This is a genomic window from Pseudomonas sp. GM21 (assembly GCF_000282215.1).
GTDB lineage: Bacteria > Pseudomonadota > Gammaproteobacteria > Pseudomonadales > Pseudomonadaceae > Aquipseudomonas.
Genome location: NZ_AKJS01000013.1, coordinates 1 through 49,646 on the forward strand (window position 1 = coordinate 1; position 49,646 = coordinate 49,646).

General features: G+C 56.4%; 42 protein-coding genes and 4 pseudogenes. 20 read left to right on the plus strand and 26 right to left on the minus strand.

Going from position 1 to position 49,646, the window contains the following annotated elements; genetic code table 11:
* Positions 1-2: 2 nt before the first annotated feature.
* The 3 genes from acnB to PMI22_RS25945 form a co-directional block, all read right to left on the minus strand.
* Complete coding sequence (gene acnB, locus PMI22_RS25955) at positions 3-2,603, minus strand: bifunctional aconitate hydratase 2/2-methylisocitrate dehydratase (RefSeq protein ID WP_007943028.1); 2,601 nt, start codon at positions 2,601-2,603, stop codon at positions 3-5.
* 412 nt (positions 2,604-3,015) lie between these two features.
* Complete coding sequence (locus tag PMI22_RS25950; protein WP_033048723.1) at positions 3,016-3,681, minus strand: lysozyme inhibitor LprI family protein; 666 nt, start codon at positions 3,679-3,681, stop codon at positions 3,016-3,018.
* A 299-nt stretch (positions 3,682-3,980) separates the two neighbouring features.
* Positions 3,981-4,325, minus strand: coding sequence for a hypothetical protein (locus tag PMI22_RS25945; protein ID WP_007943030.1), 345 nt, complete (start codon positions 4,323-4,325; stop codon positions 3,981-3,983).
* Positions 4,326-4,474: 149 nt separating this feature from the next.
* Between PMI22_RS25945 and PMI22_RS30225 the strand changes: the two genes are divergently transcribed.
* Positions 4,475-4,702 carry a DUF3079 domain-containing protein gene (locus PMI22_RS30225; protein WP_007943032.1) on the plus strand — a complete coding sequence of 76 codons (228 nt, stop codon included), beginning with the start codon at positions 4,475-4,477 and terminating at the stop codon, positions 4,700-4,702.
* Between the two features lie 259 nt (positions 4,703-4,961).
* On the plus strand, positions 4,962-6,233 hold the full coding sequence (locus PMI22_RS25940) for a RidA family protein (protein WP_007943034.1): 1,272 nt from the start codon (positions 4,962-4,964) through the stop codon (positions 6,231-6,233).
* 170 nt (positions 6,234-6,403) lie between these two features.
* On the opposite strand, the gene PMI22_RS25935 is transcribed toward PMI22_RS25940, so the two are convergent.
* Positions 6,404-7,576: a DUF1624 domain-containing protein gene (locus tag PMI22_RS25935; protein WP_007943035.1), complete on the minus strand. Its 1,173-nt coding sequence runs from the start codon at positions 7,574-7,576 to the stop codon at positions 6,404-6,406.
* A 331-nt stretch (positions 7,577-7,907) separates the two neighbouring features.
* On the opposite strand from PMI22_RS25935, the gene PMI22_RS30230 reads away from it, so the two are divergent.
* Positions 7,908-8,306, plus strand: coding sequence for a hypothetical protein (locus PMI22_RS30230; RefSeq protein WP_007943036.1), 399 nt, complete (start codon positions 7,908-7,910; stop codon positions 8,304-8,306).
* A 232-nt stretch (positions 8,307-8,538) separates the two neighbouring features.
* Here the strand turns inward: PMI22_RS30230 and PMI22_RS25930 are convergent, their stop codons facing one another.
* Positions 8,539-9,876, minus strand: a complete 1,338-nt coding sequence (locus PMI22_RS25930; protein ID WP_007943037.1) for an MFS transporter — start codon at positions 9,874-9,876, stop codon at positions 8,539-8,541.
* Positions 9,877-10,198: 322 nt separating this feature from the next.
* Here PMI22_RS25930 and PMI22_RS25925 point away from each other — a divergent pair, with 322 nt between their 5' ends.
* Positions 10,199-10,972, plus strand: a complete 774-nt coding sequence (locus PMI22_RS25925; protein ID WP_007943038.1) for a ParA family protein — start codon at positions 10,199-10,201, stop codon at positions 10,970-10,972.
* Between the two features lie 107 nt (positions 10,973-11,079).
* Complete coding sequence (locus tag PMI22_RS25920; RefSeq protein WP_007943040.1) at positions 11,080-11,295, plus strand: hypothetical protein; 216 nt, start codon at positions 11,080-11,082, stop codon at positions 11,293-11,295.
* A 76-nt stretch (positions 11,296-11,371) separates the two neighbouring features.
* On the opposite strand, the gene PMI22_RS25915 is transcribed toward PMI22_RS25920, so the two are convergent.
* Positions 11,372-12,646 carry a glucarate dehydratase family protein gene (locus PMI22_RS25915; RefSeq protein WP_007943041.1) on the minus strand — a complete coding sequence of 425 codons (1,275 nt, stop codon included), beginning with the start codon at positions 12,644-12,646 and terminating at the stop codon, positions 11,372-11,374.
* A 112-nt stretch (positions 12,647-12,758) separates the two neighbouring features.
* On the opposite strand from PMI22_RS25915, the gene PMI22_RS25910 reads away from it, so the two are divergent.
* On the plus strand, positions 12,759-13,661 hold the full coding sequence (locus PMI22_RS25910; protein WP_007943043.1) for a LysR substrate-binding domain-containing protein: 903 nt from the start codon (positions 12,759-12,761) through the stop codon (positions 13,659-13,661).
* Positions 13,662-13,756: 95 nt separating this feature from the next.
* Here the strand turns inward: PMI22_RS25910 and PMI22_RS25905 are convergent, their stop codons facing one another.
* Positions 13,757-14,197 carry a hypothetical protein gene (locus tag PMI22_RS25905; protein ID WP_007943044.1) on the minus strand — a complete coding sequence of 147 codons (441 nt, stop codon included), beginning with the start codon at positions 14,195-14,197 and terminating at the stop codon, positions 13,757-13,759.
* Between the two features lie 551 nt (positions 14,198-14,748).
* Here PMI22_RS25905 and PMI22_RS25900 point away from each other — a divergent pair.
* Positions 14,749-16,470: a type I secretion system permease/ATPase gene (locus PMI22_RS25900; RefSeq protein ID WP_007943045.1), complete on the plus strand. Its 1,722-nt coding sequence runs from the start codon at positions 14,749-14,751 to the stop codon at positions 16,468-16,470.
* Positions 16,463-17,833 carry an HlyD family type I secretion periplasmic adaptor subunit gene (locus PMI22_RS25895; protein WP_033048725.1) on the plus strand — a complete coding sequence of 457 codons (1,371 nt, stop codon included), beginning with the start codon at positions 16,463-16,465 and terminating at the stop codon, positions 17,831-17,833. Before PMI22_RS25900 ends, PMI22_RS25895 begins: the two co-directional genes overlap by 8 nt.
* Positions 17,834-17,905: 72 nt before the next feature.
* On the opposite strand, the gene PMI22_RS25890 is transcribed toward PMI22_RS25895, so the two are convergent.
* Positions 17,906-23,521, minus strand: a complete 5,616-nt coding sequence (locus PMI22_RS25890; RefSeq protein WP_007943047.1) for a putative Ig domain-containing protein — start codon at positions 23,519-23,521, stop codon at positions 17,906-17,908.
* Positions 23,522-23,802: 281 nt separating this feature from the next.
* Between PMI22_RS25890 and PMI22_RS25885 the strand changes: the two genes are divergently transcribed.
* Positions 23,803-25,437, plus strand: a complete 1,635-nt coding sequence (locus tag PMI22_RS25885) for a S8 family peptidase (protein ID WP_007943048.1) — start codon at positions 23,803-23,805, stop codon at positions 25,435-25,437.
* Positions 25,434-25,691, plus strand: coding sequence for a hypothetical protein (locus PMI22_RS25880; protein WP_007943056.1), 258 nt, complete (start codon positions 25,434-25,436; stop codon positions 25,689-25,691). The genes PMI22_RS25885 and PMI22_RS25880 overlap by 4 nt, the downstream gene beginning before the upstream one ends.
* A 280-nt stretch (positions 25,692-25,971) precedes the next feature.
* Here PMI22_RS25880 and PMI22_RS25875 read toward each other — a convergent pair whose 3' ends face one another.
* Positions 25,972-26,529, minus strand: coding sequence for an ATP-dependent Clp protease proteolytic subunit (locus PMI22_RS25875; RefSeq protein ID WP_007943057.1), 558 nt, complete (start codon positions 26,527-26,529; stop codon positions 25,972-25,974).
* A 264-nt stretch (positions 26,530-26,793) separates the two neighbouring features.
* On the opposite strand from PMI22_RS25875, the gene PMI22_RS25870 reads away from it, so the two are divergent.
* A complete protein-coding gene (locus PMI22_RS25870) occupies positions 26,794-27,225 on the plus strand; it encodes a general stress protein (RefSeq protein WP_007943058.1) in 432 nt (143 codons plus the stop codon).
* 115 nt (positions 27,226-27,340) lie between these two features.
* On the opposite strand, the pseudogene PMI22_RS25865 reads toward PMI22_RS25870, so the two are convergent.
* The 3 genes and pseudogenes from PMI22_RS25865 to PMI22_RS25860 form a co-directional block, all read right to left on the minus strand.
* Positions 27,341-27,676, minus strand: a pseudogene (locus tag PMI22_RS25865) (SDR family oxidoreductase); the annotation flags it as partial.
* Positions 27,677-27,760: 84 nt separating this feature from the next.
* Complete coding sequence (locus PMI22_RS31230) at positions 27,761-27,997, minus strand: hypothetical protein (RefSeq protein WP_157214396.1); 237 nt, start codon at positions 27,995-27,997, stop codon at positions 27,761-27,763.
* A 252-nt stretch (positions 27,998-28,249) separates the two neighbouring features.
* Positions 28,250-29,596 (minus strand): 2-hydroxycarboxylate transporter family protein, encoded by a 1,347-nt coding sequence (locus PMI22_RS25860; protein WP_007943060.1) that lies wholly within the window; start codon positions 29,594-29,596, stop codon positions 28,250-28,252.
* 129 nt (positions 29,597-29,725) lie between these two features.
* On the opposite strand from PMI22_RS25860, the gene PMI22_RS25855 reads away from it, so the two are divergent.
* On the plus strand, positions 29,726-30,643 hold the full coding sequence (locus tag PMI22_RS25855; RefSeq protein ID WP_007943063.1) for a LysR substrate-binding domain-containing protein: 918 nt from the start codon (positions 29,726-29,728) through the stop codon (positions 30,641-30,643).
* A gap of 49 nt (positions 30,644-30,692) precedes the next feature.
* Here the strand turns inward: PMI22_RS25855 and leuD are convergent, their stop codons facing one another.
* From leuD to PMI22_RS25835, 4 genes are all read right to left on the minus strand, one after another.
* Positions 30,693-31,301 (minus strand): 3-isopropylmalate dehydratase small subunit, encoded by a 609-nt coding sequence (gene leuD / locus PMI22_RS25850; protein WP_007943064.1) that lies wholly within the window; start codon positions 31,299-31,301, stop codon positions 30,693-30,695.
* A 3-nt stretch (positions 31,302-31,304) separates the two neighbouring features.
* Complete coding sequence (gene leuC, locus PMI22_RS25845; RefSeq protein WP_007943065.1) at positions 31,305-32,726, minus strand: 3-isopropylmalate dehydratase large subunit; 1,422 nt, start codon at positions 32,724-32,726, stop codon at positions 31,305-31,307.
* 149 nt (positions 32,727-32,875) lie between these two features.
* A complete protein-coding gene (locus tag PMI22_RS25840; protein ID WP_007943066.1) occupies positions 32,876-33,625 on the minus strand; it encodes a sulfite exporter TauE/SafE family protein in 750 nt (249 codons plus the stop codon).
* Positions 33,626-33,669: 44 nt separating this feature from the next.
* Positions 33,670-34,548 (minus strand): LysR family transcriptional regulator, encoded by an 879-nt coding sequence (locus PMI22_RS25835; protein WP_007943067.1) that lies wholly within the window; start codon positions 34,546-34,548, stop codon positions 33,670-33,672.
* Positions 34,549-34,647: 99 nt separating this feature from the next.
* On the opposite strand from PMI22_RS25835, the gene PMI22_RS25830 reads away from it, so the two are divergent.
* The 4 genes from PMI22_RS25830 (at position 34,648) to PMI22_RS25820 (ending at position 38,087) form a co-directional block, all read left to right on the plus strand.
* On the plus strand, positions 34,648-35,817 hold the full coding sequence (locus PMI22_RS25830) for a mandelate racemase/muconate lactonizing enzyme family protein (RefSeq protein WP_007943068.1): 1,170 nt from the start codon (positions 34,648-34,650) through the stop codon (positions 35,815-35,817).
* 102 nt (positions 35,818-35,919) lie between these two features.
* Positions 35,920-37,227 (plus strand): C4-dicarboxylate transporter DctA, encoded by a 1,308-nt coding sequence (gene dctA / locus PMI22_RS25825; RefSeq protein ID WP_007943069.1) that lies wholly within the window; start codon positions 35,920-35,922, stop codon positions 37,225-37,227.
* 183 nt (positions 37,228-37,410) lie between these two features.
* Entirely contained in the window at positions 37,411-37,563 is a 153-nt protein-coding gene (locus tag PMI22_RS31235; RefSeq protein ID WP_157214397.1) for a hypothetical protein, read from the plus strand.
* An 83-nt stretch (positions 37,564-37,646) separates the two neighbouring features.
* On the plus strand, positions 37,647-38,087 hold the full coding sequence (locus tag PMI22_RS25820) for a CBS domain-containing protein (RefSeq protein WP_007943070.1): 441 nt from the start codon (positions 37,647-37,649) through the stop codon (positions 38,085-38,087).
* Positions 38,088-38,149: 62 nt separating this feature from the next.
* On the opposite strand, the gene PMI22_RS25815 is transcribed toward PMI22_RS25820, so the two are convergent.
* From PMI22_RS25815 to PMI22_RS25780, 9 genes are all read right to left on the minus strand, one after another.
* On the minus strand, positions 38,150-39,454 hold the full coding sequence (locus PMI22_RS25815) for an NTP/NDP exchange transporter (RefSeq protein WP_007943071.1): 1,305 nt from the start codon (positions 39,452-39,454) through the stop codon (positions 38,150-38,152).
* Between the two features lie 422 nt (positions 39,455-39,876).
* Complete coding sequence (locus PMI22_RS25810; RefSeq protein WP_007943072.1) at positions 39,877-40,692, minus strand: DUF1206 domain-containing protein; 816 nt, start codon at positions 40,690-40,692, stop codon at positions 39,877-39,879.
* 18 nt (positions 40,693-40,710) lie between these two features.
* Positions 40,711-40,863 carry a DUF1289 domain-containing protein gene (locus PMI22_RS30235; protein ID WP_238543869.1) on the minus strand — a complete coding sequence of 51 codons (153 nt, stop codon included), beginning with the start codon at positions 40,861-40,863 and terminating at the stop codon, positions 40,711-40,713.
* A 29-nt stretch (positions 40,864-40,892) separates the two neighbouring features.
* Positions 40,893-41,264: a hypothetical protein gene (locus PMI22_RS25805; protein ID WP_007943073.1), complete on the minus strand. Its 372-nt coding sequence runs from the start codon at positions 41,262-41,264 to the stop codon at positions 40,893-40,895.
* Positions 41,265-41,346: 82 nt separating this feature from the next.
* Positions 41,347-42,297 carry a copper homeostasis membrane protein CopD gene (gene copD / locus PMI22_RS25800; protein WP_007943074.1) on the minus strand — a complete coding sequence of 317 codons (951 nt, stop codon included), beginning with the start codon at positions 42,295-42,297 and terminating at the stop codon, positions 41,347-41,349.
* A 3-nt stretch (positions 42,298-42,300) separates the two neighbouring features.
* The gene (gene copC, locus PMI22_RS25795; protein WP_007943075.1) at positions 42,301-42,687 is read right to left on the minus strand and encodes a copper homeostasis periplasmic binding protein CopC; all 387 of its coding nucleotides are present in this window, start codon (positions 42,685-42,687) and stop codon (positions 42,301-42,303) included.
* A gap of 77 nt (positions 42,688-42,764) precedes the next feature.
* On the minus strand, positions 42,765-43,697 hold the full coding sequence (locus PMI22_RS25790) for a copper resistance protein B (RefSeq protein WP_007943076.1): 933 nt from the start codon (positions 43,695-43,697) through the stop codon (positions 42,765-42,767).
* Positions 43,698-43,706: 9 nt separating this feature from the next.
* Positions 43,707-45,482, minus strand: a complete 1,776-nt coding sequence (locus PMI22_RS25785) for a copper resistance system multicopper oxidase (protein ID WP_007943077.1) — start codon at positions 45,480-45,482, stop codon at positions 43,707-43,709.
* 264 nt (positions 45,483-45,746) lie between these two features.
* A complete protein-coding gene (locus tag PMI22_RS25780; RefSeq protein ID WP_007943079.1) occupies positions 45,747-46,019 on the minus strand; it encodes a heavy-metal-associated domain-containing protein in 273 nt (90 codons plus the stop codon).
* A gap of 135 nt (positions 46,020-46,154) precedes the next feature.
* Here PMI22_RS25780 and PMI22_RS32230 point away from each other — a divergent pair.
* From PMI22_RS32230 to PMI22_RS31825, 4 genes and pseudogenes are all read left to right on the plus strand, one after another.
* A pseudogene (locus PMI22_RS32230) lies at positions 46,155-46,826 on the plus strand (DUF3833 family protein); the annotation flags it as partial.
* A gap of 735 nt (positions 46,827-47,561) precedes the next feature.
* A pseudogene (locus tag PMI22_RS32395) lies at positions 47,562-48,325 on the plus strand (ISL3 family transposase); the annotation flags it as partial.
* Positions 48,316-48,594, plus strand: a pseudogene (locus PMI22_RS31820) (DUF4113 domain-containing protein); the annotation flags it as partial. The pseudogenes PMI22_RS32395 and PMI22_RS31820, both read left to right, overlap by 10 nt.
* A gap of 66 nt (positions 48,595-48,660) precedes the next feature.
* Positions 48,661-49,080: a helix-turn-helix domain-containing protein gene (locus PMI22_RS31825; protein ID WP_338010173.1), complete on the plus strand. Its 420-nt coding sequence runs from the start codon at positions 48,661-48,663 to the stop codon at positions 49,078-49,080.
* A 195-nt stretch (positions 49,081-49,275) separates the two neighbouring features.
* On the opposite strand, the gene PMI22_RS25765 is transcribed toward PMI22_RS31825, so the two are convergent.
* Positions 49,276-49,646, minus strand: a 371-nt coding sequence (locus PMI22_RS25765; RefSeq protein WP_007943084.1) for a sterol desaturase family protein, incomplete at its 5' end; no start/stop codon positions are given.

The window sequence follows — 49,646 nt, forward strand, 5'->3', positions numbered from 1 at the left end:
CGTTAGGCTTGAACGACCGGAATGTTGGCGTTCGCTGCAGCTTCACGGAACTCGGCGATCTGGTCGAAGGACAGGTAGCGGTAGACATCGGCCGCCATGCTGTCGATCTTGTCCGCGTATTCCATGTACTCCTCGACGGTCGGCAGGCGACCCAGGATGGAAGCAACAGACGCCAGCTCGGCCGAGGCCAGGTAGACGTTCGCGCCGTCACCCAGACGGTTCGGGAAGTTACGGGTCGACGTCGACACTACGGTCGAGTTCGGTTCTACACGTGCCTGGTTACCCATGCACAGCGAGCAGCCCGGCATTTCCATGCGTGCGCCGGCTTTGCCGTAGATGCCGTAGTAGCCTTCTTCGGTCAGCTGGTGAGCGTCCATCTTGGTCGGCGGCGACAGCCACAGACGGGTTGGCAGCTGACCTTTGACCTGATCCAGCAACTTGCCGGCAGCGCGGAAGTGACCGATGTTGGTCATGCACGAACCGATGAACACTTCGTCGATTTTCTCGCCAGCAACGCTGGACAGCAGACGGGCGTCGTCCGGATCGTTTGGCGCGCAGAGCACAGGCTCTTTGATGTCGGCCAGGTCGATTTCGATGATTTCAGCGTATTCGGCGTCAGCATCGGCAACCATCAACTCAGGGTTGGCGATCCAGGCTTCCATCGCTTGAGCACGACGTTCCAGAGTGCGCGCATCGCCGTAGCCTTCGCCGATCATCCAGCGCAGCAGGGTGATGTTGGAGCTCAGGTACTCGGTGATCGATTCTTTCGACAGCTTGATGGTGCAACCGGCAGCCGAACGTTCAGCCGAGGCGTCGGACAGCTCGAAAGCCTGTTCGATGCTCAGGTTGTCCAGGCCTTCGATTTCCAGGATGCGGCCGGAGAAGGCGTTCTTCTTGCCTTTCTTTTCAACGGTCAACAGGCCAGCCTGAATCGCGAAGTAAGGAATGGCGTGAACCAGGTCACGCAGGGTGACGCCCGGTTGCATTTTGCCTTTGAAGCGCACCAGGATCGATTCCGGCATGTCCAGCGGCATAACGCCGGTGGCTGCAGCAAACGCAACCAGACCGGAACCGGCCGGGAACGAAATGCCCATCGGGAAACGGGTGTGCGAGTCACCACCGGTACCGACGGTGTCCGGCAGCAGCATGCGGTTCAGCCAGCTGTGGATGATGCCGTCGCCCGGACGCAGGGAAACGCCGCCGCGGGTCATGATGAAGTCTGGCAGGGTGTGGTGGGTGGTCACGTCGATCGGCTTGGGGTAAGCCGCGGTGTGGCAGAAGGACTGCATCACCAGATCAGCGGAGAAGCCCAGGCACGCCAGGTCTTTCAGTTCGTCACGGGTCATCGGACCGGTGGTGTCCTGGGAACCGACGGTGGTCATCTTCGGTTCGCAGTAGGTGCCTGGACGCACACCGGCTACGCCGCACGCCTTGCCGACCATTTTCTGCGCCAGGGTGAAACCCTTGGTGCTTTCGATCGGGGCATCCGGTTTCTTGAACAGGTCGAACGCTGGCAGACCCAGTTCGGCGCGAGCCTTGTCGGTCAGGCCACGGCCAATGATCAGCGGGATACGACCGCCGGCACGGACTTCGTCCAACAGCACAGGGGTCTTCATTTCGAAGGTGGTGATGACTTCGTCGGTACCGTGCTTGCAGACTTTGCCAGCGTGTGGGTACAGGTCGATCACGTCGCCCATGTGCATGTTGGTGACGTCGAATTCGATTGGCAGTGCGCCGGCATCTTCCATGGTGTTGTAGAAGATCGGAGCAATCTTGTTGCCGAAGCAGAAACCGCCAGCACGCTTGTTCGGCACGTAAGGCACGTCATCGCCGAAGAACCACAGCACCGAGTTGGTGGCGGATTTACGCGAAGAACCGGTACCGACCACGTCACCGACGTAAGCGATCGGGAAGCCTTGGCCGCGCATTTCTTCGATCTGCTTCATCGGACCGGTGACGCCCTGGACGTCAGGCACGATGCCGTCGCGAGCCATTTTCAGCATGGCCAGGGCGTGCAGCGGGATGTCCGGGCGGGACCAGGCGTCCGGAGCAGGGGACAGGTCGTCGGTGTTGGTTTCGCCGGTGACCTTGAACACGCGCAGGCTGATCTTGTCGGCCAGCACAGGGCGGTTTTTGAACCACTCGCCGTCGGCCCAGGATTGCAGCACGCCTTTGGCGTGAACGTTAGCGTTCCAGGCGCGTTCAGCGACGTCGTGGAAAGCGTCGAACATCAGCAGGGTGTGCTTGAGTTCTTCGGCCGCGACCGGGGCCAGTTCAGCGTCGTCCAGCAGGTTGACCAGCGTGACGATGTTGTAGCCGCCCTGCATGGTGCCAAGCAGTTCAACTGCGCGCTTCTTGTCGATCAGAGGGGAATCGGCTTCGCCTTTGGCGAGGGCGGAGAGGAAGCCGGCCTTTACATAGGCCGCTTCGTCCACACCTGGCGGAACGCGATGGGTGATCAGGTCAACGAGGAGCGCTTCTTCTCCAACCGGAGGATTTTTCAGCAGCTCGACCAGGCCAGCCGTTTGTTCGGCATTAAGCGCCAAGGGTGGAAGCCCTTGCTCGGCACGTGCTTGTAATTGTTGTACGTAGGTCTCGAGCACTGGGCTTCTCCTGTCATACCGCGTGTTGTTGAGTGAACGAAGAAGGTGCAAAGCAGCCGGGTATTGGTTCACTGAATAAAGGTAGGAACAGTCGTTCGGCAATCGAGGGTGACCACCCAAAACCACCGGATCAACTGTTCCTACAAAAGGTGTTCTGTCTCGAAGCCGGAAGGCACAGATCGGTGTCTGTCCCCATCGGAGATGTTCGCCAATGACACTCATTGTCGACACTATTTCGTGATCGAGCCGAAATATAATGATTTATTGGAGGGTAATCAACAGGATTGTCGACACATTTTGAGTATCACCCACAGTGTGGCGCCGCTAATGGCGGTTGAAAGGGCTGGAAATTTGATTGATCGCACAAGGTGTCGACAATGTGAGGACGCCTGTTGCAGGCGTCCCAGAGCCCTCAGCCGATCGGCTCGACCGTACAGCTCATCTCCCCAGCGCCTGGTTTCTGGAAAAACACCCCGTTTACGCTTTGTCGGAAGCTGTAGTTCCCTTTGTAATCCTTGCCGATGTAGCGGGTTTCCAAATCACTGGGCATCTGGTTCAAGGTAATCGAGGCGTTTGCCCATTTCAGGTAAACGACACCTGGTTGCGTGTTAAAGAAAGTGGCGGCAATCGGCCCGTTGAGTCCGCTACAACGTAACGTCAGGGGGCCATCGGTCAGTCTGTCGGGATCCTTGGTTCTCACAATGGCCGAGCCTTGGCGTAGCTGGTGCGCACGCTCGGCATAACTTCGGACCGTGCAGGCCTTGGGCTCCGGCGCGGTGCCACACTGGTTGCGGGCAGCGATCCAGAACTGCTGGTCGATCATGACTTTTTCGGGAGGGGGTACGGAACGTTCATCCGTGAGCGCCAGGCGATAAAGACGCATCAGTTCAATATCCATCTGCGCCAGTTGCGGGTCGTGGCAGATGAGATTTTCTACGCGTGCCTTGGCGCTGGCGCAGTCGAAGCTGGTCTTGTAGGTTCGTGAAGGCTTGGATTTCTTGGCAGCATTGGCACAAGGAATTGTCGCCACGCATACGCTGACGAGAAGGCAGGTGAAAAGGGCCGTGACCGTTTTCATGTTGATGTCACCCGGATCATTTACTGAACAGGACTTTAGGATCAAGTGGTCACCGTATTGTTCCTCCAATAGCAAAGCTTTTGGCGCGGATGACATTTAAATATCAGACTTAATATAGTCGCAGCTGAGCCATGGCGGTAGCGGCGCCGGCAAACGACGTTTTGTTGCAGCAACTGCGCAACAGACTCGCGATGAACGGCCGCCTGGATTATTGCCGCATGGAGCCATCAGCACCCCTTGCGTTCCGGGCAACCGTCAATCACCGCCCCGACTTCCAACCCCGGACACAGCTGTGGTTCCTATTCCTGGCGAAATCGTTGGGCTCGCTCGACGCTGTGGTTCATCTGTGCAGCCGCGTGGACGGTCAAGGGGTGCTGGGTAAAACCGGGTCGGGGAGTAATGTAATCGGCCATTTCCCGGGCAATGGCGAGCTGACGTTCCGAGCCTTCGGCCAGCAGCGCGATGACCAGGTTTTCCAGGGCAATGACCCGGACACGCAAGTGAACCAGTTCGGCGTTGGTCAGCGCGGGCGGGGCGGTAAACGCATCTTCATCGATCGATGTGGCTGCGGCTTGATCGTCCCATGTCGACAACGGTGGATGGTTTGGTGTCTCAGTGTTCGGGAAAGGATTTTTATTGAGCATGTACGTGGTCTCCAAGGCTGTTCTGCGGTTAGAAGCTTAGTCCCTGGATCGCGATGGGGGGAGAGCAGCCGCTTGTTGATATCGATCAAGGAGGGCGCTGCGCATAAGCTGTAGGGTGGAAAAACGCCTCTCACTCATCGGAGACCGGCATGGCCAAGAACTTCCCCGTCAACCCCAAACACCCCGAACGGATCTGCTGGGGGTGCGACCGATATTGTCCGGCCAAGTCGTTGGCTTGCGGCAACGGCTCTGAACGTACGATGCATCCGGCCGAACTGTTTGGAGAGGATTGGTGCGTGCCTGGCGACTGGGGCATAGAGATGTCGCCACCGCAGCTTCCAGCCGCTCATTCGCTTAAGCCGCTGAAAAACGGATAGAAGTCGGCGTTTTCAGACCAGGATTCACTGAGTTCAACTCGCGAGAAAAGCTGATCGGGAGCGATTGTGCAATGGCGTAGTACGCAGAGACCACTACACTAGCACCTGCTCCATGAAGTACCCCGGGCACTTACTATCCAACCCCTGCGTGGACTTGATGTCCGTCGCCCGGATAAACGGTGGCAACTGTCGATAGCGAAGTGGAATACGTGTTTGCCACGCAACCAGCGAAATCGCAGTAAAAGAAGGGAGTGTTATTATGAGTGGCTATAACGCAGTATTGGCAAGAAATACAGAAAGTGCTCCAAAAAGCATAGGCCCGTATTCACAAACTGTAGCGTTCTCTCATTATAATAATCTTTCAGCTCAATTACCGATTGATCCAGAAACTGGCAAATTGGTAACTGGCGGGGTGCAGGAGCAGGCTGGGCAGTGCTTCAAAAATATCAAGGCCATTGTTGAAAGCATCGACCATGTTATGAATGATGTGGTCAGGGTTACTGTATTTCTTAAAAACATCTCAGACGTTGAAGCTGTGAGTGAAGTGTATACAGCTTTCTTTCCTGACTATGTCCCTACATTAACGACAGTCGCCGTTGCCGCTTTGCCTATGGGTGCTTTGGTGCAAATTGAAGCGTTGGTTTCAAATGGCGAGGGCACAATCCCGAATGCACCGCAGGCAGGCGATCTTGTAAAAGTGGTAAAAAACACGGAAAACGCACCCGTTAGCCCTCTGTCTGCGCAAGCCGTAGCTTTTTCTCATTACAACAACCTTTCCGCGCAATTACCTATCGATCCAGTAACTGGAAAATTGGTAGCGGGTGGTGCAAAAGAGCAAGCCAAACAGTGCTTGAGAAATATCAAGGCAATTCTGGAAAGCATCGACGTTCCTTTTGACGATATCGTCAAAATAAATATCTTTCTAAAAAACCTATCGGATATTGAAGCTGTAAACGAAGTTTATACAACATTTTTTCCGGACTCGGCGATAGCCCGGGCCGCAGCCTATATTCCTGCACGGACAGTCATTTCAGTGTCGGCTCTACCGATGGATGCTTTGGTACAAATCGAAGCTGTTGTGTCGCACGGAGATGGCACGCCGCCGCAAGCTGTCGAAGACAGGCATGGACTCATCATAAAAGCGAACAATACGGAAAATGCGCCAACAGGCTTTCTATCTACACACACTGTCGCTTTTTCTCATTACAACCATATCTCGGCCCAATTGCCTTTAGATTCAAAGACGGGGGAGGTGGTAGCGGGCGGTGTAAAAGAGCAGGCTGGACAGTGCTTGAAAAACATCAAGGCCATTGTCGAAAGTATCGACCACGTTTTGGAGGATGTGGTTAAGGTCAATATTTTTCTTAAGAATATCGAGGACATTGGTGTTGTGGATGAGGTGTACACGACCTTCTTTTCCGGTGGTGTTCCTGCACGAAGGACAGTGGGTGTATCAGAGTTGCCTAAAAGTGCTTTAATTCAAATAGAAGCAGTTGTAGCCAACGCCGAGGGCACGCCTCCAGCATCATGATAGAGGTTCTTGTCAATGCAGAAGTAGTGGCGGTTTCTGCTAATACTTATGGTGAGTGCGAAAGTTCATAGATAACGTAAATAAAAAAGGGAAGTCTGGAATGGTATCCAGCTTCCTTTTTTTATAATCGATACAGCAACAGCGTTATATCTTTTCTGAGTGGGGATGTATCAGAAATATTTGAGCCAGCCGATATCGCGACGACGCGCCTTCAATGTGGCGAACCAGCGCACGGGTAAATATAGCGCCCAAGCCAAGAGTGCCGCCGTCAGCCACACAGCCCAAACGCTGTCGAAACCGAAGTAATTGCCTTGATTCAAACCGAACAGCGCCATGCTCACCAGATACAGCACTTTCAGTACGTATAGATGGAGCAAGTAGAAGAACATCGGCGCCGCACCAAATACCGCCAACGTGTTGATCCACTTGCGTTGCTGAGCCCGTTCAAAGCCAAGAAGCAGCAACAGGCCTACCCCTAACGTCAGTGAGAGGAACAATAGGGAAGGCGGGTATTTGGTAATGTTGAAGAAACTCATGAGGGTTTGTGTTGTGCTGCCATAGGCCACCCAATGAGCCTCGCCATAACCATTAACCAGACGCAGCGCGACGAAACTGACTAACGCGCCGGCCCCTGCCAGGAACAGATATCGCTGACGCGTGGTGACGGACGCAGAGGGGGAGAACCAGGTGCCGATGCAGAAACCCAGGGCAATCACGCCGATCCATGGCAGCACAGGATAAGAGCTGCGAAGGCGCAAGCCGTCTGAGAATTCGATCCAGCCGCGATCATGCAGAATGGCCCAGGGCACGTGCATCGCTGAATCAACCGGAAAGTGCAGTGAATCGAGCAGGTTGTGCCCGGCGATGATGCCCAGGCTCAGAACAAACAGGATTGGCCGAGGGAGCCAGACCAGTATGGCGAGGGAAATCATGCTGACGCCAATGGCCCAGATGACCTGCATGTAAATCACACTGGGCGGGAACTGAAATGTCCAGGCAAAATTCACCAAGGTGAACTCCAGCAGTACCAGGAATAGACCTCGCTTGAACAGGAAGGCCGCCACATCGCTTTTGCCTTGGTGCTTTTCGCCGTACAAACAGGCGGACAATCCAGTCAGCAGTACGAACACTGGCGCACATAAATGGGCGAGCGTCCGGCTGAAAAATACTGCGGGTTCGGTGGTGTCGATGGCCATCGGGTCGACAACCTGGCGGTGCAGCAGGAACGTTTCGCGCACGTGATCCAGTAGCATGAAAATGATCACTAATCCCCGAAGGGCGTCTATGGATAGCAGGCGTTTATTTGCGCTCGGGGTGGGGGCGATATGAGTAAAGTTCGTCATCGAAAGCCGCAGGCAGGAGTGGATATAGCTGTCATTACATCGACAGATCAGCAATCGATATAACATATCGCCACATTCTGACCGTAATGCTTTCCGGCAGGCCCCTCGGCGACTCGGTGTCAAAAGCGAGTGGACATGCCGAACTCAGCAAAGTCGCCCACGTCAGACTGGCAAACAGCTGTCGGTCCGAACACAGAGCCCGTTGGCTATTTAAACAACGGCGTCCTAGAACTTTTTCCTATTTATCGGTCTATGTGGATAGGCACATCCACTCGGTAAACGCAGTCGGATGGCCACACGTCAAATTGTCAATCAGAGGTTGTCTTCGCTCATGAAATTCCATGATCCACGGATGGTGCTGTTCGGCCTGTTCGCGTTCGCGGCAGTGGGCTCGGCATCAGCAACACAGATGAAGACCTCAACCCCTGTTTTCGTAACTGAAGTCGCAACCGTTAAGGCTCCTGTCGAGGTTCCCGCAAACCCATGGCCGACCTTGGCCAGTAAGGGCGGCATCCAGTCAGGGCCGCTGCTCGCCCATGACGACCGATATTGGCATGACGACCGCTGGCACGATCGCAGGGACGATTGGCGCCGAGACAACTGGCGCAGAGATCAATGGCGTAGAGAGCAAGCTCGCCGTGAAGCCGAGCGCCATCGTGACTGGGATCGTCACAATGATAGGGCCATGCGGCACCGTTACGAGGACGACCGCCGCTACTATCGTCGCTAGTGCGAAGCCAATGGGGTAAATGCGCCTGCAACAAGGGCGCTTGTCCTCGCCCGACTCACGACTCAGTACGAAACCGCACCACCACTTCCTCCACCAGCGAATAAGCCGATCCGGGTGGTTCGGCCGCTGTTGAAGCCGTTGGCACCGCTTACGACGCGGGCACTTCGGCATAGCCGTGCGGTGGATCGTCGGCAAGAATAGGTCGACCCACCGTCTCGGCTCGTTTCGTGTTTCAGGCTGCAGCGCTCACGCCCGCGCCTTTTCCCTGCGACGGAATGTCATGCAGGGAGATCCTTGAAGTCTCCGGCAATGCCAGTCCACCCGCCAGCGCGAGTAAAGCCACCGCGATGAGATAGAACGCCGGCGACAAGTTGCTACCGGTGGTACTGATCAGCCACGTCGCCACCAGCGGTGCGGTGCCGCCGAAAAGGGTATACGCCATGTTGTAGGTGATAGCCGATGCGGTGTATCGGGTACGGGTCGGGAACGTTTCCGAGAGCAAGGCCGCCGTAACCACACCGCACAACACCGCGCCAATCGCCAGGAGCATAACCCCGGCGATGGAGGCGGCGAACGAGCCGGAGCTGGCCATCAGGAACGATGGATACACGGCCACAATCAACAGAGCGCAAGCGGTCATCACCGTTTTTCGACGCCCGACCCAATCCGAATACAGCCCCGCCAGTGGGCAGATCGCCGCAGCGAACAGCAAGGCAATCAGTGACACCAGCAACGCAGTGGCGCGGCTCAGGCCCCCCGCGACTTGCAGGTAAGTAGCGAAGTAGGTGGTGAACATATAAAACGATAGCGCGGTGAGCGACACAAAAGCGCCGAGGCAGCAGATTGCGGCACCATGGTTGCGCAAGGTTTCCTTAAGCGGGGAATGGGCCACTGCATGTTCTTGAGTCACCGCCTGGAACGCCGGTGTCTCATCGAGCTTCCAGCGCAAGTAAAGACCTACCAGGCCCAGCGGCGCGGCAATCAGGAACGGCAAACGCCAGCCCCAGCTACCCATCGCTTCGACCGATAATGACGCCTCAAGCGCGTAAGCCACCACGGCTGCCGCAGCGAAGGCGGAAAATGTCGACACCGGAATGAAGCTGCCATACCAGGCGCGTTTATCGTGCGGCGCATGCTCCATCAAATAGGCACAGGCACCTGCGTATTCTCCCCCGGCGGAAAAGCCCTGGGCGCAACGGATCAGGGAAAGCAGAATCGGCGCCAAGACCCCGATCGTGGCATAAGTGGGTAGCAGACCGATCAAGGTCGTCGCACCGGCCATCAGCAGAATTGTCATCGCAAGGGTTCGCTTGCGGCCGATCCTGTCGCCCAGCATGCCGAAGAAAATCCCGCCAAGGGGCCGAAACGCAAACGCCACGGCGAATACCGCAAAGGTTTTCAGCAGGGCGACACTGGCATCGCCACTTGGGAAAAATTGCTGGGCGATGGTCGTGGCCAAAAAGCCATAGACGGCAAAATCGAACCACTCGACGAAGTTACCGATGCCGGCGGCCACAATCACTTTTCGGAGCGTTCCTGGGCTGACTTGTTCTGTCGTTGCGCTCGTCATGCTGGACCTCGATAGTTCGTTAGTAAGCTTTCGATTATCGGGGCAGGCACCACGGCGGTTTGCTTCAAAAGTGTCATCCACATAGTCAGGACCGACTTCATGCGCTTGAATCAGGCATTACTCGCGCCTTCGCGAGGTGGACTGGCAAACAAGGTCCTGCGCTGAGGCGCGCATGGCAACGCATTGGTTGTCAAAACGCTCTAGTTCGCAGCTTTGGCTGATCTCTGTCGTAAAACTGTCATGTTACGGTCATAGAATTGACACGAGTTCTTACACTTCACCTAAGATGGCCTCTGGCCTTTTTCACGGATGAGCAAGCCCCATGCGTCGTGTCGTATTCAATCAGAAAGGTGGCGTTGGAAAATCCAGCATTGCCTGCAACCTTGCCGCTGTGAGCGCAGCCGAAGGCTACCGAACACTGCTGGTAGATCTCGACCCCCAGGCAAATTCGACTCACTACCTCACTGGCTTGATCAACGAGCGCATTCCAGCGGGCATCGCCGATTTTTTCAAACAGACATTGTCTGGCGGCTTCGAAGGCAGAAAGAGTCGCGTGCATATCACCGAGACCCGTTACGACAACCTCCATCTGGTGGCTGCCAGCCCTGAACTGTCAGAGCTCCAGTCAAAACTGGAGAGCAAGTACAAGATCAATAAGCTGCGCAAGTTACTGGTCGAGCTTTCCGAGGACTATGAGCGCATCTACATCGATACACCTCCGTCACTGAATTTTTACACCTTCAGCGCGCTGGTGGCGGCAGACAGGTTGCTGATTCCGTTCGACTGCGACAGTTTTTCTCGTCAGGCGCTGTATCACGTCATCGCGCAGGTAGAAGATCTACGTTGTGATCACAATGAATCACTGACAGTGGAAGGCGTGGTGGTTAACCAGTTCACTGGACACACTGGCTTGCACCAAAGTCTTGTGGATGAGTTGCTGGCAGAAGGTTTGCCTGTGCTGCCGGTATACCTGAGCAGCTCCGTCAAGATGCGCGAATCTCACGAGGTGTCAGTCCCCCTCATTCATTTGGCTCCTCGTCATAAGCTTTCGCTGGAATTTGTCGGTTTGCTCGATGCCCTGGAACGGGCTGCTTAGTTCACAGATGGCGGCCCCTCCGGTTGCGCCTGAAGTTCGTGCCGCTGAAACAATGACGAAACATTCCAGACCTATGATTCGCTTCACCGAAACCTAAGGGGGTGGAGATGAATAGGCCATCAAGAAGCATGCGCAAACTGCTTGACTCCGTCGCATCGAATAATGAGGTAGCGGCACTCGATGTGATGCGCGCAGCAGAGCAGCTCAAGGACGAAGTGCTTCGTCAACGGTTGCTCAACATGATTCACCAGCTCAACCAGGACGCCAATGACTTGCGAATGGCGCGCGACAATATTCAGGGCGGCGCCATAAAGCTCGCGTAAGTAGTTGGCATCCTCATATTTTTTATCGGCGCTGAAAAACCAGTGCCTGGTCCTGACCGCCAGGCACCGGACACCCTCAAAAGCGCGGTTTGATGGTTTTCCATTCAGGCTTGTAACGCTGCATCTGCTTCACATCATCGCGCTGGCGAATGCCACACGTCAGGTATTGGTCATGCAGCTTGCCCAATTGATCGTGATCCAGCTCCAGGCCCAATCCGGGCGCTCGGGTAATTTTCACGCAACCATCGACGATGGGCAGCTTGCCGCCCTTGATCACCTCTTCATCCGGCTCCTGCCAAGGGTAATGGGTGTCGCAGGCGTAATCGAGATTGGGCACCGAGGCGGCGACATGGGCCATGGCCATCAGGCTGATACCCAAATGCGAGTTGGAATGCATGGACACGCCTACACCAAAGGTCTGGCACATTTTCGCCAGCGCCTGAGTGTCGCGCAGACCGCCCCAATAGTGGTGATCAGCGAGGACAATCTGCACGCTGTTCAAGGCCACACTGCGGCGAAACTCATCGAAATCAGTGACCACCATATTGGTCGCCAAAGGCAGACCCGTGCGTTTGTGCAGTTCGGACATCCCCTCAAGGCCCGGCGTCGGGTCTTCATAATATTGCAGGTCGTCGCCCAGCAGTTCGGCCATGCGAATCGAGGTTTCCATGGACCAGTTAGCGTTCGGATCGATCCGTAGCGGGTAACCCGGGAAGGCCTTTTTCAGCGCCTTGATGCACGCCACCTCATGCTCCGGCTCCAGCGCGCCAGCCTTGAGCTTGATGCTCTTGAAACCATAGGTCTCGATCATGCGCCGAGCCTGGGCGACGATCTGCTTTTCGTTCAGCGCTTCACCCCAGCTGTCGGGTTTGTATGGCGAATCGATATGCTGGGCGTACTTGAAGAACAGATAGGCGCTGAACGGAATCTCGTCACGAATCGCACCGCCCAGCAAATCCACCAACGGCACGTTCAGCGAGTGTGCCTGTAAATCCAGGAACGCCACTTCGAACGCCGAATACGCATTGCTCACCGCTTTGCTGGCGTGAGAGCCGGGCGCCAGTTCTGCGCCGGCGATGTTTGCCGGTTTGTTCGACGCCACGGTGGCCTGCACGATGGCGCGCAGCTGATTGAGATTGAACGGGTCGAGGCCGATCAGCTTGGTTTGCAATTGCTGCTGGATCGCCAGCGCCGGAGCGTCGCCGTAACTCTCACCCAGGCCAATGTAGCCATTGTCGCTCTCGATCTCGATGATCGAGCGCAGCGCGAACGGTTCGTGGATACCACTGGCATTGAGCAGTGGCGGATCACGGAAAGCGATGGGGGTAACGGTGACTCGTTTGATTTTCAAGAGGCTGCTCCCTTTGAAAGGCTTGTTGATTTTTAGGACGAGCCGATCATGGAGGTGGCAATTGATCCCGTCTAATCTAAACTGGCATTCGATTGATACCCGGATTAGATCAATGTTCGAACTGACTCAACTGCGCTGCTTCACCACGGTGGCCACCGAACTCAACTTTCGTCGCGCCGCCGAACGCCTGAACATGACGCAACCGCCTCTCAGCCGACAAATCCAACTGTTGGAGCACCACCTGGGTGTCGAGCTGTTCACCCGCACCACCCGCAGCGTGACCCTCACTGCTGCCGGGCGGGCGTTCTTCATCGAAGCGCAGAACCTGCTGGAGCGCGCCCAGCAAGCCGCCGTCACTGCCCGGCGATTTGCCGAAGGCGACATCGGCTCGGTCAACATCAGTTTCGTTGGCAGCGCGGTGTACGAGTTTCTGCCCAAGGTCATTGCTGAAGCGAGGCTCAAACAGCCCCATGTCAAAATCGATCTGTCGGAGATGAACACCTACCAACAGCACGAAGCCCTTCGCGCCCGGCGGATCGATCTGGGCATCGTCCGCGCGCCCTTGCTGGAACCGGGCTACGCCACTGAGTGCCTGGTGCGCGAACCATTTGTATTGGCTATCCCCAGTCGCCACCCGCTGGCCAGTACCGAAACCGTGTCCGTCAAAGACCTCGAAGCGCAACCGTTCCTGATGTACTCCCACGCCGCCTATCCGCCGTTCAACGAACTACTGACCGGTATGCTGCGTTCAGCCCGGGTCGCTCCCGAGTACGTGCAATGGCTCGGTTCGTCACTGACGATTCTGGCGCTGGTCAACGCTGGAATGGGCCTGGCTCTGGTCCCTCGCTGCGCCACCAGTGTGGTGTTCAAAAACGTGGTGTTTCGGGATATCGATCTGGGGGAGGGCGTACAGAGTGAGCTGCATTTGATCTGGCGCGATAATAATGACAATCCGGCGTTTGCAATGTTGCTGGAGGGGATTCGCAAAGCTGTGAGGGAGGGATGGGGGGTGTGAATGGGTGGGCGGGAGATGGGTCTTGGCTGTCCGGCCGAGCGTCTCGACACTGTCCTTTTGCAGCTTTTTTGAGGGGAGGGCTGGTCAGCGCAGCGCTAGCTACAAGTGAGACTGACGGCCTTTGCGGCACGTTCGAGCTGCTGTTTGACATCGACGGGGATGCGCTGCTTCTTCAATCGTTGTTCAAGGAATGCTTGATCGCCGCGAGTGTCCACCTCTGCCTCAACAGCGGCATCCTCCGCTTCTATGGCGGCAGAGTGACTCGCCATGACCGAATCAATATCCTCCGCGCTAGTCGCACCTTCAAGCGCGCGGATCAGTTTCGCCACTTCCTCTTCTTCAGCGCTCGCGTAGGCCTCCACGGTCATTCCGGCCGCCAGCGCACGCGCTCGAATTTCCACCCCTTTCAAGGTGTGCCTGGCTTCACTGCACGAAACGTCTTGACTCTGCTTTGCCACAGCTCTCCATTGGACTAGTCCAACGGTCAACGTACCGATTATTGCCAGGGTGATAGCACCGCTCAGGATCCGCTTCATGGCCACTCTTGGTTCCTATGAAGTGAGGTTTCGATTGGGTCGCTTTATCTCTTCTCGAATTAATTGAATCGTAGCATTTGCATCCGTTTACGGGCTGTCGATCTCCTGTCTCAGACCGTGCGACCTGGAAACCGGATGACTGACTGCATAACCCGGAACAAATGAACCGGGTTCTTTTATCGTAGTGCACATCCAGGCATGAACGCGCGCGGTTTCAAAAAAGCATCTCACAAAGGCTCCCGAGCGTCCTAGAATCTCTGGTTCTACCGGCCTTTGAAATGCTTTTTAGCCCGCAAAAGATGCCGCGCTGAGCCTTCAATCCACTTGAGGGCATGCAACACTCCCGCCCGTCACCCCCCTGACACCCTAGCCGGTCGAACTGGCACTAACCCGTGCCCCCGTTGTCAGTAAATGGCGCCTGTAGCGACAAGGACCGTCTCGGACAGCGGCAAGTCAGGCTACGTTTGGTGTTTTCTCCAATGCCTCAGGGCAAAAAAGACTCGCGATGGATTGCTACCTGGACTGACTATTCCTTTTGCGGGCGACATTTTATGGGTTTGCTTCTCGATCCGCGTCATGACATTGATGCCGCTTTATTAAGCTATCGCCGGGTGTTCTGGTCGCTGGCGCTGTTCAGTGGGGTGATCAACCTGCTTGTGCTGGTGCCGTCGCTCTACATGATGCAGGTATACGACCGGGTGCTGACCAGCCGCAACGAAACCACCTTGTACATGCTCACGCTGATCGCCTTGGGACTGTTCATGTTCAGCGGCCTGATTGAGTGGGCACGCGGCGAGGTAATGATTCGCATGAGCGCGGGGCTGGACGATGCCTTGGGCGAGCGGATTTTCGACGCAGCCTTCGCTCGCAGCCTGCGCGAGCACAACGCAAACCCGGCGCAGGTGCTCACCGATCTGGCGACATTGCGGCAATTGATCACCGGCCAAGGCTTGATCGCTTTGCTCGATGCGCCGTGGTTGCCCATCTTCCTGCTGGTGGCGTTCATCATTCACCCCTGGTTCGGCCTGCTGACGCTGGTCCTGGCCCTGGTGCTGATTGGCCTGGCGCTGTGGGGCGAATTGGCGACTCGCACGCGCTTGGGCGAAGCCAATCGTCTGGGCGTGCAGTCGTCGACCTATGTAAATAGTACGTTACACAATGCCGAGGTTATCCAGGCGCTGGGCATGCTCGGACCGTTGCGCCAGCGCTGGAGCCTGCTGCAACAACGCATCATCGCCGCTCAGGCCCATGCCAGCGATCGTAGCGCGCGTATCACTTCGACGACCCGCTTCGTGCGCATCTCCGGACAGTCTCTGGCCTTGGGGCTGGGGGCGTTGCTGGTGCTGGAAGGCCAATTGTCGGCGGGCATGATGATTGCGATGTCGCTACTGCTGGGGCGTGCGCTGGCGCCCGTGGAAATCGCCATTGGTTCGTGGAAGCAATTCAACTCCGGCCGCCAGAGCTACCAGCGCTTGAGCCAACTGCTGGCCCAACATCCGCGCGAGCGCCTGCGCATGCCTTTGCCAGCCCCCACCGGCGCGGTACGCCTGGAGCAGTTATATGTCGGCCCGCCTGGCGCCTCGCAACCTACCTTGCGCGGTATCAATTTCAGCCTGGCCAAAGGGGATGTGCTCGCCGTCGTTGGCGCCAGTGCCAGTGGTAAATCAACGCTGGCCAGAGCGCTGGTCGGGGTATGGCCGGCCATGGGCGGGTCGGTGCGTCTGGACAACGCCGAGATCAGTCAATGGTCCCACGACGCCTTGGGCCCGCACCTTGGATACCTGCCCCAAGACATCGAGCTGTTCGACGGCAGTGTGGCCGACAACATTGCCCGCTTCGGTGAACAGCACGCGGACAAGATCATCGCCGCCGGGCGCCATGCCGGCATTCACGAGATGATCCTGAATTTCCCCAAGGGTTACGACACGCCACTGGGCCCCGGCGGGCTTGGCTTGTCCGGTGGACAAAAACAACGCCTCGGCCTGGCTCGCGCGCTCTATGGGTGCCCGTCGCTGATTGTGCTCGATGAGCCCAATTCCAACCTCGATGAAGCCGGAGAACTGGCGCTGGTGCAGGCCATCAGTGCACTCAAGATTGCTGGCAGCACCGTGGTGCTGATTACCCACCGGCCTAATGTGCTGGCGGTGGTCGATCACATCCTGGTGCTCAAGGACGGCACTCAACAAGCATTCGGTCCACGGGATCGGGTGCTCAACGCATTAATGCCAGGGCCTAAACCGGCCGTGGTGAGGGAGGCTGGCGGAAATGCGTGATTTGACCCCAGGAACACAAATGTACAGCGAGCAGGGCCTGAGCGTACGCGGCGCCACAGCGCTGCCCACTGCCAGTACGGACGCCGGGGGAGCGGCTCGCTATGGCGTGGGTTTTCTTGTCCTGACGCTGGGCGGCTTCCTGCTCTGGGCCTGCCTGGCACCGCTCGACCAGGGTGTCGTGGGCAGCGGCACCGTGGTGGTAGCAGGCGAACGCAAGGCCGTGCAGTCGTTGGTCGGTGGGGTGGTGGAGAAGCTGCTGGTCAGCGATGGCGACCGCGTCACCCAGGGACAGTTGCTGGTGCAACTCAATACGGTGCAGGCGCAGTCGCAACGGGACGTGATCCTGGGCAAGTTGCTCAATGATCGCAGCGTCGAGGCGCGGTTGATTGCCGAGCGCCTGGGCAAAGGCGAGATCCAATGGCCCGCGCAATTGCTGGAACGCGTCGACGAGCCACGGGTCAAGGCCGCCATGGACTTGCAGAGCCAGTTGTTTCTGACCCGCCGCGCAGAACTGGGCAGCCGCTTGCAGATCATCGAGCACGAAGTCGAGGCATTGCAGCAGCAATTGCTGGGCTACGAAGGTCTCAAGCGCAACTACGACTCGCAGATGAACTTTCAGCAGCAGGAACTGAAAGGCCTGCGTGATTTGGCCAGTGAAGGCTACATTCCTCGGAACAAACTTTTAGAGGCCGAGCGCAACGCCGCCCAATTGGCCGGGCAGATTGCCTCCGGGGTGGGCGATGTCGGCAGGACCCGCCAGGCGATCAACGAGAGCCGGCTCAAGGCCTTGCAGGCGCAGCAGGAATTTCGCCGCGATGCCGAAACCCAGCTCAGCGAGGTCTCTGCCGAGGCGGCCGGTTATGCTGATCAGATCAATGCCTTGCAGTTTGAAGTCGACAACGGAGCGATCCGTGCGCCGGTGTCCGGGCAGGTCATGGACGTGAGCGTTCATACGGTCGGGGGCGTTACGCAGGCCGGCCAAACCCTGATGCAGGTGGTGCCGCTGGATGCGCCGATGGCGATCACCGCGCGTTTCGAGCCGCTGATGGCCGATAAGTTGCGCCCGGGGCTGCCGGTGCATGTGCATTTTACGGCGCTGCAACGGGTGGACACGCCGACCGTCACCGGCACGGTGGCCACGGTGTCGGCGGACCAGTTGATCGATGAACAGACACACCAGCCGTACTTTTCCGCCAAGGTAGACATTCCCGCCGACACCGTCGCCTCGCTGCAGGCCGCCGGCCTGCTGGTGCGCCCCGGCATGCTCGCCGATGTCACGGTGGTGACGGGGGAACGTACGTTGATGAATTACCTGATGAAGCCGTTGCGTGAACGCTTGCTGGTGGCGTTCAAAGAGGAGTGAGCAGAGCGAGCTTGCTCGCGAAGGCGCTGGATCAGCGTAGGCTAATCCACCGCTATCGCGAGCAAGTGCAACTCAGGCTGTAAAGTCGCTGGCGTGCAGCTCCTTGACACCCACCAGCTCGAACTGGAACTCAGGGGTGGCGTCGGCGTTGACACTGCCTTCGAGGATGCCATCGGCAAAGCGAATTTGGCCGGTGGCGTTGGTGGGGTTGAAGGCGTTGCTGCCAATGAACGTAAAGGCGTCGACGGTGGCAGTCAGCGGGTTGGCGTCCAGGCCGGTCAGATCCAGTTGATCAAGCTCTGTGGTCTTGAAACCGCTGATCACATCGCGCAAAGCCCCGATGCCCATGTCCGACAAGGCACTAAACACGTAAGTATCCGCACCCGTGCCGCCGGTGAGGCTGTCGGTGCCTGCACCGCCGATCAGTCGATCATCGCCTGAACCACCCACTAGCGAATCGTTACCCGCACCACCGTCCAGAACGTTCCCTGAGCTGTTGCCCGACAGCGTGTCGGCGTAAGCGCTTCCCGTCACGTTCTCGAAGAATTTCAGGGTGTCGAGTCCGGAACCCACGGTGTTTTGTTGTGCGGATGTCGAGAGGGTTACGGTAACCCCCGCCAACGCGCGCTCATAGGACACGGTGTCCTTACCCTCGCGGCCGTCCAGCACATTGTTGCCGGCACCGGCAAACAGCGTGTTGTCCAACGCATTCCCCGTGCCATTGGCGGCGCCAGCGCTATCGATATACAAATTCTCGACGTTGCTGGCGAGGGAATAGGCCGCCAGGCTGCTGTGCACGCTGTCGATCCCTCCAGGCACCCCATTGCTGTTGGTCTCGATCACGGTGTCGTCGGCATTGTCGACATAGTAGGTGTCGTCGCCATCGCCACCGCTCATGCTGTCGGCCCCTGCGGCACCATCGATCACGTTATCGGCGTCATTACCGGTGATGAAGTTGCGCCGCTCATTGCCGGTGCCATCGATCTCCGACACACCAGTGAGCACCAGGTTTTCGAGATTGGCGCCCAACGTCCAACTGACAGATGCCTGCACAGTGTCGATCTGCGCGGTCGAAGTGTTGGTTTCCACCACGCTGTCGAACGCGTTATCGACCACGTAGATGTCGTTGCCATCGCCCCCGGTCATGGTGTCGGCGCCCAGGTCGCCATCCAGTGTGTCGTTGCCCGAGCTGCCCACCAGGGTATCCGCTTGATCGGTGCCGGAAATCATCCCGCCCTGATTCTGAGCGTTGTCGAAAATGTCCTGCACGCTGTTGTTGTCGTTGGGATTTCCCTGGAAGCCAAGGTCGGTGGCGATGTAGTCGGCCAGGCGCTGGCCGACGATTTCTGCCGATTCTTCGTGCAGGTGCCAGACGTCATCCGGATACACTAACGGATCGACTTCATAGCGCAAGGGCAGGTCGTTGTAGTCCACCGCCAGTTTGACGTCGGCGCGTTCGGCGGCCATGGCTTCCTGGGCGGCGCGGACATAGCCGACTCCTTCGACGATGGAGGCAATCTTTTCTTCCGAATAACCACGGGCACGCGCCGCATCCTGCTCGTAGTGACCGGTTTCCATCATGTACACGCTGAAGTTGCCGAACTGGGCATGCAGGTAATCAAACACCTTCAAGGTTGCGGCCTTGTAAGCCGCTGCGGCCCCTGCCTTGTCGGTGGCGCGGCCGATCTCCTGGGCGGCTTCCTCGCCCTGGCCCCAAATGATGCCCATGGTGACGTTATCGACGGCTTTGAGTTCGGTGAGCTGGTCTTGCAGCAACGCCACGGCGCGCAACAACGCAGGCCCGGGTTGATTGGTGTCGGTCAGCCACCAGCACAATTTGAGTTCCTCGGGGCTCAGGGTCGACAGGCCGTTGACAGTGCTTCCACCCACGGCGATGTCTATGCCGTTGCCGTCGGCATCAGTGAACTGGCTGCGTACGTCATAGGGGGTGTAGCGGTCCAGGTCGTTGACCAGCATCGAGGTGCCGGACTGATCGTCGTCCTCCGTCATGCGCAGCAGGCGCGCATTGGATTGGCCGAGTGTGGGCAGGTAGAGGATGTCTTGCTGGGCTCGTTCGCCGAACACGAAATCACTGGCGGTCAGGGTGTTGAGGTAGTTGCCGTTGAGGGCAATTTCGAAGCGATTGCCATCGGCGTCGGCCTCGGCGGATTTGATGTAGGTCTTGTCGCCGGCCGCATTGAGGGTCATGTACAACGTACCGTTGCTGCCATCGCCGAGGCCGAGGATGCCAAGGCCCGAAACATCGATCTTGTCGACGCCCACGGTGAAGTCATAAATCGTGTCGGTGGCCGTGACGCCGCCGGTGTCGTAGTCCCGATAGCTGTCTTGTACGTTGGTGTAGCGGAAGGTGTCGGCACCGTCGCCGCCGTACAGCGAATCGCGTCCGGCGCCGCCGTCGACGATGTCAGCGCCGGTGCCGGCCTTGATGGTGTCGTTGCCACCGAGGCCGAGAATCAGGTCTGCGGCTGCCGTGCCGGTGAGGCTTTCAGCGTTGGTGGTGCCGGTGATGGTGTTGGCGGGCGCATCGGCCACCACCAGGGCGAAGCTGTCGCTCACCGACGCACCTGAAGGATCGGTGGCCTTGACCAGTACGTTGTAATTGCCAGACGCCGTGCTGGTCGGCGTGCCGCTGAACGTCAGGCTGGTGGTGTTGAACTTCAGCCAGGCGGGCAGGGCGCTGCCGTCGGCAAGGGTCGCTGTGTAGGCCAGCACATCCTGATTGGCGTCGGTGAAGCTGTCGTGGGTCACGGTGTACTGGAATGGCGTGCTTTCGGTGGCGTTTTGGTCGAGGAGGGGGATGGTCACCACCGGCGCGATATTGCTGGGGGTGTTCTGGTCGGCGAAGACAAAATGACTCGCCGTCAGGCTGTTTAACAAGTTACCGGCCAGCGACACTTCGAAGCGGTTGCCGTTGGCGTCGACAGTGAGATCCTTGAGGTAGGTGCGGTTGGTAGACGCGCTGTAGGTCACTTGCAGCGTGCCGTTCAGGCCGTTGCCCAAGGCCGTGTAGCCGAGCGTCGAGACATCGATCTTGTCGGCGGTTACGTCGAAATCGAGGATCTGGTCACTGGCACTGGTGGTACCCGTGCGGTAGCTGTCGAGCTTTGAGGTGTAGCGGAATACATCGGCACCCGCGCCTCCGGTGAGTTTGTCGACGCCAGTACCGCCGACCAGGATGTCGTTGCCGGCGCCGCCATTAAGGGTGTCGTTACCACTGCCACCGAGCAGTTGTTCGTTGGCAGCGGTGCCCGTCAGCGTGTCGTTGTTCGGCGTGCCATTGATCACCGTGGGTGCGCCGGGTACGTCCTGTACGGCCAGGGTAAAACTGTCGCTGACGGTGGCATTGCTGCCATCGGACGCGGTGACCTGTATGGAATAGGTCCCCGATGCCGTGTCGCTTGGCGTGCCGCTGAACGTACGGGTGGCGGCATCGAAGGTCAGCCAGGCGGGCAGGGCGCTGCCATTGGCGAGTTTGGCGGTGTAGCTGAGGCTGTCGTTGTCCGGATCAGAAAAACTGGTGGCTGGCACCACATAGCTGAACGGGGTGTTTTCGGTGGCGTTCTGATCCAGCAGCGGCGTGGCCACCACCGGTGCCTGGTTGGTCGGTGACGACGTGGCGAAGACGAAGTTGGCGCTGGTCAGCTTGTCGAGGTAGTTGCCGTCCAGTGCCACTTCGAAGCGATTGCCATTGGCGTCGGCGGTCAGGGATTTGATGTAGGTCTTGGTGCCGGCACTGTTGAGTGCCAGGTACACGGTGTTGTTTTTGCCGTCCCCCAGGCCGGTGAAACCCATGGCCGAGAGGTCGACCTTGTCGGCGGTGATATCAAAGTCGGTGATCAGGTCGCCAAGGTTGGCACCGCCGGTGTTGTAGTTTCGGTAACTGTCCAGGCGATTGGAGAACACAAAGGAATCCGCCCCGGTGCCACCTGTGAGGGTGTCCATGCCGGCGCCACCGTCGAGCTTGTCGTCGCCCGCACCACCATTGAGGCTGTCGTTGCCCGCCAGGCCGAGCAGAGTATCTGCCGAATCACTGCCCAACAGCGAGTCGCTGGCGCTGGTGCCGGTGACCACCCGATTGAATATGAAGTTGCTGGCGGTCAGGGTGCTGGCCAGGTTGCCCGAGAGAATCAACTCGAAGCGATTGCCACTGGCGTCGGCATCGTAGTCCTTGATGTAGGTGCGGTCGTTGCTGGTGTTGTAGCTGACCTGCAGGGTGCCGCCACGGCCATTGCCCAGGCCGGTGAAGCCGAGGCCGGCAAGGTCGATCTTGTCCTGGGTGACGTCGAAGTCAGTGATGGTGTCATCGAAGCTTGAAGTTGCGTTGCGGTAGCTGTCCGATTGAGCGGCGAATCGGAACGTATCGGCGCCGGTACCGCCGGTGAGTTTGTCGATGCCTGCACCGCCCACCAGAATGTCGCCACCGGCGCCACCATTGATCGTATCGTTACCGGCGCCGCCAAAGAAAATCTCGCTGGCCGTACTGCCCAGCAGGGTGTCATTGCCAGCTGTGCCTTGCACGGTGGTCATCGGCACCGTGGCGCTGACGTAGCTGCCGTCGCCATAGACCAGCGTGGCGCCATTGCTGGTGTGGCTGATGGTGTTGCCGATGATGGCGTTACGATCGGTGCCGTCTTCATTGCGCTCTGCAACACCGTAGGTCGACAGGTTGCTGCCGCTGATGATGTTGCCCTGGATCGTGTTGTCGCTGCCGTTGAAGTACTGGCCGGACACGCCCAGGGTGTCGTCGTAGGACTGAATGATGATTTCCGGTACGGGGCTGCCCAGGGAATTGTTATTGAGCGTGTTGTCGATGACCTCGACGTGGTTGCTGCCGTAGATGCGGATCCCGGCGCTGTTGTTGTCGTGGATATCGACGCCGCTGACCGTCACGTCGCTGGACAGCTTGATCAGCACCCCTTCGGCGCCGTTGCCATACACCGCGCCACCGGTGATGGTGATGTTGCTGGGGGAGGGGATGTTCTCGCTGCCGCGCTGCACCACGATGCCCGTACTGCCGTTGTTGTAGGCCACGTTGTTGGTGAGGGTGAAGTCGTGGGTGCTGGTGACGACGTTGAAACCGTGGCGGTCATTGTCGTAGGCGACGTTGTTTTCGAAGGTACTGTCGCTGAGGAAGTCAGCAACAAAACCGTCCAGGCCATTGCCGTGGGACACGCTGTTCTTGATGACCATGTTGACGGTTTGCTCATGGGGGTCGAAACCGTACCCGGAGCAATCCTTGATCTCGACGCTGTCGAGGGTGACGTTGGAGTCGTAGCCTTCTACGCCGGGAATGTAGCCATTGAACCATCCGTCGACCTTGCCGGTGGTGTTGTCGCGGTTACCGTCGATGGTGAGGTTGCTGACGCCAAAGTCGTGGGTTTCCTCGCCATAGGCCGAGCGGATGACACCTGTGATTTTGGTGTCGGTGCCGTCAGCTACCTTGACAGTGGTTTCGCCCATGCCGTCGCCGTACAGGTAGACGTTGCTCTTGAGCATCAGGCAACCGTCGGAGGGTTCCTCACCTCCCGTAACGATATAAGTTCCGGTGGGCATATACACCTGCCCCCCGCCTGCGGCAGCCGCTGCATCAATCGCACTTTGTATCGCTGCCGTGTCGTCTGTGATGCCATCTCCTTTGGCGCCAAAATTCTGTACGTTGAAAATCATAAACTTACTCCGTGTCAGACTAAAACCTCGGTAGGTGCCAATATTCCATCGACGACCACGTGTTATGACCCAGCGGAGCGTAAAAGTTGTGACAGAAAACAAACTAACTGATCAGCGGTTGTGAAGAATTGCGCATAAGTGACGCTCTGTTGACGCTTCTTGGGTGGCGAGCCAGACCTTTCGCGCAGTGCTACGTCAAATACGCCGCCTATCGAAAGTAGGGGCGAGTGCTAGGCTCAGATCAACTTGATCTTGACTCTAACGAAATGGAGATTCACGACATGCCTGCCAAGCCAAAGCCCCGCAAGGCCAAGCCAAGCGTCTTGAATGAGCTTGATACGCTCAATGGTAAAGTTGATTTTGCCGACGGCGGACAGCTTGAGCGGCTTGAGCAACTGGTGAAGCAACTTCGACAGGCGCGCATAAGCGAAGAAGAACGATATTCGGATGACGTCGTCGTTGTGCGTCTGTCTGATGAAGTATCAGCAGATAGTCCTGAAGTTCAGTCAGCTTCGGTTTTAGGACTCGGCAACACTTCCACGGCCTTCGCTAAAGGAGGGAAGAGGGCGGCGCCCAAGATGGATTTGATACATCAGTTCCGTGGCTCGATGGCCGTTAAAGCGAACAGGTCAGCTCTAATGGCGGTGCGTAGCAACTCACCCGGGCTGAAAGTCACTCCCGCAACATGGCTCTACCCACAGTACATCCGACCGATGGGAGATGAGCTGGATGCGTTCGCGATACAAGTGAGCGAAGGGATGAGGGCCAAACGCTTCGAAGTACAGCTGACCGACGCAGAAGACAAGCCGGTGGCAAAGGTCAAAGTGCGCGCACTGCTGGACTGGAATGGAGCCCATGCCAGCGTCGAGTCTGACAGTCAGGGCATTGCTCTTTTTTCAATCCCTCTTTCCTACCCCAAAATCGAACTCCTCATTGTCGAGCCTGAGCACACCTATTGGTCAGTGTTCGTTTCCGGTTTCGAGCGCGTCGCAGCGCCAAAGCGGGTGAGTATTGAGCTGAAGGCATTGACTCCCTATGGCTTTGGCTTGATCAACCATTACGCACCCTATGAAGAAAACGCTGGCGAGAACGTCAGCGTCGGTGTCATCGATTGTGGTGTGGGGCCTCACGACGCGTTGGAATTGGCCGGAGGGGCGTGCCTGGTGCCGGGTGAAAACGCGGCGGACTACCTTGATAACGGCCTTGGCCACGGCACTCATGTCGCCGGAACCATCGCTGCAAAGAAACTGCCTGGAACAGAGGTGTATGGCGTCGCTCCGGCGTGTCGGCTGTTCGCTTACCGAGTGTGCCCGAAGACTGGAAATCGTGGACGAGCCAGGTCTATTGAAATAGCTGCCGCCATTGAGAGGGCGATCGCCGATGGGTGCGATGTGGTGAATATCAGCATGGGGAGTCTTGAGCCCATGCCTGAAGTTCCCGGCATTCTGGAACAGGCGCGTAACGCGGGCATGGTTGTATTTGCCGCGACGGGAAACGACGGCGAACCGTCGATTCGCTACCCGGCCCGCTACGCCCATAGTCTGGCGGTAGGAGCATTGGGACGAGACGGAACATTTCCACTCGATAGCCCTGATGTGAACCATGAAAGCCCAGTCAGGAAAGGGAATGAATTTGTTGCCGTGTTCTCCAACTATGGAAGGGAAACCGATTTCATCGGAGTAGGGGTGGCGGTGATCTCGACTTACCCGAAGGGGCTCTATGCTAATATGTCAGGGACCTCAATGGCGACGCCATTCACCAGCGGCATGGCGGCTCGCCTGCTGTCGAAGCACCCTGAGATCCTTGCCATGGCACGCGGGCCAGAGCGTGCAGACGCGATCATCAAGATGCTGTTCGAATCGACACGGAAGGTCGGCTGGAGCAATGACTACGAAGGTTTCGGAGTACTGAAATGACTAGCGTGGTTTTGACTTACAAAGGCCCGTCTTCAGAGAGAAAGGAAGCAGAATTGCGCCTGCGGCAGAAGCTCGATTGCACAGACTTTGTCTGCAGGGCGACTGATCTGTTCGAGGCTCAGGTCGATGAACGGCAGCTGTCGATTATCGCTGGAGAATCTCAATGGCAAGTGACTTTCCCGTCCTACGCCGAGATTCGTAAACCGGGCACAAACTGGAACAAACTTCGCGATAAAACGCTTGAAATGAAATGACAGCCCGAGCGTTGCCGCTGCTTGAAGTTTTGGCGGCGGGTTCATCGGCATTGCAGCTTCCCTGCTGCCCTTTGACCATGAAGGTGACGTCTGAAGCAGCGAAGGCTATACGATTCCGACAAACGAAAGGATAACCAGGACAATCACGACTGCTCCGACGATGTAGATGATATTGTTCATAAACCCACCTTTCCAGTTCCAGAGGATTGATACGCTAAGTATCTAATACAACGGACACCTCCGATTCCGGTTCCGTTCCGCGAATCAAAATACACGCGGCTCATCCTCCGCTGACTTTCCAGTGTTTGACATCGTCTGCAAACATCATTTGTTTCATCTCATGGGCAATGCCATAGGCCAGAGACTCATGCGCGGCGATGACTTTTTCTTCGGCTGAAAGGCAATGAAAAATATCGAGCTTGGTCTCTGCGTCAGCCGTTTCAAGCGTGAATATCTGCACGTAACGCGCGAGGTCGTTGTCGAGGCTCGACAGGTATTCACGCAGGCGCTGATGGTCGACTGATTTTTGGCTGAAGTACCAATTCATCGGGTGAATCAGGAAGCGTGAGTGGGGCGAGGTGATACGGCGGTTTGCCGCCAAAAACATAATGATGCCCATTGATTCGATGTTGCCCGCATTGATTGCGCATAGCGGTACCGGCAATGATTTCAGGAACGTGTAGAGCGTGAAGCCAAAGTTAGTACTCCCTCCGCTTGTAGAAAGATTGAGGAGCAAGGAGGTGGCACCTTGTTCGATGGCTTCGAGGCAACAGTCCCGGAAGCGCTCAGTCGTCCCTTGATCGATCTGGCAATGAAAATGCACGATGTGTTCAGTCATCGATTGACGTCCTGAGTGTGATGCATGGAGGACTTCCACGATTTATCAAGTCTAGTAAACATCGATCATTTCATCTGGGCTCTGACGTCAGTTGCCCCCTCCATAACGCCAACGCCGTCCATCGAATTAGCGCATATTCAATGGAACCAAAGCCCCGAATCCGCTCGTCGCGAGTCCAATATTTCCGTTCAAACTTTCTGTTTCGTGCGTCCTCCGAATTAAACGAGCTCCATGCTCGAACTAACGATGTTGAGGTGAACGAAAATGGCCAATACAGGAAACAAAAATCCAGGCAATTTTTCTAACGACCCAGACAAGTCTTCTCAAGCCGGCAAGAAAGGTGGAGAAGCTTCTCGCGAAAATTTTGCCAACGATCCGCAACGGGCGTCTGAAGCAGGCCAAAAAGGTGGTCAGGCTTCTGGCGGACAACAATCGCGCGATAGCGATCGCATGTCCGGAGGCGGCCAGGGCACGAATCGCGGAGGTGAATTTGCCGACGATAAAGACAATATGACCAAACCAGGCCAAAAAGGCGGCCAGGCATCAGGCGGACAGCAATCCAACAAGGCTGATCAGTCGTCCAGCGGTTGGCAAGGAAGCGGAGGCGGTTCCGATATGGCCGATGACCGCGATCAATCATCTGATACGAATCGCAAGGATGGTGGGATGAGCGGCGGTGGAGGACGCAAATCCTGAGGTCGTCTGACCCATCAAGCCCCGAGTTTTTCGGGGCTTGATTTCGATACTGCGCCCGGGCTCCTGCACCAAACTGGATTGAGTCATGAGCAGCGCTTACAAATGCGTCGCACGCCTATTTCGGCGCCAGATCGCCATACCAATAGGCCGCCGTGACGCCGCCATCCATGAGAAAGTCGCTGCCGGTAATGAAGGTGCCTTCGGGGCCCATCAGCAACGCGCCCACTGCACCCACTTCGTCGGGCGTGCCACCTCGACCGGCCGCGCTCAGCTCGATCATGCGCCGATAACCCTCACCCCGTGGGCCGTTCAACTCGTCTCGAGCCAGCGGCGTAAAGATGATGCCCGGGCTGATGGTATTGACCCGCGCACCGCGTTTGCCCCAGCGCACAGCCTCTGCCATGACCCGCAACGAATTGCCCCGTTTGGATATCTGGTAAGCGTGCAATGGCCTGGCCTATTGAACCGGCTCCGATGACGACAATGACTTTCGCAAGTTTTTTCATAAGTTATCCGTTGTGAGGCTTGATTGGATTCACAGGGATCCATCGGCTAATGCGGCGACCGAAGTTGGCCACGATGAAACCTGAGGATCACCAGGGTCCATAGCGATTGGCAGTCTGAGATCATTCATTGATTGAAGTCCCAAATAAGCGGCAGCGGTTAAGTTTCCGGCGGCATTGCAGTGCGGATCTTTGCTGTCCGCTAGGCAACGCAACAGCCAGTACTCTTCAAATAGAGAGATCACCATGATTGCAGAAAGTTTTTGCAATATTCGCTCATACAGTCATGTGCTCTGCTCATGAGTAGAAGGGCTTGGCGGTTTGACTGGCGTCCAGCCGTGTCTTCGCGCCAGGAAGACGCGAGATGAGTTATTGCAAGATGTATTACAGGTGCACATGCCTAAAAACGAGCAACGGTCGAACGGCTGAGTATTCCGAATAAAACAAAAATGGCGCTCACCGCAAGGGGAGCGCCACTTTGATTGATCAAAGATTTATGTATCGGTTTTATGCACTCGCTATCAAGCAAAAATACGCAACAGAATGGTCGCCAGGATAACTGTCGAAGCACCGCCGATGCGCGTAGAGATCTGTGCGAATGGCATCAGCGACATACGATTGGACGCTGACAGAATCGCTACATCGCCAGTGCCTCCAAGGCCGCTGTGGCAGCAGGTCACGATGGCCGATTCGATGGGGTACATTTTCATCAGATTGCCGATGAAAAAACCTGCGACGGTCATCGAGACCACGACCGACACGCAGACCAGAACGTAACCGAAAGAAAAGACTTTTACGACGCTGTCCAGTGGGACATACAGCATGCCCAGGCCGATCATGACTGGCCAGATGAAGGCGGCGGAAACCAGTTTGTAGAAACTGTTTGCACCTTTTTCCAGTTTTTCGGGCAGAACACGGGCGTATTTAAAGAGTACGGCAGCAAGAATCATCATGACGGGGCCGGGGATTCCCACGACTTTCTCAAGCAGACCGCCCAGGACAAAGAAGGCGCAGATGATCAAAACGCCTGCCCCCATCAGTCTGAAATCGAAAACCGAGCTGCTCTCTTCCTTGACCTGGAATTTGTCATTTTCGTCTTTGGCACGAATCAATGACCCCTCGCCATTGAGGTGCGGGCGTTTGAGCGCCAGACGAGCCAGATAGCCAGCGCAGATAATCGCAGCAATGTTGCCGACCACAGCGGCGGGCGCCAATTGAGCAACGTAGATGTCCGGCGTGCCACCGAGGATCGCTGAGTAGGCCAGCGACAGTGGCAGGATCCCTTCACCAATCCCCCCGCCAATGATCGGAACAATGATGAAAAAGAAGGTGTGGTAGAAGCTGTAGCCGACGAGCTTGCCTACAAGCAGCCCACTGCCCACCGCGGCCAGGGTACCGACGAGCAAGGGGATGAACATGCGGATCATGCCCTGAACGAGAATAAAGCGACTCATCCCGAGAATGCTGCCGACGACCAGGCTGGCAATGACGAAATACAGGAAGTTGGCTTCCTTCATCAGCATTTTGGTTGCGTCAATCGTGGCGGCCCCGAAGAAGCCGTAGAACACCAGCACCGACGGCAACATCAAGCACAGAATGGCGCCTCCACCTATTTCCTTCAGTAGCGGCAGACGCGAACCCAATTGACCGAAAAACACGCCCATCGTCATGATGACGGCAAGTCCACCGATCATGTTTTTGGGCAGGAACCCCCAGTGCGCCGAGAGAAAGACGATCAAGGCGATGCCGAGAAATATCGGCAGAGGGATAACACCGATTTCGTAGGCGCATAGGCTACGCAGCCGTTGCAGAATACCGACATCACGGGTGCTATCGACTTTCAGGGGCTGCTCATATGAATTGTTCATGATGCTATTTTCCTCATGTTGTTTTTATCGAGGATTCAGAAACCACGGTTAACCGGGCTTTGTTTGCCACTCGGTATTGCGATGGTATCCTTCATAAATAGCGTGATAAACAGCGGAAGTATGCGGTGTATGAACACGAAACGTGACCAATTCCCCTTGCCTGAAGACCTCAAGGTTTTCCTTACTGTCATTCGCAAAAACAGCTTCGCCAGCGCTGCCGAAGAGCTGGGCTATTCGCCGGCGTATATCAGCAAACGTATATCGGTGCTCGAAACGACGCTTTCGACACGGCTGCTCCATCGCACGACAAGGCGTATTGCGTTGACCGATGATGGTGAGCGGGTGAGGGGGTGGGCCGAGAAATTACTGGGGGATTTCGATGATTTTGTCGGTGAAATTTCCGAGGCCCGGCACCAGCCCATGGGCTCGTTGCATATTTGCAGCAGCTTTGGTTTCGGGCGAAACCATGTTGCGCCGGCAATCTGCAAGCTGTCACAGACTTATCCCAAGCTCGATATCCGCCTGGACGTCTTCGATCGCGTTGTCGATATCGTCGGTGAGGGTTTCGACCTGGAGATTCGAGTGGGGGATGATCTTCCTGGTCAACACTTGGGACGCAAGCTGGTCAGTAATCGCCGGGTGTTGTGCGCGACACCCGCGTATCTGGAACGACGGGGCACGCCACATTCGCTGGATGACTTGAAACACCACGATTGCCTGGTGCTGAAAGAACGCAATAACGCCTTCGGCGTGTGGAACCTGACGAAGGACGGGCGGGAGGAGTCCATACATGTCAGCGGCCCGCTGTCCTCAAACAGTGGCGAGATTGTATTGGAGTGGGCGTTGAGCGGTGGCGGGATCCTGTTGCGCTCGATGTGGGATGTGAAACCCATGTTGGAGCAGGGCCGACTGGTGCAAGTGCTTGATGAGTACACCCAGAGCGCCAATGTCTGGGCCGTCTATCCAACCCGGTTAAGCGAATCGGCAAAGTTGCGTATCTGCGTCGAGTTTCTGGAAGAGTACTTGCGTGATCTATCCGTTGGTTGACGCCAAGGCGGCAGGCTCAAGCGTGTGAACTGCCGCCAGGCATTTTTGATCAGCTCAACCAGGGATTTTCCGCCAGGTGCCGAGTTTCAAAACTTCGAATTTGCTCGGCACGTTGCAGCGTGGCGCCAATCGCATCCAGTCCCAGAAGCAGGGACTGCTTGCGCAGCTCGTCGATTTCGAAGGGAATCAGCGTGCCTTCAGCCAATTCAATCGTTTGTTCTGGCAGATTCACGCTGATGCGCGCCGTCACCGGGTTACTGATGACGGCTGCAACTTGCTTCAGCTGAGTTTCCGAAAGCTGAATCGCCAACACACCATTGCGCTGGCAGTTGTCGTAGAAAATCCCGGCGAAGCTGGTGCCGATCAGCGCTCTGATGCCCACTTGCTTTAAACCCCAGACCGCATGCTCGCGACTCGACCCGCACCCAAAGTTCGGGCCTACCACCAAAAACGCAGCATCGATCCAGGCGGCCTGGTTAAGGATGAACTCGGGATTGGGCTCGCCTGAGTCAAGAAAACGCAGGTCGAAAAACAGGCCCCGATCCAGTCCCTTGCGATCGATCCCCTTGAGGAACTGTTTGGGCATGATGACGTCGGTATCGATGTTGGATGCGAGAAACGGGGCGGCACCGCCACTTACTGTGTCGAAAGGTTGCATGCTTCAAGCCTCCAAAGCGAAAGAGCGAACGTCTGTCAGGTGGCCGGTGATAGCGGCAGCGGCGACCATGGCCGGGCTCATCAAATGTGTACGCGCGCCTGCGCCTTGACGACCTTCGAAGTTGCGGTTGGTGCTCGATGCACAGCGATCTCCTGGAGCCAGGACATCGTCATTCATGGCCAAACACATTGAACAACCTGATTGCCGCCACTCAAAACCGGCATCCAGAAAAATCTGCGCAAGACCTTCGTCTTCAGCCTGGTTACGAACCAGCGTCGAGCCAGGAACAATCATTGCCCGTACATGCGCAGACACTCGCTTGCCGCGCACGACGCGCGCAACGTCTCGCAAGTCTTCGATCCGTGCATTCGTGCATGAACCAATAAATGCGTGACTGATCACCACATCGCTGAGCGGCATGCCCGGCTCCAGGCCCATGTAGTCAAGGGCACGCTGCATGCCTTGGCGTAAAATCAAATCAGGTTGGGCAGCAGGGTCGGGGACATGACTACCCACCGGTGCTGCCTGATCAGGACTGGTGCCCCAGGTGACCATGGGCTCCAGATCATTAACATTGAGTGCCACTTCCCGATCAAAGACAGCGCCTTCATCGCTATACAGTTCTTTCCATTTTTGAACCGCCTGCTTCCACAATTCGCCTTGAGGTGCGCGTGGTTTGACTTGCAGATAGGCCAAGACTTTGTCGTCCGGTGCCATGAACGCGCCCCTGGCGCCTGCCTCGACGGCCATGTTGCAGATCGTCATTCTGGCTTCGACACTGAGGTCGGTGATCGCCGGCCCAGCGAACTCGATTGCATATCCGGTGGCACCCGAAGCGCCGATTTTTTCAATCAGCGCCATGATGATGTCTTTGGACGTGACGCCGGTGCCCAGCAGTCCCTGTACCGTGACTCGCATGGTCTTCAAACGCTTATAAACCAGGGTTTGCGAGGCCAGCAGGTGCTCGATTTCAGACGTGCCGATGCCGAATCCGAACGCACCCAACGCACCATAGGTCGTGGTATGGCTATCACCTGCAGCGACGACCATGCCCGGCAAAATGAAACCTTGCTCGGGCGCTACCACATGTTCGATGCCCTGACGTTTGTCGAGTACATCAAACAATTCGATTCCGAAGTCGCGGCAGTTTTCTTCGAAGTACGAGACCTGTTGTGCGCCACCCGCATCAGGCATGGTTGCGATACGAACCGGCGCAGTCGGATTCACATGATCGACCACCGCCAGCGTAGCGCTCGGGCGCCAGACTTTACGACCTGCTTCGCGCAAACCGCTGAACGCCTGGGGGCTGGTGTATTCGTTGGCGACTTGGCGATCAATGTAAAGAAGCACATGGCCTTGATCATCAAGCGGGCAAACCGTGTGGCTATCGATGTGCTTCTGGTAGAGCGTTCGAGGGCTGTTCATGGCTGGGTTCTTTCTCTGTCTTGTTCGTGATCACGGGTTCAACATGCCTACAGCATATTGATCCCTCATCGCGCATCAAGACCATGAAAGTGAACGCGTTAAACACGAAGTGTGAGCAATCGGAATAGAACTGTAGCGCCCAATAAGCTTCAAGCTTTGAAAATCATCAACGCAGCGCAGAGCACTAGAAACAAGCAAAACCCTGTGCGAAGTGATTTTTCGGGTAAAGCGTGAGCGAGCCTGACACCCCAACTGACACTCAGTAGTCCACCTAGCGCCATTGGGATGCCAATGTGCCAATCGACATGCTCATGTAAGGCATAAGTCATCAGGGTAACCCCCGTACTGGGGACGGCCAGGGCCAGGGATAAACCCTGCGCGACCACCTGTGTAGCACCAAAGACGGTGGATAAAACGGGGGTGGCGAGCACTGATGCTCCTAAGCCAAAAAAGCCACCCAGAATGCCGGAGCCCGACCCCAGAACCATCAGCCATGGCCAAGGATGGCGTAGCTCAGCGCTGGGCGGCGGCTTACGAAGATACATCTGCAAATAGGTGTATGCGGCCAGCACCAGCATGAAGATGGCAAAGGCTGTCCGCATGGCATCAGGATCCAGGCCCACGGCAATAAGGGAACCCAACCATGCGAAAACCAAACCTGCCGTGGCCAACGGCGCTGCATGACGCAACAAGATTCGGGTTCGTTGGTGGTAACGCCACATCGCGAGCGTCACGTTGGGGACAACCATGACTAGAGTCGTCCCCTGAGCTATTTGCTGATCCATCCCGAACATCAATACCAACGCAGGGATAGCGATGAGTCCACCACCAATCCCGAAAATCCCACCCAAGGTACCTATCGCTGCGCCCAGTAGCAGGTGCATTGCCCATTCGATCATTTCGGCCTCTAGTCATTGAATATGGAACTAATCGATCAGCACTCTCAGCCGCTTCCCAGCCTGGCCCAGAACTCTTCCGCAGACGGACTGATTGAAGCCGTTGGCCGCGTCAGGTGAATTTCCAGCGGGATATCCCAGCTTTCGTCCAGCGCTCTGACTAAGCGCCCATCCGTTACTTCCTGTTCGGTGAGGCTCTTGGGCAACCACGCCACGCCTTTGCTTTCCAGGGCCATGGACATCAGCACCGCCGCCAGGTGGCTGCTGAAAAGTGGTTTGAGGTGAAGGTAATCTTCCTTGCCATGCAGTCGGTGAGCGACGATTCGGCCCAATCCGGACTCTTGGGTATACGCCAGGTAGGGCAGCGATGCGGGTGAATCGCCAAAGTTGGCCGCAGCGCTTGCCAGTGGAACAAGCACATCCTCGCCGACCTTTTTGCCTATGAACTGATCGGCAGCTAACAGCGGAGGAACATCCGGGTGACGATGACAAAGCAGAAACTGCACCTGCCCTTGAATAAGCATCTGCTCACAGACCGCCATGCTGTCGGAGTGCAGTCGGACAGCCTCAATGGGGGCTCCATTTTCTGTGCTTCTTAGCCATCTCGGGAAGAACGTGAACGATAGCGAATGGGTTGCAGCGAATTGCAGAGTCTTGGCAGCCATTCCCGCCACTTCCTGGGCTTCGCTGCGCATTCGGTACAAGCGCCTGGCAGTCTCCTGGGCACTGGGCAAAATTTGCTTCCCGGCCTCGGTCAACGTCGCTCCTTGTGGCGTGCGAATGAACAACTCCACGCCCATCCAATTCTCCAGTGACCGGACTCTGCGACTGAATGCCGGCTGAGTCACGTGCCGCGCTTCAGCCGCACGAACAAAGCTGCCGTACTCCGCAAGCGCTGAAAGGTCTTCGAGCCAAACGAGTTCCAAGGGCAATGCCTCCTGTGCATAGGGCGCGGCATTAATAGCATTGGGCGGGTGTCATCGCAAAGCATAACGTGGGGCCACCAACAACAAGAGGAACCCGTCATGCGTATCGTCGACATCCGTGAAAAAACCGTTTCTATCGCTTCCCCAATCGCCAATGCCTACATCGATTTTTCGAAAATGACCTGCTCGGTCGTTGCTGTCGTCACGGATGTGATTCGCGATGGTAAACCTGTTATCGGCTACGGTTTCAACTCCAACGGTCGCTATGGTCAAGGCGCGTTGATGCGTGATCGCTTCCTGGCACGGATCACCGAAGCCGACCCGGAATCCCTGCTCGATAAAGAGCACGACAACCTGGATCCGTTCGCCATCTGGAAAGCTCTGATGACCAACGAAAAACCAGGTGGTCATGGCGAGCGCTCGGTTGCCGTCGGCACCATCGACATGGCAGTCTGGGATGCCGTCGCCAAGATCGAAGGCAAGCCGCTGTATCGCCTGCTGGCTGACCGTTATCGCAACGGTGTGGCTGACGACAAAGTCTGGGTCTACGCCGCCGGCGGTTACTACTACCCGGGCAAAGACGACGCCAAGCTTCAAGACGAGATGCGCAGTTATCTGGATCGCGGGTATGACGTGGTCAAAATGAAAATCGGCGCTGCGCCACTGGCCGACGATATTCGTCGCATCGAATCGGTACTCAAAGTCGTGGGTGATGGCCGTCGCCTGGCCGTCGATGCCAATGGTCGCTTCGATCAACAGACCGCCATTGCCTATGCCGAAGCGCTGAAACCCTACAACCTGTTCTGGTACGAGGAAGCAGGTGATCCGCTCGACTATGCCTTGCAGGCAGAGCTGGCTAATCATTACGACCTGCCGATGGCCACCGGTGAAAACCTGTTCTCCCATCAAGATGCCCGGAACCTGCTGCGCCACGGTGGCATGCGTTCAGATCGCGACTTCGTTCAGTTCGACTGTGCGCTGTCCTACGGTCTGGTCGAGTACATGCGCACCCTGAAAGTCATGGAAGAAATGGGCTGGTCGTCACGCCGCGTTGTTCCGCACGGGGGCCATCAGATGTCCCTGAACATCGCCGCAGGCCTGCACCTGGGCGGTAACGAATCCTATCCGGACGTGTTCCAGCCATTTGGCGGTTTTGCTGACGGTATTCGTGTGGAGAACAGTTACGTCGGTTTGCCGGATATTCCGGGTGTCGGCTTCGAAGCCAAGTCCGCCTTGTACGCCGTGATGCGCGAGTTGGGCGAAGGCTGATAACCCTCGAACGGTGGTCTCTTGCAAGAGGCCGCCGTTATCAGGCGTCACTCACTGACGCCACGCCACACGCCCATCACAAAAATAAAATGAGGTGCTCCCGTGGAAATCTCCAAGTCTCGCTGGTACAGCCAACTGTATGTGCAGGTGCTGATCGGTATCATCATCGGTGCAGCAATCGGTCACTTTGAACCGCAAATCGGAGCCAAGCTCCAACCGTTTGCAGATGGCTTTATCAAGCTCATCAAAATGCTGTTGGCGCCTATCATTTTCGGTACCGTCGTCGTTGGTATCGCCAAGATGGGCAGCATCAAGGAAGTCGGACGTATTGGCGTCAAAGCGCTGATCTACTTTGAAATCCTTTCCACCATTGCGCTGGTCATCGGCCTTATTGTGGTCAATGTCGTAAAGCCAGGCGTCGGGATGAATATCAACGCCAATACGCTTGATGCCAGTGCTATCGCCAAGTACAGCCAGGCCGCCAGTGAGCAGGGCGGGACAATCGAATTCTTTCTCAACATAATCCCGAGTACCTTCATTGGCGCATTCTCCAATGGCGTCATGCTTCAGGTCATTCTGCTTTCGGTCTTGATGGGCGTTGCCCTCGTTCAAATGGGCGAAACCAGCAAACCGCTGATCAATACCATCGACTTGTTTCTGCAAGGGTTGTTCAAGATCGTGGCAATGGTTATGCGCCTGGCTCCGCTGGGTGCCGGGGCAGGTATGGCGTTCACTATCGGCAAATACGGCATTGGTACCTTGCTGTCACTTGGGCAGTTGCTGATTGCACTCTACGTCACCACCTTGATATTCATTGTGATAGTGCTGGGGACCGTTGCTCGATGGTCAGGAATGCCTTTGTTTCAGTTCCTCCGCTACTTCAAGGACGAGATTCTGATCACGCTTGGAACCTGCTCGACTGAAGCGGTGCTTCCGCGAATGATGGTGAAACTTGAAAAGCTGGGCTGCAGGAAGTCAGTGGTGGGCATGGTGCTGCCAACCGGATATGCCTTCAATGCGGATGGCACCTGCATTTACCTCACCATGGCGGCGATTTTTATCGCACAGGCAACCAATACGCCACTGACGTTTATGGATCAGATGATCCTGTTGGGCGTGTTCCTGTTGACCTCCAAAGGCTCCGCTGGCGTGGCGGGTGCCGGGTTCATAACACTGGCGGCAACGCTTACAACCATCCACTCCATTCCGTTGGTAGGCCTTGTATTGCTCTTGGGCATCGACCGGTTCCTGAACGAAGCGCGCGCTGTGACCAACCTGATTGGCAACGGTATCGGCACCATCGCAATTGCCAAATGGGACAACTCGTTCGATGCAGAAGCCTGTGAACGTGAAATGGCCGCAATGAAAAGCGAAACGGCGGCGCGTAAAGCGTTAGTCACGCAAAAATAACCCGCATCGCTTACCGGTCATTGCTCCATAGAGCAGGGCGCAATGACCGGGCGCCTTTTTTGTCCTTTCTGCACTTTTGTAAAGCGCCATGCATGACAACGTGCACCAGCTAGAAGCAGAACACGAAGCCTCCATTAGCAAACACGTCTAGCTTTGTTCCCCTTGGCCAAAGCCTCCACACCGATGAAATCTCTCAACTACCGACTGGCACAAAGGCTGCAAGGTTTGCAGCAGGTCCACCTGGAACGTATTCCACCGGACAGCCCCTCGATCAACGACGATCGATGGGTCGAACAGGTCATGGATACAGGGCAGGGAAGTCTGCCAACACCGTAAAAGAACAGGCAAAGGCGCCTGAAACCGAAGGGTTTCAGGCGTTTTTTTTGCTTCTTAAATCGTAATCATCTTCTGAGGTGTGTATGAAAACAGCCGCACAATTGCTGAAACTGAAGGTCATGAAAAACCAGCAGGTACATAGCATCGCGCCAGATCAGATGGTACTTGAAGCCCTGAAGATGATGGCTGAAAAGAACGTGGGGGCTCTACCCGTAATAGAGGACGGGCAGGTGGTTGGCGTGATCAGCGAACGCGACTATGCGCGCAAGGTCGTTCTACAGGGACGCTCTTCGGTCGGTACGCCGGTCAGGGCCATCATGAGCGCACCGGTCGTGACGGCTGACAGTCAGCAGAGCATCGAGCGTTGCATGGTGGTCATGACCGACAGTCATCTGCGCCATTTACCGGTAGTGGAAGGCGATCAACTGATTGGCCTCTTGTCGATTGGTGATTTGGTGAAAGAAGCCATCGTCGAGCAGGCCGACCTGATCCGGCAACTGGAGCACTATATTCGCGGGCATTAAAGCGATCAGGGGTTTTGTACTGTTTTTACTTGTCGTTGAGAGGGGAGTCGCGCCGCATCGGGTTACTTGTCGGTATCGGGTGCCCCGATGGCACCGGCAAGTACCCGCTCTCTTCCAAGATACCAACCTGTCAACGCCCACACGCCCGCGCAGAGCGCGCCCACCACAGCGGCCAACACGGCACCCTGTCCCAGCAGGTCAAGGAAGCTTTTGGCCCAACCGCTGACAGCATCACCCGCCCGGTAAACTACGGTATCGATGAAGTTCTTCGCCTTGTATTTGGTTTCGGCATCCAGTGGCGCAAACAACATCTCGCGCCCAGGGCGGACAAAAGCGTACTCCCCAATACGGCGCACGATCATCACGCCAGCGAGCATGGCGAAACTGGGCGCCAAGGCAAGGCCAATGAATCCTGCGCACACCAGGCCGGGAACCACTACCAGCAAGCTACTCAGGCCAAACCGTTGAGCCAGGCGGCTTGTAATGAACAGCTGCGAGCCCAGTGCGCCGGCCTGTACGGCGAAGTCAATCATCCCAAACACGCGTACCTGTTCTTCGCGCGTCGGGAAACGTTGCGAGACCAGCCGGGCCTGCTCGAAATACAGGAAGGTGCTGGTGGTGGCCAACAGCACCACGAACAGGCAGACCATCAGCAGATAAGGCGAGCGCAGCACCTTGGTCAGGCCGCTAAAGGGGTTGCCCGCCACCGGCCGCTGTGGGTTTTCGCCAGGCGCCGCGCCGGGTCTTCCGGCACCGCCTGATGCCCGCCAGGCCATCAGGTAGCGCTTGAACGCCAACGCGAGCACCAACAGGAGCGCACTCACCAGTACCAGCCCGGCTTGACCCAGAAAGTTGACCAGCAGCGCACTGGCCGCTGGCCCAAGAAGACCACCAACGCTGGCACCCGCCGCGATGAAGGCGAACAGGCGCCGCGCCTGGGCTCTGTCGAACACATCGGCCATCAGGCTCCAGGCGACTGACACCACGAACAGGTTGTAGACCGAAATCCATACATAGAAAGTGCGGGCCAGCCACACGCTGTCAGGGTGCCGAGCGAATGCTGACGCGAAGCCAACGAGATTAAGCACGAAGAAACCGTAGACCCAGTCGACGAACTGCGCGCGCGGCACTACGGAGTTGAGCCAGCCGAAAAGCGGCACGGCCACCAGCATCAGTACGAACGTCGCTGTGAACAACCATTGAAGATTGTCGACGCCGGCCTGGATACCCATCGCATCGCGAATGGGCCGCAACATGAAATAACCACCGAACAGGCACAGGAACAAAGCAAAACCGGCGAATGCAGGGAGCAATTCGCCGGGCAGCGCATTGATCGCCCGGGCGGCGCGAGGACTGGAAATGCTCACACTATTGTTACATCCGTCATTTTTATTTATTCCTGGAGGGTATGGTTTCACTTTAGTGCACGGTGCCTGGATTGATTACCCATCGAGTAGTGCGCAGGCCTGTGATAAAGATTCAGCAATAGCTTCTAGCGGGACGTTCCGTTGAAAAGGGCGAGTACACCGAAGATCTCTTTTCGATCTCTCAGCATGAAGCGACTGAGAAAGTGATGGGCGTTTTGGATGCCATCAATGGACGATGGGGCAGGGGACGATGCGATTAGCGAGAGTTTCAGACCGATCCACCGCAGGGAACGGAATGATGCCGGCGCTCCTTCTCACCTCAGCGATTGCAAAGTTCTGGTGGAGCTCATGGGCGTTTTCGATCAGGGGTTGATGACCGCCTCGGCGTGTTACCGGCAACCTACACCAGCATCACGTAGCGACTATGATGTCGGTACCCCAGGCACATCCATGTTTATTTTGCGCCAAGCGGCTTCAGAAAAGCAGTAAGCCGAAAAGGCAATCAACCCCAAAGCCATTACCATCAGAATCAAACCTCCGGCTGGCAGGTTCTGGAGAGCATCGAGGGCTTCCTTCATGCCAGGAGGATCCATGGCTTTATAACGGGAGCCGCTGATCGCCAGTAGCAGCGCTATCTCAATAAACACCACACCTCGGGCTATGAGTCCAATCCGAGACACCGGGCGTATATAGCGCATCACGTCTTCGTCAGCCTCAAAGTACTTCTCGAACGAAGCCTTCCATCCCTTGATGATGTGAGCAATACCTACGCCTAGTGGGACGAGCGCCACGAGGTAAACCAACACGTTTGAATGATCCCAAGACAAAAGATGCGCCAGTAAATCCTTTGTCTCCCCACCTCCGGAACTGCCTGAACTCCTAACTCCGGTGATGAGTAGGCCCAATGCAAAAAACGCAAGAGCGCCATTAACCAAACCTCCCGCCAACAAACCTGCACGAATCACCAATCCCTTGAGTTTCGTACCGTGATGATCGACATCGCCAATTGCTTGCAGCACGCGCCACCCGGCAAAGGCTAGCAAACCAGCCACCACTAGCCCGACCAGGACATATCCGAATGGCTGGCTTAACAACGCCTCAAGGCTTTTGTGACTGTCCTTCGGTTTTGTCGAGTCTTGAGCCGCCAGGAGAGCGAAGATACCTATGATCAGATACAGAACACCTCGAGCGGCATATCCGCCCCGAGCGAGTACGACAAGGGTGTGTTGCGCGGACATGGGATTATTTCCGAGGAGTTATACAGGAGCAGACCTATCACCTCGGGAGAGGTTCGATATTTGCACCGCGGCCATTTTCTCAGGCCGCTTCATGCGTTTCCACTTCCTGATGTCTTCCTTGCTACGTCCGCAGCTCACACAAAGATCGCCGCTCAACTGGCAAACCGAAATGCATGGATTTTAGATTTCTTTAGCCATCGTCAAAAACCTTTGGTCACGCGTGATTGCGCCAGGCGTTTCTGCCAATCGCCACCATGGATGCGTTGGCACTCCTCCTCAGAGTCGAATCGGACGGTGTGATCTGATGGGCCCCAATCAACGCCTGCCTCGTTTAGCGCGATCGCTGTTAGCTCAAAGATCCGCGCCTTCGCGTTAGCCTGGGCGAGCTTTTTTTCGGCTAGCGTTTCGAATACCCAGGTCACCTTCAAGGTTTCAGGCAGCGCATTCAAATCTGCTGTGTGGGTAAGCCAGGTAAAGCCTTTGATCTCACCTTTTGCTGTCTCGCATGCATCGGTAAGCGTTGTAATTAAACGGCGCTCAATCCGTGCAAGTTCACGTTTACCTAAGGGCATAGCGGGCTCCTTTGGAGACCAAAAAATGGGAGGCACTCTGCACCGAGTGTAGGGAGACAACAAAGGTACTCAATGAGAGCCCCTACTCAGCTGACATCTCCATCTCCATCTCCATCTCAGGGCTGAGGGTGCCGAGCCAGGAAACCAGGCCCATAATGATAACCGCGACCGAGAACTCTAGAATCATGCTGCGGCGTAATGCGTTGATGGCGACGGTGTGAGTACCTGCCTGAATGGATCGCTCGAGCAGCGGGGTCAGGTGAAAGCGGTTCACCGCCGCAAATACCAGCATCCCCGCAAACAAGAAGACCTTTAAAGACAGCAGGGCCCCGTAAGTGCTAGTGGTCAACGTCTCGAATGCTGGCCCGACAACCAGCAGATAGTTGATGATTCCGGTGACAGCCAGGGTCGCGACGATAATTGCCCCCGCTGATTCAAAACCACTCAGCGTTCGAGCCAGCAACCGTATCTGCAGATCGCCAGTGAGGTTATTTGCGCGCAATAAAAGCGCGAATGCGGCGAGCGCGCCCAACCAACTGCCGGCACCCAGAAGATGAGCGATATCGCTGGTGAAATGCAGGTAGCGTCGACTGCCTTCATCCATAGCGCCATGTCCTGTCCAGGCCAGCGTCGCCAAGGCGATGGCCCCGCATAGTGAGACCAGCCAGAGGCTCAATGCCGGTGCCCGACGATTGAGCGGGGCGGCGATGACCACCACTGTCAATGCCGCTATTCGAACCATCCAGGTCAACCCGACGTCAGTTTCCATCAGCATCATTTGCAGGATGTGGTAATGCAGCTCCATGACGCTGGGCACACCACTCATCGTCTTGGCCATGAGCAGCATGGCCGTCATCGATAACAGTATGCCGATAACTGCCGTTCCTACCAGCAACGACCCAAAGTTCAATACGGCACCGTCTGCGCGCTCCTTTCCTTTGAGGCTATACAGGCCAAACAGGGCCAGCCCGAAGAGCAGCATCAAGTCGATATAGAGCGCAAAGCGAAGGCTGATGTAGATTGAATCATCCATGGGTCATTTGACTTTAAAGGTCATGGCGCCTGTGATTGGGTGTGTATCGGAAGATACGGCGCGCCACTCAACCCTGTAGGTGCCGGGTGGAAGCGGTGCTGCCGGGGTGATGACCATCATTTTCGGATCGGCGCTGCCCGCGACACTGGCTTTGACACCCATGGGGGAGTGCGCTGACATACCCGGCATCTCGGTCATGATCAGTTTTGCGCCGGAAAACTGGGTGGTGAGATTTTCTGAGAAATTCAATTCGATTTTTGCTGGTGCAGCCACCGCAGTGCCTTCGGCTGGGGTAGAGGACAGCAATTTTGGATGCGCTTGGGCAACACCACTCAACAACAGACCGGTGCTGAGTGCAGCAACAGTGATGAGGGTTTTCAGAGGTGACATGCAAAGCTCCTAACGGCCTGAGCCGTGGATCGGGGTTTTTTGTTTGAGTTGCGTTGGGATGCACGTATCTCTCAGTTTTAGAACCACATCCGCACACCGGCGACAAAACGTGTATCGCTGCGCTCTTCACCTTCTTCAAGGAGGTAATCCGCTGTTTTTCCGTAGGCGTGGTTCCAGGTTACGCCGATGTAAGGAGCGAACTCGGGGCGTATTTCATAACGCAGTCTCAGGCCAACCTCTGTGTCAGACAGTCCGGAGCCTGTGGCACGTTGTGGATCGTTTTTGCCATAGAGGTTCATTTCAGCAGTGGGCTGCAGAATCAAACGGTTGGTCAGCAAAATGTCGTATTCGCCCTTTAGCCGCAGCGCGGTCTGGCCTGCCTCGCCCAGGTAGGCGGTGGCTTGCGTTTCGAAGTTGTAAAGTGTCATGCCTTGCAGCCCAAGTGCAGCCCAGGTCTGGGGTGCGCCAGGTTTGAAGTCTTGTCGCACACCACTGACCACATCCCACCAAGGGCTGATGGCGTGCCCCCAGAGCGCTTGAAGCTCAGCGCTTTCAGTCACGCCGTTGGTTCGCTCACCTTCGCTGCGTAGCCAAAGACGATCGGTGTCGCCGCCAATCCAACCGTTCGCTTCCCAACGCAGTGCGCTGCCCTCATTGGCGTCTTGCCATTCGAGTTGATCGATCAGGAAAAACGAGTTGATCGAGCGGTCGTGCATCTGGTGGCCGGCATGGCTTTCAAACACCGCTGCGCGATCAGCATCAGTGAGCGCCGGGATAGGTGTACGGTTTTGCTGGGGCGCGGCGGGTTTCATTCCCTGCATTTGGGAGTGATCCATACCCTGCATTTGGGAATGATCCATACCCTGCATTTGGGAATGATCCATGTCCTGCATCTGTTTGCCGTCCATACCTTGCATCGGCTCGTTCTCCCCATACGCAAGCGGCATGATCCCCATCCCCAGGATGCCCAAGCCGGCGAGTATCGGTTTAGCGGTTCGTTGAAAGTTCATGTCTGGCTCCTACTCCTGCACACGGACTTCGCGGAACATGCCCATTTCCATGTGATACATCAGGTGGCAGTGGTACGCCCATCGCCCCAGAGCATCGGCAGTCACGCGGTAGCTGCGTTTGCTGCCTGGCGGCATGTCAATGGTGTGCTTGCGAACCATGAAATCACCGTTTTCATCCTCCAGGTCACTCCACATGCCATGCAGATGAATGGGGTGCATCATCATGGTGTCATTGACTAGAACTACTCGGATGCGCTCTCCATATTTGAGATGGAGCGGCTCGGCATCCGCGAATTTGACACCGTCAAAAGACCAAGAGAACTTTTCCATGTGTCCGGTCAGGTGCAGGGTGATGGTGCGGCTCGGTTCCCGGCCATCGGGATCCGGGAAGGTGCTCTTCAAGTCTGCATAAGTCAGTACCCGGCGACCGTTGTTTCTCAGTCCCATGCCCGGATCATTGAGTTTCGGCGTGGGGCTCATCGCCTGCATGTCGATAAGTGGGTTATTCGCTTCCGAGGCCGGGTGCGGCTCCATCGAAACTGTGCCGTTCATGCTGTGCATCGAGTGGCCAGACATGCTTGTCGAGTCTGGCATCTGGCTGTGATCCATGCCTTGCATCGAGTCCTGGTCCTTGCCCGTCATATTGCCGTGATCCATGCCAGCCATATCACCCATGCCCATGTCGCTCATCGTGATCAACGGACGTGGATCCAAGGGCGGCACAGGGGCCGAAAGCCCTTCATGTACAGCCAGCGTACCTCTTGCAAAACCGGTGCGATCCATCGACTGGGCGAACAAGGTGTATGCGTTTCCGGTGGGTTCGACAATTACATCAAAGGTTTCGGCTACGGCAATGCGGAACTCATCGACGCTGACCGGATTCACGTATTGCCCGTCTGCTGCGACGACGGTCATCTTCAGGCCAGGAATGCGCACATCGAAGTAGCTCATGGCCGAGCCATTGATAAATCTCAGACGCAGCCGTTCGCCAGGCCTGAAAATACCTGTCCAGTTGCTGTCGGGAGCCAGCCCATTGAGCAAGTAGGTGTAAGTGGCGCCGCTGACGTCGGCAAGATCCGTGGGATTCATCTTCATTTCAGCCCACATTTTTCGATCCGCGACGGTGGAAGACCAACCGTTTTTGCTCACGTCATCAATGAAATCGCCGACAGTGCGCTTGTGCATGTTGTAGTAACTGGATTGTTTCTTGAGCTTTTTCATGACCCGCTCAGGGTCTTCATCAGTCCAGTCGGAGAGCATCACCACATAGTCCCGGTCGTAGGTGAAGGGTTCGGGGGCTTTTGCATCGATGACCAGAGGCCCATAAACTCCGACCTGCTCTTGGAAACCGGAATGACTGTGATACCAGTACGTGCCGTTCTGTTTGACCTTGAACGAGTAAACGTACATGCCGCCCGGTTCGATGCCGTGAAAACTCAGACCCGGTACACCGTCCATATTCACGGGCAGAATGATGCCGTGCCAATGGATCGAGGTGTCTTCCTTGAGCCGGTTCCTGACCCGCAACGTCACCGTATCGCCTTCGCGCCAGCGCAGTATCGGACCTGGGAGGCTGCCGTTGATGGTCATGGCGGTGCGGGGCGTGCCCGTGAAGTTCACCCCCATCTCACCGATGGATAGCTCGAAATCAGTATCGGCAAGCACATTCGGCTGCCCCTGGCTGGTAATGGCCCACACCGGGTTGCGCCACAGCCCAAAGCCCGCGAGTACCCCACCTGCCGCCAAGGCTTTCACGAAAGTGCGTCTTGATGTTTTGGAATGCATGGAGGGGTTTCCAATAAGTCAGAATCCAGGCAAATGCGGATCCGCTGCCCCAGTGCGGCCAGGGTGCGCTTCAGGAGTGCGGTGCCAGCCGCTATCTAGCGCGCAAGATGCCACATGAACGGAAGGCCGGTGATTACATTTCCGTAAGGTTGGCAAAAGGTAGCCCGACTGGTGCTGCGCTTGAGCAGTACCCATTGGCTTGTGATGCTTCGACAGGCCCTGTCTGGTTGGTCTTCAGGGGTTCTCCAGTTTTAAACAGAGCGCTTACTGACAGCAACAACCGCAGCCGTTCCCGCCACAACCTGAGGTTTTCTTCTCTTTTTGGACGGCATTTGCCGAAGACTGCGCGGGATAGCCAGCTTCTTCCAGGGCTGCAAGCAATACATTGCAGTCCGAATCACCGCCGACCTTCACCCGACCCGATTGCAGATCGACGGCCACTTCACTGACTCCATCGAGTGCGTGCAACGCTTCGGTTACATGCTTGACGCAAGAGCCGCAGCTCATGCCCTGTACTTGCAACTCAACGGATTTCATAGATGATTCCTCACGAAAAATAGTCGTAGAGATACTGATGTATCCGGCTTTTTGTGGCCTTGGTTTATCCTCAACCTTGTCACGGTAGTAAGGTCAAGCAGGTTCTATGGCCCAAACAATCGCAATGCGGCGCAGGTGCAAAGCGTTGCCGTGGAGCAATACGCCCAAGAGCAACCGACGCTGGATCTCGTGGCGTTCTTCTCAAGGCCGGTACAGGCTCGGGGTCTGTTCCAGAATCGCTCGGGTGAAGTGGTCAAGCGTTTCCATGTTCAAATCGAGAGCCGCGAAGAAGGCCAGCAGCTGATCCTCGAACGTTTTCTCTACAGCGATGGCACGCGTCAGCGCCGCGTCGGGACGCTGCAGCCAGCCGGTGCCGGGCGTTGGCGTGGTCGTGCGGACGACGTAGTGCGGCTGGAAGAGAAAATCGCCAAGCTCAAAACTCAAATGAAGGAGCTTCAAGCGATCGAAATCCAGCTCAATGAATCGCCGGATAAACAGGTCTCACTGACCGATCCAGACGCCCGTTCCATGATGACGCGCGGCACAGGAATCGTCGGCTACAACGTGCAGACAGCGGTCGATACTCAACACCATTTGATCGTTGCGCACGAGGTGACTAACGTCGGTTCCGACCGCGATCAACTCAGCTCGATGGCCAAGCAGGCTCGCGAGGCGATGGCGTCAGATACGTTGTCGGTGGTGGCTGATCGAGGTTACTTCAAAAGCGAATAAATCCTGGCCTGTCACGATGCAGGCATCACCGCCTATGTGCCCAAGCCGATGACCTCTGGAGCCAATGAGGGAGGGTGAGCACTGTCTCTGTGCTCTGTGCTCTGTGCTCTGTGGCTAGCAACCTAAAGCCCGTCGATCATCGGCTGGTGATTCTCCGGACTTTTAATGCTACGTAGATACACGTGGCTTGGGAGACCAAACCGATAAATGACCGACTACAACTAAAATTTCTCGAAAGTACGGAAACCGTTTTTTCAAAAAATTAGTTCTCTAGTTTTCAATTTGTTAATTCGGAGTTCTAGGTGCGGCAATCGAGAATTAATGCGATCGACTGTAACTGACTGAAATTTCTAGCTGTTTTTGTTTCGGATAGTAATGATGCGACTTTGTATGTTGAAAGTCTCATTTTTACTTCAGAAACATTAGGGGGAAGTGCATTTTTATTTGACCTGGATTGCATGAAAGTCGCATTTTGTTTTACAGAACCGCAGTTCGCATTGCTGAAACTAGCTATCGAGTGATTAACGTCTGTCGCTTTCATGAAGGTGTCAGCGTTTGGTTAATTAATCGAACTTCTATGACGAAGCCCGGTACGTTCGGATAGGCGGTTCGGACGAAGCCGGATAGATGGGGGCGAGTTGAGCATGTAATTTCAGCGAGCAAACAGTACATTTAGTACTGCATGCACCTTCAGCGCTTAGCAACAACGCATATAAGGTTCTTCACGGAATCCCGAAACACAGAAACAAAAACGCCGATTTGGTTGATGATGTTCGTGCGAGCAAACACATCTAACAAACCAGCGTTCTTATGCCCGATATTAATACTTTTCTTCCCTTTTTGGAGGGCTTTCTGTCGTCACGATCAAGCCTGATGGCGACGCCCTTCAGATTGATTTGACACCCCAGGCCACCCGATTTCCATCCTGCGGCGGCTGTCAAAAACCTTGTTCAACCACGCATTAGTACTGCCAACGAGTCATTCGTGATTTGCCTATTCTCGGCCGTGTGGTGCGCCTCAGCGTGTTGCTTAGACGTGTCGGTTGCCGTGATTGCGGCAAACGTATGGAGGCCGTCAGCTGGCTGGATCGCTATGCCCGGATGACGCGCCGTCTGGCCGATGCCGTCATTCAAGCTTGCGAGCGCCTTCCCACGTTACATGTCGCTCAGCTATTTGGTTTGCATTGGGATAGCGTTCGGCTGCTGGAGCGTCGAGCCTTGCAAGTGGCGTTGAGTGTTTTGCCCAAGGCGCAACCACCACGCCTGGTGATGGACGAGTTCGCGTTATTCAAAGGTCATCGTTACGCCAGCGTTGTCATGGATGCCGATACCCGGCGAGTGCTGTGGATCGGTGAAGGCCGCAGCCGAGCGGCAGTCAGGCCGTTCTTCGAAGAGCTGGGGTCGCAAGGTTGCGCTCAAATTGAAGCGGTCGCGATGGACATGAACACCGCGTTTGACCTGGAGGTTCGCCAGCATTGCCCGAACGCACGAGTGATCTACGACCTCTTTCATGTGGTGGCTAAATATGGCCGTGAGGTGATTGATCGAGTCCGGGTCGACGAAGCTACCCAACTGATGATGTTCGATTGATGACGTAGGCGGCGGTAGAGGCTGTTGATCGTGTGTTCCAACCAGGGTTCAAGTACAGCAAAGCAGAGGTGCTACTGCTCAGCCTTTGCCAGAAAGGCGAGTACACCGATGACCTGTTTTCCATGTCTCAATCGGTCGCGACTGAGAAAGTCATGGGCGTGCTGGATTCCATCAATGAGCGATGGGGTAGGGGAACACTGCGCTTGGCGAGCGTGCCGACCGATCCTGATTGGGGGATGCGCCGGGAAATCGTGCTGGGCACAGCCATTGAGTTTTCCCAGGAGTTTAATGCCATCGTTTGCCGAAGGCGCGATCTGGACATGCCCATTCCTGCGGCTGACCCAGCATTGCATCGCGAAATAAAGCGATCGCTGGACATGCAATTGACTACCCAGCGCGACGAGCCGGCGCAGCGGGTACGCCAGATCGTCAAGATGCTGCTGCCCAGCGGACTGTGTTCTGTCGATGGGATTGCCCAGCATCTTGGCATGCATCGACGTACCCTTAGCCGACACTTGGCGGTCGAGGGAGAAAGCGTCACAAAGATCATCAATGCTGTGCGCGCTGAACTCGCCGAAGAGTACTTGGCCAACAGCAAACGCCGATTGTACGAAGTGGCCGAACTCCTCGGCTTTTCCTCAGCCGGTGACTTTTCACGCTGGTTCCGCAGCCAGTTCGGCAAGACACCCTCGGATTGGGCCGCCGCCTACCGAGAGAGCAAGGCGACACTGCCGCTTTAATCCGTTGGCCCGCCTTGCCATCGCATGATGGAGCGCGCGGCCATTATCGGCGATAAGCCCTATTGATATGTAAATAGTCCAGAGATCGAAGACGCTTCTGAGCGGATCCTTTGGGTCGTTTCCTGTCCGTCGCGAGAGGCAGAAAACGACCCAAAGCGGACTAAGTGAGGTAGTCCGCTCAGGCCAGAAACGTTTCTATCGCACCGCTACGGCGATGCCCTCGGCGGTATAAATTACTGCCCTGGCCTCGGCCAATTCAGCTGTCGAACTTGGCCGCAGCGGTTTTGCAGTAACGCGTTTTTTCTCTTTCTCGCGCAATACTGGCCAGAACAGTTGCACGGACCAGGATTCCACCTTTACTCCGACCGGCAGTCCATAGGCATCCTGAGGCCGATGGGGATGACCGCTGCTGGTTCCGTGCAATTTATCCCAGATATTCAGCACGTTGCCATAGTTGGACGAAGCATTGCCGTAACGACCGATGCCGTGATGCACGTGGTGGAAATCTTGAAGGGCGAACATATTTTCCAGACCATTGAGCACCTGTAGTGGTCTAATGAAACCGG

What these genes read in the sequence shown, in the direction of transcription:
- PMI22_RS25950 (WP_033048723.1), bottom strand. Translation starts at nt 3,681, where the DNA reads ATGAAAACGGTCACGGCCCTTTTCACCTGCCTTCTCGTCAGCGTATGC.
- PMI22_RS25945 (WP_007943030.1), bottom strand. Translation starts at nt 4,325, where the DNA reads ATGCTCAATAAAAATCCTTTCCCGAACACTGAGACACCAAACCATCCA.
- PMI22_RS30225 (WP_007943032.1), top strand. Translation starts at nt 4,475, where the DNA reads ATGGCCAAGAACTTCCCCGTCAACCCCAAACACCCCGAACGGATCTGC.
- PMI22_RS25940 (WP_007943034.1), top strand. Translation starts at nt 4,962, where the DNA reads ATGAGTGGCTATAACGCAGTATTGGCAAGAAATACAGAAAGTGCTCCA.
- PMI22_RS25935 (WP_007943035.1), bottom strand. Translation starts at nt 7,576, where the DNA reads ATGACGAACTTTACTCATATCGCCCCCACCCCGAGCGCAAATAAACGC.
- PMI22_RS30230 (WP_007943036.1), top strand. Translation starts at nt 7,908, where the DNA reads ATGAAATTCCATGATCCACGGATGGTGCTGTTCGGCCTGTTCGCGTTC.
- PMI22_RS25930 (WP_007943037.1), bottom strand. Translation starts at nt 9,876, where the DNA reads ATGACGAGCGCAACGACAGAACAAGTCAGCCCAGGAACGCTCCGAAAA.
- PMI22_RS25925 (WP_007943038.1), top strand. Translation starts at nt 10,199, where the DNA reads ATGCGTCGTGTCGTATTCAATCAGAAAGGTGGCGTTGGAAAATCCAGC.
- PMI22_RS25920 (WP_007943040.1), top strand. Translation starts at nt 11,080, where the DNA reads ATGAATAGGCCATCAAGAAGCATGCGCAAACTGCTTGACTCCGTCGCA.
- PMI22_RS25910 (WP_007943043.1), top strand. Translation starts at nt 12,759, where the DNA reads ATGTTCGAACTGACTCAACTGCGCTGCTTCACCACGGTGGCCACCGAA.
- PMI22_RS25905 (WP_007943044.1), bottom strand. Translation starts at nt 14,197, where the DNA reads ATGAAGCGGATCCTGAGCGGTGCTATCACCCTGGCAATAATCGGTACG.
- PMI22_RS25900 (WP_007943045.1), top strand. Translation starts at nt 14,749, where the DNA reads ATGGGTTTGCTTCTCGATCCGCGTCATGACATTGATGCCGCTTTATTA.
- PMI22_RS25895 (WP_033048725.1), top strand. Translation starts at nt 16,463, where the DNA reads ATGCGTGATTTGACCCCAGGAACACAAATGTACAGCGAGCAGGGCCTG.
- PMI22_RS25890 (WP_007943047.1), bottom strand. Translation starts at nt 23,521, where the DNA reads ATGATTTTCAACGTACAGAATTTTGGCGCCAAAGGAGATGGCATCACA.
- PMI22_RS25885 (WP_007943048.1), top strand. Translation starts at nt 23,803, where the DNA reads ATGCCTGCCAAGCCAAAGCCCCGCAAGGCCAAGCCAAGCGTCTTGAAT.
- PMI22_RS25880 (WP_007943056.1), top strand. Translation starts at nt 25,434, where the DNA reads ATGACTAGCGTGGTTTTGACTTACAAAGGCCCGTCTTCAGAGAGAAAG.
- PMI22_RS25875 (WP_007943057.1), bottom strand. Translation starts at nt 26,529, where the DNA reads ATGACTGAACACATCGTGCATTTTCATTGCCAGATCGATCAAGGGACG.
- PMI22_RS25870 (WP_007943058.1), top strand. Translation starts at nt 26,794, where the DNA reads ATGGCCAATACAGGAAACAAAAATCCAGGCAATTTTTCTAACGACCCA.
- PMI22_RS25860 (WP_007943060.1), bottom strand. Translation starts at nt 29,596, where the DNA reads ATGAACAATTCATATGAGCAGCCCCTGAAAGTCGATAGCACCCGTGAT.
- PMI22_RS25855 (WP_007943063.1), top strand. Translation starts at nt 29,726, where the DNA reads ATGAACACGAAACGTGACCAATTCCCCTTGCCTGAAGACCTCAAGGTT.
- leuD (WP_007943064.1), bottom strand. Translation starts at nt 31,301, where the DNA reads ATGCAACCTTTCGACACAGTAAGTGGCGGTGCCGCCCCGTTTCTCGCA.
- leuC (WP_007943065.1), bottom strand. Translation starts at nt 32,726, where the DNA reads ATGAACAGCCCTCGAACGCTCTACCAGAAGCACATCGATAGCCACACG.
- PMI22_RS25840 (WP_007943066.1), bottom strand. Translation starts at nt 33,625, where the DNA reads ATGATCGAATGGGCAATGCACCTGCTACTGGGCGCAGCGATAGGTACC.
- PMI22_RS25830 (WP_007943068.1), top strand. Translation starts at nt 34,648, where the DNA reads ATGCGTATCGTCGACATCCGTGAAAAAACCGTTTCTATCGCTTCCCCA.
- PMI22_RS31235 (WP_157214397.1), top strand. Translation starts at nt 37,411, where the DNA reads ATGAAATCTCTCAACTACCGACTGGCACAAAGGCTGCAAGGTTTGCAG.
- PMI22_RS25820 (WP_007943070.1), top strand. Translation starts at nt 37,647, where the DNA reads ATGAAAACAGCCGCACAATTGCTGAAACTGAAGGTCATGAAAAACCAG.
- PMI22_RS25810 (WP_007943072.1), bottom strand. Translation starts at nt 40,692, where the DNA reads ATGTCCGCGCAACACACCCTTGTCGTACTCGCTCGGGGCGGATATGCC.
- PMI22_RS25805 (WP_007943073.1), bottom strand. Translation starts at nt 41,264, where the DNA reads ATGCCCTTAGGTAAACGTGAACTTGCACGGATTGAGCGCCGTTTAATT.
- copD (WP_007943074.1), bottom strand. Translation starts at nt 42,297, where the DNA reads ATGGATGATTCAATCTACATCAGCCTTCGCTTTGCGCTCTATATCGAC.
- copC (WP_007943075.1), bottom strand. Translation starts at nt 42,687, where the DNA reads ATGTCACCTCTGAAAACCCTCATCACTGTTGCTGCACTCAGCACCGGT.
- PMI22_RS25790 (WP_007943076.1), bottom strand. Translation starts at nt 43,697, where the DNA reads ATGAACTTTCAACGAACCGCTAAACCGATACTCGCCGGCTTGGGCATC.
- PMI22_RS25785 (WP_007943077.1), bottom strand. Translation starts at nt 45,482, where the DNA reads ATGCATTCCAAAACATCAAGACGCACTTTCGTGAAAGCCTTGGCGGCA.
- PMI22_RS25780 (WP_007943079.1), bottom strand. Translation starts at nt 46,019, where the DNA reads ATGAAATCCGTTGAGTTGCAAGTACAGGGCATGAGCTGCGGCTCTTGC.
- PMI22_RS31825 (WP_338010173.1), top strand. Translation starts at nt 48,661, where the DNA reads ATGCCCATTCCTGCGGCTGACCCAGCATTGCATCGCGAAATAAAGCGA.